This window comes from Streptococcus sp. 22.1, from assembly GCF_016648645.1.
Taxonomy (GTDB): domain Bacteria; phylum Bacillota; class Bacilli; order Lactobacillales; family Streptococcaceae; genus Streptococcus.
The window spans coordinates 115,344-173,014 of record NZ_JACLQK010000003.1 but is presented as its reverse complement, the minus strand read 5'-3'; the positions used below and the strand labels follow the sequence as shown (position 1 = coordinate 173,014).

Below are 57,671 nucleotides of genomic sequence, written 5' to 3'. Positions count from 1 at the left end.
CCTCACCAGCTTTTAGAGGAATATGGTTGGTTAGGTCATCGTCACTCATCACTATACCAGCAGCATGGATTGAGGTCTGTCTTGGCTGGCCTTCAATAGCCTTAGCAATCTCAAAAGCCCTCTGAAATTCTTGTCTTTGATTAATCAACTGTCTAAATGACATATTCTTCTCATAGACAGAGATCAAGGTGTCACGAAAAGAAATCTTTTTACTAAGTTGTGACAGTTCAAATTCCTTGGCTCCGAAACGTTTAAAAACATCTCGGATAGCCTGTTTGGCCCCAAAAGTTGAAAAAGTAACAATCTGAGCAGAGTGCTTACTACCATAACGGTCCCTAACATAATGAAGAAACTCGCTTCGATAGATATCAGGCAAGTCGATATCTATATCAGGCATGCTATAACGTTCTTCATTTAGAAAACGCTCAAAAAGCAAGTCATTTTTAACGGGATCAATTCCAGTAATATCAAGGACATAGGCCACCAAGCTTCCTGCAGCAGACCCACGTCCCATTCCCATATAATAACCACGGCTACGCCCAAAGCGTAATAAGTCCCAGACAATCAAGAAATAATCATCAAATCCCATCTGATGAATGATAGACAATTCTTTGTCTAAACGTTCCTGATAAACTGCTTCGCTTAACTTTTTTGTTTCTAATCCAGATTGGGCTAATTGACGTAATTGGTCAACTGCTGGCATATCACGATTAAAACGGGGAAGCTTCAAATCCGTATCAAATTGATAAGTAATGTCTGAAACAAGTTGCTCCAAATTGTTCAAAGCCTCTGGAATATCACTATATGCACTTTCCATTTCTTGAGGCGAGAAAAGAAGCTGATTCATAGGACAAATAGAGGCCTCTGACAAGGAAACGTTTTGTGAGATGGCGTGTAACATCTGAATCGTCGAGCGATCTACATTCTCAAAATAACGCACTGTATGTAAAGGAATTACAGGATAATCAAACTCTTTACCAGCATCTTCTGGCCTTACCCCAATAAAAACCTCTGAACCAAGAGTCATCCCTGGCTCCCAGTCTTCACTCGGAAGGATGAGGGCAATAGCATTCAGATAGTCCGAAAAAGCTGTAAACTCGCGTTGCCCTGAGGAGAGCTCTGTTGCCAACTTCATCAAATTTTTATAGCCCTGATTATTTTTTGCTAATAGACGAAAAGGAATTTTTCTTCCCTCGTAAAATAGATTAGCTTCCATACCAATCAAAGGACGTAAACCCTTGCTACTTGCAAACTGAGCAAAATGATAAGCAGCATAGAGATTGTCACGATCCATCAAACCAAGGGCTTGATAGCCAAGCTCTTTGGCACGCTTAATGTAGGTGGTCAAATCTACAACACTATCCATGAAACTATAGACAGATTTTGTATCCAATTGTGCAAACATGAAGGCCTCCTTTCTATCCTTCTATTATAGCATACGCTCCTTGTAAAAACGCCTCTACCATGTTAACTGTTTCAAACAAAAAGAATGAGATAGAACAACACCTTAAACATTGTCCTTATCCCATTCTTTTAAGTCCTCATTATTATTTTACAAACACATCATTGTTTCTTATTGCCAATATGATGGGCGTTGTTTTTCATAGGCAGCAATCAAATCTTCATATTGAAGAGTGATTCCAATATCGTCAAGCCCTTCAACCAATTTACGTTTCCACTCATGATCAATATCAAATGGAAACTCTCCTGCTGAAGATTTAATCACTTGATTTGGAAGGTCAATCGTAATTTCCTCACCTGCAGGAAGAGCAGCCAATTTTTGACGGACTTCCAAGGGTTGAACGATTGGCAACATACCATTCTTCAATTCATTGTTATAGTGAATATCTGAAAATGATCCAGCAATAACACAACGGAAACCGTAGTCTTCCAATGCCCATGCAGCGTGTTCACGAGATGACCCCGAACCAAAGTTATCACCAGTAACCAAAATGGTCGCATCGCGATACTCAGGTTTATTGAAGACGAAATCAGGATTTTCATCGTAATCATCATTAAGGTAACGCCATTCAAACATCAAATTCTTACCGAAACCTTTTTTATCAACAGCTTTCAAGAATTGTTTGGGAATGAGTTGGTCCGTATCGATATTATCATTCATCAAAGGTACTGATTTCCCTGTATAGACAGTAAATTTTTCCATTATCTTCTCCCTTATGCTTGAACTTCTGGCATATCGCGGACATCTACAAATTTACCAGCGATTGCTGCAGCTGCTGCCATTGCTGGACTACAAAGGTGAGTACGAGCACCATATCCTTGACGTCCCTCGAAGTTACGGTTACTTGTAGATGCACAGTGCACACCTTCTGGAACATGGTCTGGGTTCATACCAAGACACATTGAACAACCTGGATCACGCCATTCAAATCCTGCATCCATGAAAATTTTATCCAAACCAAGACGTTCAGCTTCTTTCTTAACTGGACGCGAACCTGGAACAACAATAGCTGTCAATGTCGATGAGATATGTTTTCCTTTAACGAATTTAGCGGCTAACTCAAGGTCGCTAAGACGTGCGTTAGTACAAGAACCAATGAAGACATAGCCAAGATCAATATCTTTAGCATATTCACCAGGCTTAACGTCCATATACTCGTAGGCACGTTCATCATTAAAGTCCTTGATTTCTGGGAATGGTTGATCAAACTCAACACCCATTTCAGGGTTAGTTCCCCATGTAACCATAGGTGCCAATTCTGAAACATCAATAGTAATCACTTTATCATATTCAGCATCTGGATCTGAAACCAAAGTTTTCCAGTCGGCTACTGCTTCTTCGAATTTCTCACCCTTAGGTGCGCATGGACGCCCCTCAACATAATCATAAGTTTTTTGGTCTGGATTCATAAGACCCATCTTAGCACCAAATTCAATAGACATGTTACAGATGGTCATGCGTTCATCCATTGAAAGAGCATCGATAGCTTCACCACAATATTCAACTGCGTATCCTACACCAGCATCAACGCCATAGCGTGCAATGAGTGCAAGAATAAAGTCTTTTGAATAAACACCTGGCTGTGGTTTACCAACAAATTCAACCTTCATTTTCTTCGGTTTCACTTGCCACAAACATTGTGTCGCAAAGACATGTTCTACCTCAGATGTACCAATACCAAAGGCAATAGCACCAAAGGCACCATGAGTAGCCGTATGACTATCTCCACAAACGACAAATTTTCCTGGTTGACTACGACCTGTTTCAGGACCAACCATGTGGACAATCCCCTGACGAGCAGTACCGTGGGTAGCCGCATCAATACCAAATTCCTCAACGTTTTTCGCCAAAGTATCAATTTGGTTTTTAGAAATAAGGTCACGAATGTTAAAAATATCAACCGTAGGGACGTTGTGGTCTGTCGTACCAAAAGTTAAATCTGGGCGACGAACTTTACGTCCAGCATCACGAAGTCCTTGAAAGGCCTGTGGACTTGTAACCTCGTGAATATAATGCTGATCCACATACATTAATTGTGGTTCGCCCTCGTTTCCAGTAACGACGTGGCGTTCCCAAAGTTTATCAAAAATTGATTTTCCGCTCATAAAATACTCCAATTATAATCTAAGGATTAGCTAATCCGAAAGTCTTGTTAGAATAAGGTATAAAAGAAAGACATCTATAACAATTCCTATAAGCCAGCAAAGCTTAAAGTACCATTTGTTAATTTTATGTCTAAAAAGTCTCCCACCTAGAAAGGCACCAATACCACCAAAGATCAGTGTCTGTAATAATAATGCCTTCTCAGAAATCCGTCTCTTATGTCGGATAGCCTTATGTTTATCAAGGCCATAAACGGATAAGACGACTAGATTCCACACCAACAAAACACTTAGTAACACTAATTTCAGTGTCATGAGTTTAGAGATTGCCAATAATAGCTGCTGTCATTTCAGCAGTCGAAGCCTGACCACCCAAATCACGTGTCAAGATGCCTTGATTCAAGGTCTTATCAACAGCATTTTCAATCAATTCTGCCCCTTCAGTTTCATTGAAACTTTCACGTAACATCATAGCTACTGACAAAATCATTGAAATTGGATTGGCAATACCTTGACCAGCGATATCTGGTGCTGAACCATGGATTGGTTCATAAAGACTTGGACCATTTTCAGAGTGACTGGCAGATGGCATAACACCTAAAGTTCCTGGAAGGACACTTGATTCATCAGACAAGATATCACCAAAAAGGTTTTCTGTCACAACCACATCAAAACGAGCTGGGTTGGTAATCATAATCATTGCGGCACTATCAACGAGCTGATGTTCAAGGGTGACATCTGGAAACTCCAAAGAAACTTCATCAGCAACCTTACGCCACAATTTAGAAGTTGCCAAAACATTTTGTTTATCAATGCTAGTGACCTTTTTGCCACGACCTTGAGCAATCTTGAAGGCACGACGCATGATACGACGAATCTCATCTGCTGAATAATCATTGATATCGCGAGCCTTATCTTCTTCCAAAATGTGCTCACCAAAATAAATACCACCTGTGAGCTCACGAACAACGACGAAGTCTACGCCCTCAATACGCTCAGGTTTAAGAGGTGACAAGTGTTTCAAAGCATCAAAGATGCGGACAGGACGGATATTAGCAAAGAGATTCAACTCCTTACGAATGGCCAAAAGTCCTTGTTCAGGACGAACTGGCGCATTGTCATATTTAGGTCCACCAATTGCAGCCAAGAGGATAGCATCTGCTGATTTAGCAGCATCCAAAGTTGACTTAGGAAGTGGATGACCCTCGGCATCAATGCCAGCACCACCAAATGGTTTAGCATCGATGTCGTAATCAAATCCAATTTTTGAAGCTACTTTTTCAAGAACTTCAAGACCTGCTGCCATAATCTCAGGTCCAATTCCATCACCTGAAAGTGTTACAATTTTCTTTGTCATGTTTAACTCCTCTTCGGCTTATGGAAGGTCACGATAAGAAACCTTACGTGCCATCTCACCAGCATTTTCTTTTTGAACCAATGTATTAGCATTGATATAGGCAATTGCTGATGCTTTCAAGACATCAAAGTCCAAACCAGATGCATTGAAAATAGTATCTGTATCTACATTTTCTACAGTTACAAGTACACGCGCTTGCGCATCAATACCATCAGTTACTGCGTCAATATTATAAGAAGTCAAGCGAACTGTTTGGTTGAAGAATTTGTCAATAGCATTGAAGATAGCTTCAACTGACCCTTGGCCATTTGCCAAAAATTCAACAGATTCACCATCTTCATTAGCCAAGCTTACTGTAGCAGTGATTGTTTCATCAACATTAGTAGTCAAACGAAGATCTTCGAAGTGGAAACCTTCTGGATTATCTACACTTGTACCAGCAACAAGTGCACGAATATCTGCATCAGTAATATCATGTTTTTTCCCAGCCAAGACTTTAAATTTGGCAAAGAGTGGTTTGATATCTTCTTCCACAAAGTCAAGCTCAAGTTCTTTCAATTTTTCAACAAAGGCATGACGTCCTGACAATTTACCAAGAGGAAGACTGTTACTCTTCACACCTACCAATTCTGGTGTGAAAATTTCATAAGTTTGTGGGTTCTTAAGAACACCATCTTGGTGGATACCTGATTCATGAGAGAAGGCATTTCCACCAACAACAGCTTTATTTTTAGGAACAGGAATTCCAGAGAAGCGAGAAACAAGCTCTGAAGTATTCATTGTTTCATTAAGAACAATATCACTTGTTGCTTGGAAAAAGTCTTCACGAATTTTCAAGGCAACAGCTACTTCTTCAAGAGCAACATTACCCGCACGTTCACCGATACCATTAACAGTTCCCTGTACACGTCCAGCACCGTGTTTAATTGCTGTCAAAGTATTTGCAGTTGCCATACCGAGGTCATCGTGACAGTGAACACCAAAAACAACTTTATGGTCTGATTTAATATTTTCAGTCAAATGATCAAAAATACGTGCAAACTCTTCTGGAGTCGTAAATCCTACTGTATCTGGAATATTAATATATGATGCACCAGCATCAACCGCTGTTTGAACAACTTCAGTCAAGAAATCAAGCTCAGTACGAGTAGCATCCTCTGGTGAAAACTCAACAACATCGAAACGTTCACGCGCATAAGTCACATGCTCTTTTACAGCTTCAAGAATTTCTTCTTTTGATTTCTTCAATTTAAACTCACGGTGAATCGGACTTGTTGCGATAAAGACATGAATTTGTGGATACTTGGCATCTTTCAAAGCCTCATAACAAGCATCAATATCAGATTTTACTGAGCGAGCCAAGCCGGTAACAGAAGTTGTTGTCATAGCTTCTGCAATTTGTTTTACTGCCTCAAATGAATCTGGGCTAGCTGCAGGAAAACCTGCTTCAATTACAGAAATTCCCCATTTTTCAAGTTGCTTAGCAATAGCAACTTTTTCTTTGATTGAGAAGTTAACTCCAGGTGTTTGTTCCCCATCACGAAGACTTGTATCAAAAAATTCAACTTTACGCATAGACAATCCTCTTTCTAAAAGTAAAAACGATAGTAGTAAAAAAACATCTCACTCGGAAACCCAAGCGAGATGTTTTTCCCTCCCGCTTGGTAAGCCAAACAGGACTAATGCTTTTGCACTAGCCCTCATTACGCAATAGCAAAACAGTTGTAGTTGCGAATGTCATTTGACTCATTTCCTTTCGATGTATCTTGGTTAATATGATACATCTTTCCAAGTTGAAAGTCAAGGAAAAATTACTGAATTGACTGACTTTTCTGACCACTATTTACATTTATTTTCAAGAAAACAAAAAAGCTGACCAAAGTCAACTTTTTATTTGTTAATGATAACTACCTATCTCAGCTTATTTTCCAAGGTAGTATTCAGAAACAACGTTCAATTTTTCGTCAAATTCGAATACCAATGGTGGGAAGTTTGGAATTTCAACATCCATGATTTCGTCATCTGACAATTGTTTGATGTGTTTTACAAGGGCACGGATTGAGTTACCGTGTGCACCTACGAATACGTTTTTACCATCTTTAAGAGCTGGAGCGATTTTATCTTCCCAGAATGGAAGGGCACGTTCCAAAGTAACTTTCAAGTTTTCAGCATCTGGAATTACTGAGTCATCAAGTGAAGCGTAACGACAATCAGTGTGTGCTGAGTGCTCATCATCACGATCCATAAATCAAATTTCATTTCAGATTATAGATTAATTTACTGTCTAACCCCAGAAAGCATCTTCTACTGCTTGATCTGATGAAAAGAGCCAAACTTCCTTGATCTTTCCTTCATCCATGCGAAAAAGATCAATACCATTCATGTTGAGTTCCTCGCCGTCTGGGCGAGTTCCGACAAAGTTCACATTAGCTGCTACAAGGTCAATATTTTCAGACACCCAGTTAGTCAATACTTTGAAGGTACCGTTTGTTTTTTCTGAAAATTGAGCCAAGTGTGCTCCAAGTGCTTCTTTTCCAACAACAGTACCGGAATTACTATGCTGACCTGGCTGGTGCCAGATGATATCATCTGCCATAGTCTCAAAAACAGCTGGAAAATCACCTGTTATAAGACCATTGTTATATGCATTGAAAATTTCTAAATTTACTGACATGAGTTACTCCTCGTTTCTTTTATTTATGATATAATATTATCACTTACTAACAAAAAGACAAGTAGGCACTTTATTGTTATCTAGTATCAAATACGATACTATTATTGTCAAATAAGAGAATAATTTTAAAAAATTTGGAGGAATTATGGTAACCGAAGTCAGTGAATACGGAATTTGTCCTTTTGCCACGACGCAGCGTGTACTAACAGGCAAATGGGCTCTAGTCATCATCTATCAACTCAGTACGGGGACTAAGCGTTTTAACGAACTACAACGTCTAATTCCTGGCATTACCCAAACCATTCTAACACGACACCTCAGACAGCTCGAGAAGGATAAAATCGTGGAGCGTAAAGTCTATGCTGAAGTTCCCCCACGGGTCGAATACAGTCTAACTGAAATGGGTAGAAAATTTCAAGGTGTCCTAGATGCCATTGAAAGTTGGGGACTGGAGTATATCGAAACTCTAGACTAATTATCTCCTTGGTTCATCTCACCTTACAAAGTGAGACGAACCGAGAGTCACTTCTCAAAAAAAGGCGGAATAAATCCCGCCTTTTATCTTTTATAATTATTTTCCGAGGTAGTATTCAGAAACAACGTTCAATTTTTCGTCAAATTCGAATACCAATGGTGGGAAGTTTGGAATTTCAACATCCATGATTTCGTCATCTGACAATTGTTTGATGTGTTTTACAAGGGCACGGATTGAGTTACCGTGTGCACCTACGAATACGTTTTTACCATCTTTAAGAGCTGGAGCGATTTTATCTTCCCAGAATGGAAGGGCACGTTCCAAAGTCACTTTCAAGTTTTCAGCATCTGGAATTACTGAGTCATCAAGTGAAGCGTAACGACGGTCAGTGTGTGCTGAGTGCTCATCATCACGATCCATTGCTGGAGGCAATACATCGTATGAACGACGCCAGATGTGAACTTGCTCATCACCAAATTGCTCAGCAGCTTCTGCTTTGTTTTTACCAGTCAAACCACCGTAGTGACGTTCGTTCAAGCGCCATGATTTTTCAACTGGAACCCAAAGTTGGTCAGATGCTTCAAGAGCCAAGTTAGTTGTTTTGATCGCACGTTTCAATACTGAAGTGTATGCTTGGTCAAATTCGATACCAGCTTCTTTAATCAATTTACCAGCGTCGATAGCTTGTTGAGTACCTTTTTCAGAAAGATCTACGTCAGCCCAACCTGTGAAAAGGTTAGCTTTGTTCCATTCAGACTCACCGTGGCGAGCGAAAACCAATTTTACCATTAGTTATGTCTCCTTTTTATTTTGGGTTAAACCCATTTACTGTATCTATTCTACCCAAAAAACCTTGAAAAAGCTAGCAAAATCCAAAAAATTCTGTAAAATTCTATTGCTTCTTGTCTTGGCAAAAAGAGACGATATCAGAATTTCGTTTTAGAGGCTCTAGCCCGTCCAATATTTCCTTGTTTTAGGCCCCTTTTCATGCTAAAATGAGATGAAATAGTAACATTTTACTTTGTGATCTTTAAGGAGGATCTTATGGTTTCTACTGCTACAAAAGTTGGTCAGTTTACGTTTGATAACTGTCTTATGAATGCCGCTGGTGTTCATTGCATGACTAAGGAAGAATTGGCAGAGGTTGATGCTTCAGCTGCAGGTTCATTTGTCACAAAAACAGGAACACTTGAAGCCCGTCCCGGTAATCCTGAACCACGTTATGTGAATGTACCTCTTGGGTCAATCAACTCAATGGGATTGCCAAATAACGGTTTCGAATACTACCTTGACTATGTCATTGAATTACAAAAGCAACCCAATACAAAAAATCATTTTCTTTCTCTCGTTGGTCTTTCACCTGAGGAAACACACACCATTCTTAAAAAAGTTCAAGAAAGTGACTATGAAGGGCTGGTTGAACTCAACCTTTCATGTCCTAACGTTCCGGGTAAACCTCAAATCGCTTACGATTTTGAAACAACAACCGAGATCCTAACTGAAGTCTTTTCTTACTTTACGAAACCTCTTGGTGTGAAATTACCACCATACTTTGATATTGTCCACTTTGACCAAGCTGCTGCCGTTTTCAACCAATTCCCACTTGTCTTTGTTAACTGTGTGAACTCAATTGGTAATGGCCTTTACATTGAAGATGAGTCTGTTGTCATCAAACCTAAGAATGGTTTTGGTGGTATAGGTGGTGACTACATCAAACCTACTGCCTTGGCAAACGTTCATGCTTTCTACCAACGTTTGAAACCTGAAATCCAAATTATTGGTACTGGTGGTGTAAAATCTGGTCGTGATGCTTTTGAACACATCCTTTGTGGCGCAAGTATGGTACAAGTTGGTACTGCCCTTCAAAAAGAAGGTGTCGCTATTTTTGACCGTATTACTAAAGAACTTAAAGAAATCATGGAAGAAAAAGGTTACGAAACTCTTGAAGACTTCCGAGGAAAACTTCACTACATCGACTAGTCTATAAAAAAAGTTTGGAAAATCTTCCAAACTTTTTTTGTTATTTGATGAAGATTCTCTTATTAGACAAGACCATCATCATCGCGTTCATCCCAATCTTCAAAAGGGTCCTTGCCCTCTTTTTCAGCTTGAAGACGTTTCTGACGCGCTTCTTCAATTTGTTCTTCACTTGGCTTCATCAGTTTGCTAATAGCAACAATACCTGATAGTTTAATAACAGTAAAAACCAAAAGAAAAATCACTACCACTGTTATGGTTTTCATAGATTTCCTTAACTTATTTCGTATAAATCAAAACCCCTAAAATCTTAGGGGTTTTTACATTATTTAACTGCGTCTTTAAGAGCTTTACCAGCTTTAAATGCAGGAACTTTAGAAGCTGCGATTGAGATAGCTTCACCAGTTTGTGGGTTACGACCTTGACGAGCAGCGCGTTCGCGTACTTCAAAGTTACCGAAACCGATCAATTGTACTTTTTCACCTGCAGCAAGAAATTCTTCGATAGAAGCGAAAACTGCATCTACAGCTGCTGCTGAATCTTTTTTAGTAAGCTCAGTTGCTTCTGCAACTTTAGCGATCAAATCTTGTTTGTTAGCCATTGTAACAATCCTCCAATTTATTTCTAAGCGAATAGTTTTTTTAGCGCTTGAACAAGTATTATCTTATCCTAAAAGACCTATGAGGTCAAGTAATAAACGCTAATTTAATCGCTTTTTTGCAAAAAGTAAAGGCTTTTTAATTTATTGTCTTATAGATGTCAAATTCGATACGGTCATTAACCAAATCAAGGCTTTGAGCACGTGCTGTAATCCCCTTCTCATTCTTCATAGACTGAATATTTAGGGTAACCTTTCCCTTCTTACTATCGATGACGATGTAATCAGGAAGGTTAGTTGAACGTTTAATCATCTTAAGGGCATCCGAAACAGGCAGTTTCAAGGTTCCAGCCGAAAGCTCAGAAACATGAAGTACAATTGCTCCTGATTCACTAACAACCGGCGTAAAGTAGACATAAAGAGGGACAGGGTGACCTAAAACCTTATAACTACTTTCGAAAACAATTTTAGAATTGGTAACCTTGACCTTGAAACGCATCTTATCGGTCGAATAATCTTGGGCAAAGCCCGTAAGAGCAGCGTCAAGCTCCTCCCTTGTCATACTATACTTACCAATTTTAGTTGCTCCCTTAGGTAGGGGTACAGAACTCGTCGTCTCCACTGGAGTCATGATTCTATAGGCCACAACACTTACTAAGGCTAGATTAAAGGCCAAGAGTCCTAAAAATAACCACTTCCATATCTTACTCACCTGACCACTCCTTCTTTGTTTGGTTAATACGCTTCAAAATGGCATCTGACATAATTTGATAACCTGTATTATTTGGATGAAAATGATCATCCTCAAAAAGAGCATCATTCAGGCTATCTTGAGAAGAGTTACTAGATTGAGACGAATCACCAGAGCTTGTAACACCGCCCTTACCGTCAATTCCCTTATAAAGCAAATCATTTACAGGAACAAAATAGACATTATCGTACTTCTTGCACACTTCTTCAGTAGATTGGTTCCAATTATCTACAATGGTTTGCATTTCTGTCATCTCTGGAAAATTAAGATAAAAAGGATTGTAAATACCAACAATATAAATTGGCAATGTTTTATTATCCTTACGAGCTAGCTCAATAATCTGTCCTAATCTCTTTTGATAGGCCTGAGCAGGCTTAGTGAAGGTGTCTACATTAAGATTAGTGATATTGTCCTTAATGACATGGATCACATCATTACCTCCAACTGTAAGAGTCATCACTTTAGCCTTTTTGAGATCTCTTTGAATATCCTTCTTTTCTTGCATTCTCTTGAGAATTTGATTGCTCGTATTTCCTGCGATACCATAGTTGCGAGAAGTCACTTGCCAGTCAAAATCTGACTCTAAGGCCTGAGACAAAACAGGAACGAAGCCCCCTTGATTACTACTATCACCTACACCTTGCGTAAGGGAATCACCGATAGCAACATAGGTGACCTTTTCATTTTTGATAGATTTAATCTTTTCTGCAATTTTTGATGACTGATTCGTACTAGGAACGATAAAAATGAAGAGGCCGACAAATAAGAGAAAAAGCAAGAAGAAGCCTACGAGGCTTCTAACTAATTCTGATTCTTTCCACTTATTCATAACGAACCATTACGGCAAAGGCGCCTTCACCAGTGTGCGTTTGAATGATGGAACCAGTCTCAAGGATTGAAATTGGAGCGCCCAAAACCTCAAGTTTTTCAGCCATTTCATGTGCAAAATCAGGTGTCCCTGCATAAGAAATACCAATTTCTGCCACTTTGCGGTCCTTATCCTTGATACCATTAATATAAGAATCTAACCATTTCGTGAACGTCTTAGCACCACGACCCTTAGCAATGGTATTCAACTGATAGTCTTTCAACTCCATAATGACACGGATATTGAGCAATGAAGATAGTAGACCTGTTACACGTCCAATACGGCCGCCTTTGACAAGATTCTCAAGGGTAGACACACCGATATGAAGTTCAGATTTACTTTTCACTTCTTCCACACGTGCTACAATCTCATCAAGACTAGCTCCTGCTTCGGCTAGTTTAGCTGCTTCAACAACCTGAAACTTTAGACACTGATCTGTAAAGCCTGAATCGATGACGGTTACATCTGCTCCTGAAAGGCTAGCGCCTTGACGTGAGGCTTCACATGTCCCAGAGAGAGTGTGCATGATGTGGATAGCCACAATCTGTTCTGCACCTTCTTTGACAAGCTTTTCATATGTCTCTGCAAATAAACCTACTGGTGGTTGGCTTGTCTTTGGTAACTCTTTACTATGCTTCATCATATCCAAGAAACGACCTTCTTCTCGAAGATCACTATCTGAATAGATAACACCGTCCACCATAACCGACAATGGAACAACAGTGATATTATATTTTTCAACCAATTCTGGTTCAATCGTAATTGACGAATCGGTTACAATTCTGATTTTACTCATATTTTTCTCGCTTAACACAAATTTTTATTCTATTATAGCATGACTGGAAAACTTTTCCCAAGTCTTTTTCTAAAGAGAGTCATCTACCTTTAACAAGGCTCTTGCTTGGCTCAAGGCAGCCTCCGTCACATTATCACCTGCTAACATCTTAGCGATTTCTTGCACCCTTTCCTCAGGTGTCAAGAGACGCACACGAGAGACAGTTGTCTCATTATCACTTTCCTTAGAGATAAAGAACTGATAATCAGCAATTGCAATAACTTGCGGAAGGTGACTGATGGCCAAAACCTGACCATGACTCCCAATCTTATGAATTTTCTGAGCGATGGCTTGGGCAACACGACCTGAAACGCCAGTATCAACCTCATCAAAGACGATACTTGTTTTGTCTTCTTTGCGGGCAAAGGCTGACTTAATCGCTAACATGAGTCGAGATAATTCTCCTCCTGAAGCAACCTTAACAAGCGGTTTAAAGCCTTCACCTGGATTGGTTGAGATGTAAAACTCAACCTGCTCATTGCCATCACGGTTAAATTTCCCTTTAGTAAAGGTAACTTTAAAATCAGCCTTATCCATGTAAAGGTCGCATAACTCGTTCTTAATCTCAGCTTCAAGGGCTGTAGCAATTTGATGGCGTGCCGTTTGTAGGGTCTCTGCAGATGCAAGCAGGTCTTTTTCAAGTTGCTTAAGCTCTTGTTCCATGGCATCTGACGAGCTGGAATTGCCAGTCAAAAGATTGTACTCTTTACTTGAATTTTCCAGATAATCTAGGACGTCATCAACAGTTCCACCATATTTACGAGTAATTGCATTAATCGTATCTAAGCGGTGTTCAATCTCTTGCAAACGTCCAGCATCAAAGTCCAGATTATCCAAAAAATCACCTAGTTGCTTAGTGACATCTTCCAAAACATAATAGGCTTCTGATAGATTTCCAGAGAGTTCTTTGTAATCAGAGTCATACTCTTCAAGAGACTGGAGGTCATTCATGGCAGAACGAACATTTGAAAGGCTTGAAAAATCTTCATTATCCAGCATGACATAGGCATTTGTTAAGGTATCAGCAATCTGCTTATGGTTAAGAAGCTTGTCTCGCTCCTTCATCAATGCCAAATCTTCTCCTGATTTTAGAGAGACTGCTTCAATTTCTGCAATCTGAAATGCTAACATTTCAATTCGAGCCTTATGCTCCTGCTCATTTTTCTGCTTTTCAAGAACAGCTTTTCTTAACTCACGATAGCGGTCAAAATACTCCTGGTACTCTTTCTTAGTTTGGAAAAATTCCTTGTCACCAAAGGCATCAAGCATGGTAATATGCAGAGCAGGTTTCATAAGTTCTTCCTGGTCATGCTGTCCATGGATATCTACCAAGAAGTGCCCAACAGCTTTAAGCGTCGTTAAATTGACCATCTGTCCATTGATGCGACTAACACTTCTACCATTTTGGAAGATTTCACGACGGATAATCAATTCATCCTCAACAGGAATCCCATTATCTTCTAGAATACTAACCAAAGCAGGATTTTGTTCGATTGAAAAGAAGCCCTGAATTTCAGCCTTAGGTGCTGAATGACGGACAACTTCACTAGAGGCACGTGCACCTAACATAAGGTTCATGGCATCAATGATAATGGACTTTCCTGCACCTGTTTCACCAGTAAGGACGGTCATACCATTCTCAAAGTTTAGAGAAATCTCTTCAATAATTGCGAAATTCTTTATCGTAATTTCGAGAAGCATAGGCCCTCCTATTCTTCAACCCACTTAATGATTTGCCCCTGTAGTTCGATAGCTGCTAACTCTGACTGAGCCACTAAAAAGAGGGTATCATCATCAGCAATAACACTAAAAATCAAATGCTTGTACTCATCTAAAAGAATCTTCTTGATGAGGCGACTTGTCCCAGGTTGAACAACGATATTCATAAAGGCATGTTGACGATCAACGCGCAACAAGCGACGAGTCGCAACAGAGGTTCCACCTACTCGTCTAGGAGCAGTTGAGAGCCCATAGATGTAAGAACCATCTTCAGTTGGTACTTTGGTAATACCAATTTCATTGATATCACGCGATACAGTCGCTTGAGTAGCCTTTAATCCCTCATTTTGGAGTAATTTTACCAATTCTCCTTGAGTCGTAATTTTATTTTCTTGGACAATCTTTCGGATTAACTCCAAACGATCATTCTTCTTCATTCTTTTTAAACTCCTTGTGTGCTTGTGCTACAACTTCCTTAATAGAGGTTTGAGCATCATTTTGAGGAGAATTTGTCTTCTCCAAGTGTGCGAGAAACTCAATGTTACCATGACCACCTTGGATAGGTGAAAAGTCCAGCCCCTTAACTGAAAAGCCATAGTCAATCGCAAAAGCAGTCACTGTTTCTAACACTTTTTCATGGACACTGCTCTCACGGACAATCCCGTTTTTCCCAATTTGTTCACGGCCAGCCTCAAATTGTGGTTTCACAAGAGCAACAACTTGCCCCCCATCAACCAATATCTTAGCCAAAGCCGGTAGAATCAGATTAAGAGAGATGAAGCTGACATCGATTGATGCAAAAGACGGTAGTCCTTCTGTGAAATCGACAGGTTCAGCATAACGGAAATTATATTGCTCCATGGAACGAACACGCTCATCTTGGCGCAATTTCCAAACCAACTGATTAGTGCCGACATCCACAGCATAAACCAGTTTAGCCCCATTTTGAAGCATAACATCGGTAAACCCACCTGTTGAAGCTCCGATATCGATGGTCGTCATGCCTTTAACTGACAGATTGAATACTTCCAAAGCTTTTTCAAGTTTGAGTCCTCCACGGCTCACATACTTGAGTTTTTCTCCTTTAAGCTTCAACTCTGTACCGTCGTCGATTTTTTCACCGGGTTTATCGTAACGTTCACCATTGATAACATTAACAACTAAACCAGCCATAACGCCACGTTTAGCTTGTTCTCGTGTTTCAAAAAGGCCTTGTTTATAAGCCAAAACGTCTACTCTTTCCTTAGGCATGGAGTCGTAACCTTTCTATGATTTCTATAATACTGTCTTTCTTGAAACCTTGAGTATCAGCTAGATTTTGAAAAATTGCTTCAGCTTTATCAAGTGATTCCTCGAGGATAGCATGTGATTTTTCCAGACCAAGCAGAGCCGGATAGGTTGATTTTCCAGCTACTACATCTTTTCCAGGTGTCTTCCCAAGTTCTTCGAAATCAGCAGTCACATCCAAAATATCATCACGTACTTGAAAGGCAAGACCAATTAGGCGACCAGCTTCTTGAAGATTTTCCAAGACCTGTTCATCTTTTTGAGCAACAATACCAGCCGCCACAAAAGGAAAGGTTAAAAGCTTACCTGTCTTATGCTCATGAATCTTAGCCAGTTGCGATAAATCAAGTTCCTGACCTTCACCCTTCATATCCAGCATCTGACCACCTACCATACCGAAGGTGCCTGAAGAATGAGACAATGCTTGAATCAATTGAACTCGAATTTCTGCGGATAGGTCTGTTTGAGCCAGGAGGTCAAATGGATCCAAAAAGAGAGAATCTCCAGCCAAGATTGCCGTTGCTTCATCGAATTTCTTATGGTTGGTTAAACGTCCTCGACGGTAATCATCATCATCCATGGCCGGCAGATCATCGTGAATAAGACTTCCGGTATGAATCATTTCAAGACTTGCTGCGACATCGAAATGACTAGGAGTAAGCTCTAAACCAAATCCTTCAAGTAAATCTAAGAAAATCAGTGGACGAATACGCTTGCCTCCACTATCAACTGAATAAAGGATGGCAGTGATTAAATCACTTGATACAGGAAGATTCTTTTTTTGGTAGTAATCACGGATAGCCACATCAATTTTATTTAGCTTGCTCATTAGGCATCCATTTCCGTTTCTGTACCATCTGCTTGCATAACCTTAACCAGTGTTTTTTCAGCATCTTTCAAGGTCTTCTGCAAATCTTTAGACAAGGCCATACCTTTTTGGAACTCAGCAATAGCATCCTCAAGAGCAACATCACCTGTTTCGAGCTTAGTGACGATAGCTTCTAAGTCCTGTAAATTTTCCTCAAATGTTTTTTTAGTTGACATTTTTCACCTCTACTTCTAGTTCTCCATCTCTCATTTGGACGGTTAATTGATCACCTTCGGTAATATTCTTGGTACTTGTTAAAGGTTTATCATCTTTCTTGACAATGGCATAACCCCTTGCAACAATACGACTAGTATCTAGAGACAATAAGGCATCCTGTGCCTTTTCTAATCTCACACGGTTACCATTAATGGTGTTCCTAGTTGTAGTCACCAATAAACGTTGCAAAGACTCTCGACGGTCTTGGTAGTTCTGAACACTAGTTAGAAGATTTAAGCCTTGTAATCGTTGTCTCAAAAGTTCCGCTTCTTTTTGTTTGCGTGCGAAATCTTGACTCATAAAGGTTTCAAGCCTTGTTGTTAGTCGATCCAACTTTTGTAGATAACCATCGTAAAGGCGTTCAGGTTGTCTAAAGACAACAGATTGTGACAATTTGGCCAAGCGTTCCTGATTATATTGTATACGTCTCAAACAGGCTTGATAGGCTCTATTTTGTCTTTCACGAATCCAAACCAAGGTATCAGCCTTTGATACCGGAGTAGCAAGTTCTGCCGCTGCGGTAGGCGTAGCAGCTCTACGATCTGCAACAAAGTCAGCCAAAGTCGTATCTGTTTCGTGGCCAACGCTTGAAATCACAGGGAGACGACTCTCAAAAATCGACTGAACTACAATTTCCTCGTTAAAAGCCCAGAGGTCTTCAATAGAACCTCCACCACGACCAACGATAAGTAAATCTAGGTCATCCCTTTGATTGGCTTTTTGGATATTTTCAGCAATTTCCTGTGCAGCTCCTTCACCTTGAACCTTGGTAGGAAAAAGTAAGATTTCTACCCCAGGAAAACGACGACTAACGGTCGTAATAATATCTCGAATAACCGCACCACTAGGACTCGTGACAACCCCAATTTTTTTGACAAAATTAGGCAGCGCTTGCTTATGACGATCATCAAAGTAGCCTTCTGCAGTCAATTTTTTACGAAGCTGCTCAAACTGGATGGCCAAAGCCCCAATACCATCTGGCTCTGCCTTCTCGATAATAATGGAATAAGAACCACTAGGCTCATAAATCTGGACCCGACCAACGACATTGATCTTCATCCCTTCTTCGAGTTCAAAACCAAGCTTTTTGAAAACTCCAGCCCAAATCGTCGCCTGAATAACAGCTCCTTCATCCTTTAGCGAAAAATATTGGTGACTCGGGCGTCGACGAAAATTTGAAACCTGCCCCGTCAAATATACCCTCTCTAGATAAGGATCACGGTCAAATTTCATTTTCAAATATTTGGTTAAGGATGTGACCGATAAATAGTCTGACACGACAACTCTCCTTTATTTAAGCTATCCTTGAAAACCTGAAGACATTAAAAAAGTTCTGCAGAACTATCATCCCCAAATCTTCTCAGTCGGCTTTTTAATTGTATACACGATTACCTTAAATTATACCAAAAAAGACTGTCAAAAGACAGCCTCAACCACCATAGTCAGGTGTTTTATATAGTTTCATTAATCAGTTGTATAAGTTTTTGAAACAACGTCCCAAGAATCGCTTGAACCGTCAATACCACCATAGGCTTCGAGTTGTCCCTTCTTATCTACACGGAAAAGAAGAACATCATTACCATAGGCATCATAAAGTTGAGCATAAACTAGGTTATCATCATCATCCGTCCATGAATAAACATTCCAACCAAGATTTTTATAATTTTCTCCAGTTGAACCTTGTTCTTTAGCATAGGTAGAAACAACCCAGTCTTCTAACTGTTGATCAGACAAAGATGAGGTATCAACTTGAGAGGATTGATTATCAGATGATGCTGCAGCTGCTTCCTTACTTTTTGCCAACTGACCGTTTTTCCATGGATTTGTTTCACTCTCTTTTTGGTTATTACTATACCACATCAAGGTAACAACAGGAATAACCACTGCAAGTACTGCAACAACTCCAATTACCCATCTAATGTTCTTAGGATCTTTGAGTTTGTCAAAACTCGAAACTTTTCTTCCCTTTGTAGTTTCATTTTTACGACGTCTAAATTCGCTCACAGCTTTTTCCTCTTTTTCTTGAAAGTAGTCCCTTTTTTTCTTTTCCTCTTGTTCCAAGAGCTTTTGCACTTCCCTACGACCCTGTGGATCACTCGTTTGAGCCAATGAAATCTGCAACTGAAAAATACGATTATCCAAAGCTTGCTCATATTCTTTGGCTGCTTCTCTATCACCATTATCAGCTAAGGCTCTCAGATACTCTTCATTACTGAATTCAGCCATTCACTAAATCGCTCCTGCTTCTAAATCGTTTCTTCTATTTTCTTAAAGCCTGAGACTTTTGTCAAGTTACTAGTTTGTAACAAATTCTTACAGTTGTAAAAAGCCGAAGAAAATCACATTCTCCAGCTTATTTCTTGGTTGTTTCTTTATAATACTTACAATAACTTTGAAGAGGACATGTCTGGCATTTCGGATTCTTAGCTAAGCAATGATAACGTCCAAAGAAAATCATACGGTGATGGCTGATAATCCAATCCTTCTTTGGGATTTTCTTCATCAATTCTGCTTCGATTTCCTCTACACTAGCATCCTCTGGGGCGATATTTAGCCTTTTGGAAACACGTGAGACGTGCGTATCTACTGCAATCGAAGGAATGCCATAAACCTCAGCTAAAACCACATTAGCCGTTTTTCGTCCCACACCAGGTAGACTTTCCAATTCCTTACGCGTTTTCGGAACCTGTCCATCAAAATTCATTAAAACAGCTCTAGCAGTCTTGATGATGTTCTTTGCTTTATTTTTGTATAGACCAATCGTTCGCAAACACATCTCAACGTCATCAAGATTAGCCGAAGCCAAATCCTCAATTTCTGGATAACGCGCCCACAAGGCTGGTGTAATCTTATTAACAGCCTTATCGGTTGTCTGGGCTGATAAAATAACAGCAACTAATAGTTGGAAAGGCGTTTCCCACTCCAACTCTCCATGAGCATTGGGAAACATCTCTCCCATGAGAGCTAGAGCCTCATTAACACGTTTTCTTCCTAACATTATTGGCCACCCCATAATTGACGGACGGCATCCATTCCTGTTTTGAAGTCATCCGAAACCTGATGATGGTGCTTCTTACCTTGATGCTCCAAGCGACGCTCTTCAACTTGAATTTTAGTTGTAATACCACTTAATTTCCAGTTACGAAGAACTCCTTTTATATAATTCCAATTTGTCTTGCGGTTAAATACTGCTTCTTTCAAAGCCTCACGGATAAGTTCGGGATCAGTATGTTCTTCTTGGATTTCCTTGTTTAAATCTTCGACAACCATAGGATTCAAGATTCCCAAAGCTTGTTCCAATTCATCGGTTAATTGCTTGATGAGCTGGGTATTTGTTGGCTGACCAACGACAGGCCCTGCCGTTGTCTTTTCATTGCTCACTAACTTGTCCAACACTGCCAAGGCAGGTGAGGCATCTACAACCATCTCAATTTCATTGTTAATCTTAATAGTCGTGAAATCAAGAAGTCCAGCCTCAGTCAATGTCGTAATACTTTTATTAACTTCAGTTGGCGTCTTCCCAGTTGCTTGCGCGATCTGACTAGAAGCCACTTCTCCAATCTGAGTTGTCGTTTGTAGATAGAGAAACTGCCAAACCAGAAAGTCATCCGCAGATGGGAAAATATCCTTAAAGTGGAAAAATAAAGCATTAGGAAGGACCAGATTACCTGATCGATACTGTTCAAAAAAACTCATATTTACCTTTCAGAGTAGCTAGACACCCCAAAAAGTCAAATGCTCTCACATAAGTCTTTTGAGACTGTCTACTACAAATAACCGTAGAATGAAAAATCGTCTTCCAACTCTTCTAAACGATAAGGTGTTTCTTGATATACCGCATAGTTAATCCAATTGCTAAAGAAAGCAGATGCCGCAAGATTCCAACGAAGTTTAGGCTCCTGACTTGGATCATCCTCTGGGAAATAGTTTGCCGGTACATCTGGATTAATGCCTGCATCTAAATCTCTTCGGTATTCTCTTGCCAGAGTATCACGGTCATATTCAAAATGACCAAAACTATATACTTCACGAAGATTCTTACTTGCTAGAATGGATAAGCCAACTTCTGGTCCTGACACAACAATATCTAAATCCGTCTTGTTTTTAATATCCTCGAGCCTAACCTCAGTATAGCGTGAGTGTGGTGACACAAAGCTATCATCAAAGCCATTCATAAGGAAGTTTTCAGGCATGTCAACCGTTTGTTTATAGATACCAGATAATTTCTCTGACAATGGAACCTTGTCGACTCCATGCTTATAATAGAGACCTGCTTGAGCTCCCCAACACAGATGGAGGGTTGAATAAACATGCTTTTTAGACCAATCAAAAACTTGTGTTAATTCTTGCCAATAATCCACTTCCTCAAATGGCATTTGCTCAACAGGTGCACCTGTTACAATGAGACCATCATAATACTTATGCTTAATTTCATCAAAAGTCTTATAGAAGGTTTCCATATGTTCGGCATGTGTATTTTTTGACTTATGACTAGCCATATAAAGAAACTCGACGTTAATTTGAAGTGGCGTATTAGCTAAAAGACGAAGTAACTGAGTTTCTGTAACTTCTTTAGTTGGCATAAGATTTAGGATTAAGACCTCCATTGGTCGAATATCCTGGCTACTAGCTCTGTTCTCATCCATGATGAAGACATTTTCCGAACGCAATACATCAAGAGCTGGTAACTTATTATCAAGTTTTATAGGCATAACAATATCTCCATCCTTATTTATTCTATCTTCATATTATAAACCGGGGAGGTATTGTTATCAAATATATATTTTCTCTAGTTAGCTATAGCTTTTAACTATATTGAGAGGCCACCTTTGTTTTAAAAGAGTTAAAAAGGCCCTAAGGCCTTTTGTTAATTCATAGATAGATTTATCCTGGGAAGTTCATCAATACTTTAGTATCGTAACCTTCAATAGCTTTGCGTCCATTAAGACCATCAAGCTCAATCAAGAAGGCACAGCCAGCAACGACACCACCTAGGCGCTCAATCATTTCAATTGTAGCTTTGACGGTACCACCAGTCGCCAAGAGATCATCAACGATAAGTACACGTTGACCTGGTTTGATTGCATCAGCATGCATACAAAGTGTATCAACACCATACTCTTTTTCGTAATCTGCTGAGATCACTTCACGTGGCAATTTACCAGGTTTACGAACTGGAGCAAAGCCAATACCAAGTTCAAAAGCAACTGGACAACCAACGATGAAACCACGCGCTTCAGGACCAACAATCATGTCAATCTTCTTATCAGTCGCATACTGAACGATTTCACGGATAGCATAGCTATAAGCATTTCCATCAGCCATCAAAGGACTAATATCACGGAAAGTAACCCCTTCTTTAGGGTAGTTTTCAATAGATGCAATATAATCTTCTAATTTCATTTGTTCTTCCTATAGGCTTTTCGCCAAAAAAATATTTACATATCATTATAGCATGAATCTTCAGATTTAGAAAATGCTAACCCTCATTTCAAGACGAATCCTTTGGATTAAGTACTTCTCCTACTTATAAAGCCAGTCATAAATTTCCTGTGGTGTTCCCAGAGCCATGAGTTCTTGGAACTTGACGAGATGTTTAAGATCTTGGAAAATCTTGCTGTCCTCAATCTCACGTTTTTCAGCTTCTTTATTGACTGTCATAACACCATTATCAATAGTCACAAAATCCAATTCATCAAAAATCTGAATCATCTTAATCAGAAGTATCTTATCGATTTTAAGGTAATGACTGAGCTCATCCAGTTTATAGCGGACATCGAATTCTGGGAATTGGTAAATGGTTTTATAGAGTCTTGCAAATTGCTCTCTAGTTCCATAACCTGTCAGATAATAGGTTTCCTTAATACTATTTTTAAAATAGATAGCCTGGAAATCTTTACCTTCAAACCACTCTTTTAATTCCGTTGCTGAATCAGGTAAGGTGTTGAGGACAACCGCAGGTTCAGTGTCTGATGCTTCTTCTACCGTTGGTAGGCCTTCAGGTAGTGCCATATTTTTTGAGCGAAAATCAAATAACTGAACACCATCCACACGCGCATCTTCTAGCATGAGCTGGAGCGTTGTCTGACCATTCCATACATTAACGGACAGGGTCACTGCTAATTCCAACCCCTGAGCTTGTTGGAATTCTTGAAGCAAATGACCTTTATTAAAGGCCACAACATCAAAACTATCCTTTCCTTGCTTAACCTTAAACTTAAGATGGGCTCCGTTTTGTCCCATAGTCCTAGCTTGAGTAACGGTAATATCATGTAGCCAAAAGACTGGCTTTTTATTGTCCATACCAAAAGGTGCTAATTTTTCAAGGCTCTTGATGGTATCCAAGCTAAGCTCACTGAGTTGAAGCTCCTCGTCTAAATTTAACGTATTTTTGGCACTCGTATCAATGTTATTATCGTAGACATAATGACACAAAATCTCTGATAGTCGTCCAAGATTTTCTTCTGGAAGGGTCATCCCCGCCGCTCCAGCATGTCCTCCAAAAGCAGTAAAGATGTCTCGGTGGTCATCAAGCGCATGGAAGATATTGATAGATTCCAAACTACGAGCGGAACCCTTAGCCAAGCCATCTTCAATATTCAAAACCACTACTGTCTGACTGATTTGTTCCATGATACGCCCCGCCACAATACCTAGGACGCCAGGATGCCAACCTTCCTTGGCCAAAACCTGAACAGGTTTATCCAAATCCACCATAGTCATGGCTTCATCAAAGATTTTTTGGACAACTTCCTTACGTTCTTCATTTTTAGCATTGATTTCCAGAGCAATGGCTTGGGCTTCTTCATCGTCAAATCCGGTCAGTAGTTCAATGGCTGGATTTGGATCATCTAAGCGTCCCAAGGCATTGAGTTGAGGAGCCAATTTGAAACCGACCGTTTCTTCAGAAATCGTTGTTGGGTCTACATCTGAAATGCGGAGCAATTCTTGAAGTCCAATACGCTCAGTAGTCTTGAGAATTTCCAGGCCGACCTTGACCATAATACGATTTTCATCCGTTAGGCTAACCATATCGGCAATGGTACCAATGGCTACCAAGTCCAACATCTCAGTAGGAATAGTTTCAAGGAGGGCAGTTGCCAATTTGAAAGCTACACCACAACCTGCCAAATACTTAAAAGGATAATCGGCATCTGGATGCTCTGGATGGACAATGGCATAGGCATCTGGAAGCTGGTCCGGCATACTGTGATGGTCTGTAACGATAACGTCCACACCTTGCTCTTGCGCATAAGCGATAGCCTCATTCCCCGCTACCCCATTATCCACTGTAACAATGAGTGAAATGCCTTCCTGCTCAATAAAGTACTTGTAGACACTTTCATTTGGCCCATAACCATCTGTGAAACGGTTAGGCAAATAAACTCGAGCCTCAGCTCCCATCATTTCAAGAGCTTCCTTGACAATCGATGCTGACGTCATCCCATCCGCATCATAGTCTCCATAGACTAAGATTTGCTCATAATTTTCAATAGCCTGACGAATTCTAGCCACCGCCTTATCCATATCATGAAGAAGATAAGGATCATGAAGGTGTGATAAATCAGCCTTTAGAAAGGCTTCAAGAGCCTCTTCTGTCGTAATGCCTCGTTCATAGGCAATCTTGGCTGCAGTTTCTGCCAGCCCATGTTCTTTGGCAAGTTTAAAAAAGCCAGCATCTGGCTCTTTTGTGTTTATTTTCCAATCATACGTTGATGTAATCATGTTTTTATCTTTTCTCCCTGTCATCTAGTCTATCTATTATAACATGAAAAAATTTATCATAGTGGATAGAAAGCTAAGTTTCCTAAAAAGAGAATGTCAAACATCGTAAGTTGCTTAGACTTGTGGTACATTTCCAATCAAGACCTGCTTTTCTAGACAAAATAATAGTCTGGATATTGCTCCCTTTTTGACTTGTGTTTTCTCAGATTTTCCTTTATCCTCTTTACGTTAACTAACTCTATTCTACTATCATTTTCAAGTAATATTAGGAAAAACAAGAAAAGAGAGTGGGACAGAAATCGGTAATTCGTTAGAATTCGATTTCGTCGTCCCACCTCCGCACAGTTGAGTAGGGCTGTAAAAGCTGATGAAATCAGCGTAGTAGAGCCCACTCAACCACTGCGTCTTGCTCGACAATCCAAAAACAATTAAGAGGCTAGGACTTTTGTCCCACTCTCTCTCCGTCAATTATTATAAATCATCCCTGTACAAGCTTGCTCTGAAAGTTCGACAAATCCCAGGGATTGGTAAAAGGCTAAATTTTTCTCGCTACGATCAGTGGCAAGGAGCCGTTGATAGACATTGGGGAAAGTCGCTAAAGCCTCTTCTAAGAGTTTCGTGCCAATGCCTTGGCGCTGGTGATCTGGTCGCACCAAGAGGTCCTGTACAAAAATGACAGAATGGCCATCTCCTACTAAGCGAATGTAGGCTACTAACTCTTCCTTATCATAGACCGCCAACTGCCATAGACTGGCATTGACAGCTTTTTCCAACATGGTTGGATTGTTAGTATAATTGGTCCAGCCGACTGAACTGTACAGTGCGAGTAGGTCTGTCATCGCTGGAATCTCTTTTTTATAATTTAACATCTTAACTCCTTTCCAAACTTCCGACTAGTTGCTAATAGGAGTTGTCCTGAGCCCGTAAACCTACCATTTCCTCATTGGGTTCCACAGCTAGGCCTCTATTTTCTTACGCTAGGTGGTTGGACACAGGGCCAAAGCTACTGCCAAAATCAAGCACTCGCTTTCCCTTGATGTCCTTTAATTGCCCAAAAAGGATATCATAATAGATCTGTCCCCAGGGTTTCCGGATGTTTTCTAAATAGGCTTGAATATTAGCTGCCATCTAGTATCCTCCTATTTGTAGTTAAACACATTGGTAGCTAGTTTGTCCGAGATTCGTGGAAATAGCGTGTAGCCTTTGTGGGCAACTGATAAGAGTCGTGGTAGATTGACTTCACGTTTGTTTTTACACAGAATACGGACAATCTTTTTAGCTACGTATTTAGGACTGAGGACAAACTTTTTAACACTCTCAAGATAGGCTCCAGAGGGATCAGCTTGATCAAAGAAACCTGTCTCAATTGGACCAGGATTGACTGTTGTCACATAGACTCCTTTATCAGCCAGCTCTAGACGCAGGGCATCTGAAAAACCAATTACCGCAAACTTTGTCGCTGCATAGACACTTGAGTTGGCTGTCGCAATTTTCCCCGCCATACTGGCGATGTTGATGATATGACCATGGCCTTGCTCCACCATTTTCTCAGCCATCAAACGTGAAAAGGTCATCGTCGCAAAGGTATTGATATCAAACATATCACGTACTTCTTGGCTAGTGTAGTTATCATAAGACTTGAATTCACCGAAACCAGCATTATTGATAAAGACGTCAATACGTCCAAATCGTTGATAGAGATAATCGACCATCTCTTTAATGGCCTTGTCGTCTCTTAGGTCAATGGCAAGGCAGGTTTTATTTTCCACATGACGATAACATTTCTCAAGTTTGTCCTTGTCTCGTCCTAAGAGGATAATACCATCACTGGGTGAGAGCTGCTTGACAATTTCTTGAGCAAGGCCTCCTGAGGCACCAGTAATAGCAATAATACGTTGTTTAGCCATTAAATTTCTACCTCTTCCAAGTCACGAACGATGTGGGTGTTTTCGAAAATTGTTTTAGCATCTGCTGCCATCTTACCGATATCACGCCCTAAGAAACGTGCTGATACGTGATTTAGAAGAAGACGTTTAGCTGACGCATCTTTAGCGACCTGTGCTGCTTGCATGTTGGTTGAATGCCCATGGCTCTTGGCAATTTTTTCGTCACCTTTACCATAAGTAGACTCGTGCACCAAGACATCTGCTCCCAAGCCAAGACGAACACTGGCATTCGTCTTACGAGTGTCACCTAAGATAGTGATAACCTTACCTTTCTTAGGTGCGGAAATAAAGTCCTTGGCAATGATTTTTGTTCCATCTTCAAGGACCACATCTTGCCCATTCTTAATTTGACCAAAAAGCGGACCAAATGGTACACCTGCTGCTTTAAGGGCCTCAGCATCCAAGGTTCCTTCAAGATCCTTTTGAACCACACGGTAACCAATACAAAAAATGGTATGATCCAACTTATCTGCATAAACAGCGAACTTGTCATTTTCCATAACCAAGCCAAGCTTATGCTCATCAATTTCCTTAAAATGCACATGGTAAGGGAGGCGTGTTCCAGAGGTACGAAGACTAGTCATAACATATTGTTTAATGCCGACTGGACCATAAACCTCTAAATCTGTTTGTTCTTCACTCGATTGGAAAGAACGGCTAGCCAAGAAACCAGGTAGGCCAAAGATATGGTCTCCATGCATATGTGTGATAAAGATTTTTTTAACTTTACGAGGTTTGATTGTTGTTTCTAAAATCTGACGTTGGGTACCTTCTCCACAGTCAAACATCCAGACCTCATTGATTTCATCGAGTAACTTCAGAACCAGACTCGACACGTTACGGGCCTTGGAGGGCTGCCCGGCACCCGTCCCTAAAAATTGTAATTCCATGACTTCCTATACTTTCTATCTATCGTTCTTCTTATTTCTGGACAATATAAGCCAGGCATTCACGCTGAGCAAAGCCATAATAAACAGTTTGCCCTTTATATTGAGACAAAAGTTCCACTAATTCGTCTTGATTGAAGCTAGCCAACTTAATGACATTTCCCTTCAATTTAGTTACACGACTAAGTAACTGTGTCTCAGGTGTTAACTCTTCCAATACTTCTTCATCAAAATCAACCTTGGTCATCTTAATTTGAGTGCCTTCAAGATAAACCTTATACTGCGGGAAAACTTGAGCAAGCTCAAACAAAATGCTAGCCGTTGGAACCTCTAAATGCTCGGCAAAGACTAAGGCCACCTCATCAGCATTTTCATAGCAAAATCCATAAGATTTTCCTGACAGATTGAGACGAATAAAAGGCTTGTGCTCATCAAAAGATGGTTCAGGGTTAAAGAGGTTCAACTCCTTTGAAAGGTCCAAATAGTATTCCGTCGCTGCTTCAGGAGATTGTTTTTGGTAAATCTCTGCAAAATAAGCATTAATCACGCTTGGTGGTGGCGTAATGAAAGCCAATTTTTGACTGTCAGAAAGGTCTGACAAGGTATTTTCTAAATAGACCTTATCTAAACTTGTAAAACCACCATATTTTAAAGCTAAATCCATATAATCAGTCATAAAATTCTTCCAATTTCCATTTATTTTTCGGTGAAATATAACCTGTAATTTCTTCCACTTCTGTCTCAAAAGTGTAGCTATCTAGCAAGGCCAATTGACTCAACTGATAAAGTTTATAAGCTTGATCCTGATGTACCTTAATACTAAAGGGTTCAAAAATCTGTTGAATTTCATCAATCAAGAGTCTTCTGAGGGCCTCACGACTTCCCTTGTCACGTGCTGAGAGGCGAACATTAGGAAAGACTGTTGCTACTAGATTATCAGCTACATCCATCTTATTGTAGATTGCTAGTCGAGGAATATCAGTCATGTCTAAGTCTTTGAGAATGTCTAAGACCACCTTTTCATGCTCTTCGTGATTAGGATCACTCGCATCAATGACATGCAAAAGGAGGTCCACATTACGACTTTCTTCAAGCGTTGACTTAAAGGCAGCAACCAATTCTGTTGGCAAATCCTGGATAAAACCAACCGTATCTGTCAAGGTCACTTGAAACTGATCCTTTAAGTAAATTTTCTTAGTTGTTGCATCCAAGGTCGCGAAAAGTTCATTAGCCTCATATTGCTTATCATCCGTCATAAGGTTCATGATCGTTGATTTCCCAGCATTGGTATAACCAATCAAACCAATTTTAAAGGTACTTGAATCAACACGCTTTTCGCGAATGGTTTCTCGGTTCTTCTCAACAATCTTTAACTGGCGTTCAATATCAGCAATCTGGTTACGAATCGAACGACGATTGAGCTCCAATTGACTTTCACCAGGTCCACGGCTACCAATGCCCCCTGCTTGACGGCTGAGCATAATCCCTTGACCAGCTAAACGGGGCAACATGTATTTTAGTTGAGCTAGGTGAACCTGAAGTTTCCCTTCATGGCTTCTAGCCCTCATGGCAAAGATATCCAAAATTAATTGCATACGATCAATAACTTTTACGCCAAATGCTGCTTCAAGATTGGTATTTTGACGAGGTGTTAAACGGTTATTGACAATGACCGTAGTAATCTCATCCGCATCCACCATGGCCTTGATTTCTTCTAATTTTCCTGAACCTACGAAAGACTTACTATCATAGCGTTCACGTTTTTGGGTATAGCTAGCTACAACCTCTGCTCCTGCAGTTTTGGCAAGACTGGCAAGTTCCTCCATTGACATGTCAAAATGCTCTGTTTCTTGCAATTCAACACCTACTAAAATAGCACGTTCTTGCTGTTTGGCTGTCTCTATCATAGCAAACCCCTTTTCAAAATAGTCAACTTTTATTATACCACAGGCAGGGGCAAAGAAAAGGTCACAGACCTTAATTTTTTTCAAAGAAAAACAAGTTGGATTAACCAACTTGTTTTCTCTTAATGTTTACGTGTCGGTTTCTTTTTCGAACCCTTACGACGCTTGCCTTGATGAATGCTTGGCGTATTTTGAGAAATGGTTTGACGCATTTTCTCAGTGGCCTTATCAACCTTATCTTTAGCCTTGACCAATTCTTGAGAGGCCTTAGTAACACTCTTCGAAGGCTTATTTTTCTTAGACTTGCTCTTAGAAACAGGTTTCACTTGACTAGTTCCAGACGTACGCATACGACGAGACATAGCCAGGAGAATTTTATTTTCCTCGTTGAGGTTGGTTTGATAAGCCATTGAAAGCACCAAACCAACACCAATCAAGTTAGAGATGAGTGATGACCCCCCTTGAGAAATAAAGGGCAAAGGAATACCTGTCAAAGGAAGAATTCCCACTGCTGCCCCAATATTTTCAAAAATATGGAAGACAATCATCATGATAAAACCTGTCGAAATAAAGGTATAGAAACGATTGTTAGACCTGAATGTCACCCGCAACATGCGATAAATAAGGAAGAGATAGGTTAGAAGAACCAATCCACCACCTACCAAACCAAAGTCTTCCGCAATAACTGTGAAAATCATGTCACTCTCACGAACCGGTACGTTCAACTCCAGATGATTAAAGCCTTTACCATAGATTCCTCCAGTACCAATCGAAATCATCCCCTGTGTCTGTTGAAAGGCGATACCATCTGCATAAGTGAAAGGATCCAACCAAGCTGAGATACGGTTAATCTGGTAGGTTTGCACCCCCATCTTGAGCATGGCTTCCTTACCCCAATCTGTGGTAAATACCATTACAAACAAGCCTAATCCCACTGCAAAAGCTAGAACTACCGGCAAGATAATACGCCAGGATATCCCCGAAACAACTATTATACCTGCTAAAATAGCGAGGAAGACTAAGGCTGTCCCCATATCACCTTGAAGAACCAGTAAACCTAGGACAGGAAGCGTGACCGCTACATATTGGAAAAGTAGCAACCAGTCATCTTGAAGTTCAGTTACTTCCTTTCCTTGTTTAGCCCAAACACCTATTCTCGAAAGAAAAAGGATGTAGGATATCTTCATAAATTCTGATGGTTGGAAAAGGGTGACTGATCCAATGCTGACCCAGTTTTTTGCCCCTGTCGAGGCAACCAAAGCAGGTGAATAGAAAACGAGAGGTAGAACCATAAGTCCCAGGCCAAAAATATAGAGCCAGGGGGTTGCCTTCCAAAGAAACTCTGTATTAAATAACATGACAACAAAAGCAAGTACTGAACCTAGAAAAATCCATAGTACTTGCTGAGACATGACTTGCACAAGATTCTTTGGGTAATCAAAATTTGTCGCGATAAATACCGAGACCAGACCAACCAGTAGTAGAATAAGGACTGGCAAGAGAATCGAGTAATCTATCCGACTTTCAATAGTATTTTTTGACTTAGCCATGTGTACTCCAAAATAAAGATTTAGCAAGAGTTATTATACCACTTTTTGGCCAGACAAATGACCTGAATGTATAAAAGTTTGACAATTTTTTACGAAAAAAGCAACCACAAAAAGTGATTGACTTCTTTCATTCATTAATCTTAATTTGACACGTAGCCTTTTCCTTGAGCGTTAAAGTATACCCATTGCCCTGAAGGAATTTTAACCCAACGATTAATAGCCTTTTCCCCTGTATGAACATCATAGTAAGAGATTGAGCCATCAGGATTCGCAGCTGTTGCACCTTTCACTTGCTTACCAGTTTGGTCAAAGTAAAGGTTTTGGCCGTTGATCGTCTGTTCGCCAACAACAAGTTCACCTTTGGCATCAGCATAGTACCAGTTGTTGTCTCCAGTAGTGAAGAAGGTTGAGACTAACTTATTACCAGTAGCTCCATGGTAGTATGAACGGCTGCCATTCGCATTTGTTGCAAAGTCACCTTTAACCTGTTTACCATCAGTAGCAAAGAAGAGTTTTTGACCGTTAATCACTTGAGCTCCTGTAACGACATTTCCCTTATCATCAGCATAATACCATCTATCATGACCGGTAGTGAAGAAGGTTGATACCAATTTATCACCAGTATTCCAATGGTAGAATGAACGACTACCGTCAGTGTTCGTTACGAAGCCACCCTTAACTTGACGACCATTTGCATCAAAGTAGAGGTGTTGACCATTGATGACCTGAGCACCTGTGACATTACGTCCATGTGAGTCTGCATAGAACCAGTTGTTGTCCCCAGTAGTATAGAAGCCTGGTGTATGTGCCTTAGTCACAACACCCTTAGCATCGATATTAAAGGTTTGACCATTAACTACTAGTGATGTATCCACAAGTTTCACACCTGTAATGGCATCGTAGTATGAAGTCGTACCATCAGGATTGTTCACAAACTCACCTTTAACTTGTTTACCTGACTCATCAAAGTAGAGCTCGTCACCATTGATGGTTTGCGCACCACGAAGAACATCACCTTCGTTATTTGCATAGTAAGTGGCATCACCAACTTGGAAGAAGCGATTCTTAACTTGAACACCTTTTTCATTGAAGTAAAGGTTTTGTTTACCTACCTTAGTAAATCCAGTGGCAACATAGCCCTTATCATTAGCGTAGTACCAGTTACCATCTTGTTCAAAGAAGCCTGAGTACTTACGTTCACCTGAATCGCCACAGAAGAACATCAAGTGGCCGTCTTTTGTAGGAATGAAGATGCCTTTAGCTTGGTAACCATTGTCATAGAAGTATTTTTCCTTACCTTCTACTTCAGTCAAACCAGTAGCCATGATGCCACCTTTGAAGAAGTATTGGTAGAATTTCTCTTCCTTACCACTATCATCTTTAACAGTAACTTCTTTCCAACCAGTTTGAGTCGTCAATTTACCTGACTTACCATAAACCAATGATTGACCTTTGGCATTTTTAATAACACCATCAGTAAACATAACACCATTTGGCAAGAAGAAATAGTTTGAACCGTCGATAGCTTGTTCACCAGTTACAAGGTAACCCTTATCGTTAAAGTAGTACTGTTTGCCATTATATGTCACAAATTGACTCTTAGCTTGAGTACCAGATGTTGTATAATAAGTTACCCCTGTACCATCATAAGCAAATCCAGTTTTAGCTTTTGTATCACCAGTCAAGGCAGCTGGAAGGAAGGTACCTTTATCGTTAACGGTGAAGTACAATTTACCATCGCTGAGAACGTAGTCTGAACCACGTTTTTGGATGTTTGTACCGTTAAAGTACTTAGCTTCCCATTGTTTAATCTTCACAGATGGATCAATTGTCTTACCTGACGCTTCCATAACTTCTTTGAAGATTTCTGGATAAAGTTTTTGAAGTTTGTCGAGGAAGGCCCCACCATACTGTGCTTGGAAATCATTTCCTGATGACTTGGTATTTGTCACATAGAGCTTATTAACCAAGCTAGTATCATCAAGCACCTTACCATGCGTATCTGTACGAGTAGCTGTCACTACTTCTTTACCTGGGAGAGTATACAATTGGTCTGGAACCCAGTCAGCAATGACTTGAATACCTTGTTTGTGAAGAGCCTTGAGGGCATCACGAAGATCTTCTTTTGAACCATATTTATTATTTTTGCTCATGGCAAAGTCGTAACGGTCTGTGAAGGCATAACCATTTTCAATAATAGAATCAAGGAAAGTGCCATCCTTAGATGAGACATATTGAGGTGCAATCTCAAATGACGTAATACCCCATGACTTGAAGAGGTCTGCGTTAGCTGCAATCAATTTGTTAGTATATTGACTATCCTCTTTGACAAAGTCTTGGAAGTTTGAGAAACCTTCGTAAATCACTTGTGCTTCAAGTGCTGCAGAAGAGCTATAAACCTTATCCCCTTCTTTGTAGGCTTTTGTTGATGGTTTGGCAAGAACGTTTTGATCGTCAGTCGCACCTACTGGTACCCAAACTGAAAGGTAACCACTCATATCAACAGTCTTAAAGCCTTTGATTTCATCAGCTGTGAAGACAAGATTTCCTTGTGCATCTGTGTATTTAACAATCTTAGTATCTGAATCATTCAATGAGGACACGATACCTTTATCCGTACCAAGCAAGAGTGGACGGTAGGCTTGGTTCTTGTGGGCTGCACCCATATTTACAGTAATTGTTTCACCATCTGCTAATTTCAAATCTGGGTTATTAGCAATGAGGGTCAACATACCAGAATTACGACCGTATTTTCCACCTTCTGTATCAGTCTTAGACATCAAATCTTGACCATAACGGACAGAAACCAAAACTTCTTTATTGTCTTTAGCAGACGATACGCCATCTCCAGCAAGATTGTGGATATAAGATGTTTGTCCACCAGCTACATATTTAGGACGCGCTTTAAGAAGAGTTGTGATTTGATCAAAGTATGGTGATTTCTTAGCCATGTACTGACCATTATCAGTATACAAGTCTCCATAATAAACACGTGTTGCTGCACCCATTGTTTGAAGCATCAAAGCATAAGCTCCAGGAATATTTGAATGCGTATATTCCTTATCCACTTTCAACATATCAGCATTATAAATGTCAAAAGCTTGTTTCAATTGATCTAATGTAAAAGTAAATCCATCTGTTGTAGGATCAATTTTTTTGCTGATAATGTCTGCGATAACCGTTTGAACTTCTGAGTCGTGTGCACGAACAAAGAGATAGGTTGCAAAACCAAGTTGATCATATGATGTAACTTCCGCACGGTTTGAAAGACCGAAATAACCACCGTTAATAAGGTCCTTCATTGATGCATTACGAGCACCTGTACCTTTATTAGTTACTGGACGAGTCAATCCATGAACAATAGACAAACGGAGACCATTATCCATAGAAAGGGCAGCTGTATTATGTTCGTCCACATAATATGGGTCGTTTTGAGACCAAGCTTCAAGAATTGAGATATTAGCAAGGGCACGTGCTTCAGACTCATTGACCTTGTAAGCAGCCTTCATGTATGAAGACACTAATTGAAGCATATCGATGCTGACATTGTCCACAGCATCAACACGGATACCATCAAAGTGAGCATCTTTGTCCTTGTCACCAAAGACGATTTGTCCCCAGTTCATGAAGTAATACAATTGGTTAAGCATTTCAGCTTGCACAATTGGGTTTGAGTTGTCGATATCGCTTGATAGCAAGAACTCATAACCAGCATCACTACCACTCTTGATCTTATCGTTTGCCAAACGACTTGTTGCCGTTTGGTCAAGTTTACGGTAGTCTGAGTTAGCCCACTTCGTTAAATCACTATTAACAAAGAGGAGAGCCCCTTTTTGGAAGTGTTCTTTACCTGGAGATTCAGAGTTAATGTCCCATTTATCTTGGTCTTTAACAAAGGCCTCGATTGACTGACGCAACCAGTCTGTTGACTTATTAGCAGCAATCTTAACCTCAATCTTACGTTGAATGATTTGAGCAGCGGCATTCAAGCTAGCTTGAGAATTTTCAATCGTAAAGACATCTTTTGTTTCTTCACCATTGCTAAGAGCCTTAGTCATGTAGTTCAAGTAAGCTACTTGAGTATCCTTATCAGGCCACCAAGACATCAAAAGTGGGCGAAAATCTTTTTCAGTTGACGCTTTCCAAGTTGTTCCTGCTTCAAGGATTTCTTTTGGACGGTACCAACTATCAGCTGTCAAATAACCATCAACAAGTTCAAAGCTTGCTTTTGTTGAATCGTAAGCAGCATTGTTTTTAGTAAAATCAGTGACAAGATTTGTTGTTTCTTGTGTGAATGAATAAGTTGATGTGCTTGAAAGGACACCATTCTCATCAAAATAAAGGACCTGACCATTTACAGTAATGGCAAAGTTTTTCTTATGTGATCCATCTTCTAAAAGATAGTAATATTTACCATCTTTTTCTTTTTTAATATTATCGAGTGAGACTGCAGCTTTAATTTCAGCTTCAGAAAGCTCTTTAGACTTCTCAGTCGTTGGAGCGGCTACTCCAGCATTTGCAGCTACTTCAGATGTTGTAGCTGTTTCTGGTTTAGCGGCTACTTCTGGCTTAGCAGTCGTTTCAGGTTTGGCTTCAACCTCTACTGCTGCAGCTCTATCACTAGTTGCTCCTGAATTTGGTTGAACTGTCGTTTCAGCTGGTTTATCAGCAGTAACTGCTGCTCGGTCTGTTGTTGTGGCATTTGAAGTATTTGCCACCTCTGTTGTTGTGCCTACCTCTTTTTCAACCACAGGATTTGTATTTTCCCCGACTGTAGTTGTTGAAGGTGATCCATTAGTATTATTTATTTCTTCTGCCGAAACAAGTGAAGACGTGGTAACACTAGCACCAACAATGGTAGCCAAGGCTACTGAAGCAACCGCTAAAGTAACCCATTGCTTCTTCACTTTGTGCAGTTTATAGCGTACTTTATTTTCCATATTCAATTTTTCCCCAATATATTTTTTGTCTAAAAATCTACACCTTAAAGACTCATTCATTATATCATTTTTTAGCGCCAAAAAAACTTGATAAATCTTATTTTAACGAGTTTTTTACTATCTTAATGAAAGATTAAATAATTGTCATGTAATCGAATTGGATACTGTCAATAATTTTGTGTAAACACTCAAGTAGAGTTGAAGAATGTTAATCAAATAAGCTTTCAAGTGTGTCAGCACATTGGCCAAACCCTTTGTGGATACGTTGACTTTGCTTGAAATTATAATTTTCAAACAAAGTAACTAAATAACGTTCCAGAGCCTCCTCGTTAGGAGAGTGGGACAGAAATCGGTAATTCGTTAGAAGTCGATTTCGTCGTCACACCTCCGCACAGTTGAGTAGGGCTGTAAAAACTGATGAAATCAGCGTAGTAGAGCCCACTCAACCACTGCGTCTTGCTCGACAATCCAAAGACAATTAAGAGGCTAGGACTATTGTCCCAGCCTCGTTTGACGTTTGATTTCTTTGTTAAGAGACTCAATGAGGTTTGTCGAATAAATGCTGTGCCAAATCTGGTAGGGAAACTGATAAAAAGTTAAAAGATTATCCGTATTCTCCAGACTTTCCATGACTTTCCTATACTTTGGTTTCCATTCAGCGATAAAGTCCTCCAAAGCTAGGACTGCTATTTCTAAATTTTCAGTACGATAAATCGTTTTAAATTGCTTCAAAATAACCGCTCTATCTGCTCGTTTCACTTTACTAGCTAGATTTCGACTAATATGAATTAAGCAACGTTGTTGTTTAGCTAATGGGTAAGCCTGACTGATCATCTGCTCAAGCCCCTTGAAGCAATCGGTCGCTACATGAGAAACCTGTTGAATGCCTTGTTTTTGAAGCTTATCTAACAGGGTGGACCATGAATCATTGTTTTCATTTGGGGCGATTTCATATCCAAGAACAACCTTCTGTCCTTCTGGTGTAATGCCAAGTGCGATATGAATACATTCTTTATTAACGGCTCCACGTCTTAATGGAAGATAGGTTCCATCAAGAAATAAAACAGAGTAATTGGCTTCTAAGCTTCTCTCATGAAAAGCAGAGACATTCTCCTGAGTTGTTTTTGAGATATTAGAAATTGTGGCAGGACTATAGTGATGACCATCCATTCGCTCGATGATGTCGCTAATTTCTCGAGTCGTTACGCTGGTTTGATAGAGTTTGATAACCATCTCTTCCAAGTGGTCATCTCGACGTCCATAAGAGGGGATCAAAGCTGGACTAAAGTTTCCATTACGACTATTACCAGAATTATAGCCTACTTTATCGTAAGGCTCATACCCTAAAAGGGCTGACAATTCTGCTTGAAGCGGATCATTCATCGCCGTTTCAAGAGAAGTACGGAAAAATTCATCAATATCTTGCTTTTGGGCTAAGAAGTTAAGTAGTTCTGTGCTAAACTGAGTCATAGGAATAAATCTCTTTCTAGTAATGTTTCGCAACTCTACTATAACGGATTTATTCCTTTTTGTGTTTACAGAACATATTGTATACTATCCTCTGCAAAATATAGATATAAACATTTTATTCTATTTTGTACAGAAAATAACAACAAATGACCATATTCCTTGCCTATTTTCAATCATTTTGATACTCTACAATTGGAGGTATATATGACTAAACAAAAAATAAATCAAATTGTCGGTTCCATTGGGGCCTTTATCGGGATTATTGTATTTATCGCCTACATCCCACAAATTTTTGCCAATTTACAAGGCAACAAAGCTCAACCATTCCAGCCTTTATCCGCAGCAGTATCTTGTTTAATTTGGGTTCTTTATGGATGGACAAAAGAACCCAAGAAAGATTGGATACTAATTATTCCAAACTCAGCTGGTGTGATTTTGGGTGGACTCACTTTTTTGACTTCACTTTAACAAATTTAATAGTATGTATAAAAAGCTGAGATGAGTTTCTCAGCTTTTTCTCTATTCTCAGATAATTAAACGCTGCACTCACTAACTTCCGCTTTTCCATTCACAATCATTCTCATGGTCATCAACTAGACCTGCCGCCTGTAGAAAACATACTAAGATTAGTAGTGAAGAAATCTCCGACGGGAGTGAGTACTCACTACTTTTTCTTTGTGTTAAAGTAGAGGTGTCTTGTGAAGTCGTGGCTTCTTTTGGCGCTAGACGCCGTAAAAAAACTGGCAAGACACCTGTTTTAGATGGAATTTTATCAAAGTATGTTGGACGCTAGACGTCGAGTATTGAAAATGAAATCACTAAAATAAGGAATCATTCAAGACAAAGAGGTAAACATAATGCGGACAGTTTTTGGAATTGATGTGAGTAAAGCAAGCTCAGAAGTCGCTATTCTTGTGAATGGTGAAAGGGTTCATGGCTATACTATGTCTAATGACATTATCGGATTTTCTCGTCTACTGAAGGACTAAAGACCGTGAGAAACCCCGAAATTATTTTCGAAGCTAATGGTGTCTACTCTTGTCGACTTCAGGCTTTTCTAGAAGAAAACAGCTATGACTATACACGTCTTAATCCTTTGGAAGCTAAAAAGCAACTTGACAGCTTACGAGTCCGGAAAACCGATAAAATTGACGCAGGGAAACTAGCTTCGTCACAATTCGTTTTAAACCGTAAGCCAATTTATGTTCAAGAAAAAGTCTATCAAAACTTGCATGATCTTAGCCGGTTCTACCAAAATCTGACAGAGGATATCGTAAGGACGAAGAATAGGCTGCACAAAGTTCTTCAAGTCGCCTTCCCAGAAATCGAGATTCTACTATCTACTCCTGCAGGTGAGCAATATTAGAATCTCGTGTCCATCTTCCCAACAAAGCATTAGGTGCTGGAATTATCGGAAGTTGAGTTGAAAGAGACTATTCGCCAGTCAACCTCTAAACGCATTTCAGAGAACAGAGTAGGTAACTTGGCTGAGAAGCTAGTTGGACTGGTAAAGCAATCTTATTCTGCCATTTCAAAAACCTCTCCTATAATAGAAGAGGTTAAGTATAATGCACAGAAACTTATAAGGTTGACAAGCCGTCGAGAACAAGTTTTAGAACAGTTGATAGAGTTAGCTAAACCTCTACCTGAATATGTGATTCTTCTCTCTATTCCTGGCATCGCAGAGACAACGGGTACAAGCGTTATTGGCGAATTAGGAGACATTCGTCGCTTTACGTCTGCTAATCAAATCAACGCTTTTATCGGTATTGATCTCAAACACTATGAGTCGGGAGATTTCCTAGGTCAAGAGCATATTACTAAGCGTGGGAATCCTTGTGCAAGAAAAATTCTGTACAAATCTATTCGCAATATCGCTTCAGCTAGCCATACCAATCCTTGTCATATCGCAGATTTCTATGAGAAACGAAACAGACAATCGACAATAGCTTCAACTAAGCCACATACGATTTCCTCTATACATCGTCTCATTCGAACAATGTATTACCTCATTACGCATAACAAACTTTACGATTACTCTTTGACCCAAAATCGATAAGGCTGTCTATGCCGTATTATGGTAACACCTTGTTTCAAAAAATACCAGATGAGGTGTTTTTTTAGCATGCCCATTTATGGATCAAAAAGTGTTAAAAATAAGACAGTAACCTCAGAATAGCCACTATCTTATCTCTTTTTTTACTTAAAGCCTTGATAGACTTGGCAAATGGTAGAAAAAGAGAACCGAAGTTCTCCTTTTTATTTTATTCTATTAGTTTAACACTCTAGGTGGGTAAGCAATACCAGTCTTATCAAAGTAAACGTAGATTCCTGGTTGGATTTCTATCCATGTGCTGATGGCTTTCTTACCACTATCACCATAGTAATAGCTAATACGACCATTGCCAGCAGTTACCGTTTGTCCTTTTACTTGTTTACCATCTTTAGCGAAGTAATAGGTATCAGCACCGATTTTAACTTCACCAGTTACTGTCTTACCATTAGAACCAATATAATACCAATTGTTATCACCTGTTGTGAAGAATTCATTAGTCAAACGTTCACCTGTTGCAGCATCGTACTTGCTATAGGTACCATCTGCATTCTTAACAACGCCACCTTTAACTTGGCTTCCATCTTCTTTAAAGTAGAGGTGTTGTCCATTGATAACTTGAGCACCTGTAACAGTCTTACCGTCAGCGCCTGCATAGTACCATACATTTCCATCAGTTGTGAAGAATTCGTTAGTAACTAATTCTCCAGAACCTTCTTTGTACTTACTATAAGTACCATCTGCATTCTTAACAACGCCACCTTTAACTTGACTTCCATCTTCATTAAAGTAAAGTTTTTGACCATTGATAACTTGAGCACCTGTAGCGGCAACACCATTTTCATCGAAGTGGTACCATTTACCATCGATGTTCCTCCAAGTGTTCTTGATAGCATTACCAGTATGAGCTTCGAAGTAATAAGTCTTACCTTTATAGGTTGCTAACTTATCTTTAGTTTGGAAACCATCTTCACCAAAGTATTGTGTGGAACCATCGATAACAGTAAGACCTTTAGCCATGACACCTTCATTAGTGAAGTAACGGAATTTCACAACCTTAGATTCATTACCATCTTTATCAGTTTCAGTTACATCAAATTTAGTGTAACCACCCTTGTACATTTGACCTTTATAGTTATAAAGGTAAGTATTACCGTTAGCATCAACATAGAAGGCATTGCTCAACATGATACCATTTGGCAAGAAACGATAAACATCTTTACCATTTGGTGAGTATTCACCATTTGTAACCATGTGACCACGTGCATCAAAGTAATAGGTATTTCCATTGAAAGTAACAAAGGCAGATTTAGCTTGATTACCACTTGTACCGAAGTAAGTGATTCCCTTACCATCATTTGAGAACCCAGTAACAGCCTTTTCATTTCCTGTCAATTGAAGAGGAATGAAGTTACCTTCTTTAGTGACAGTGAAATATTTACCAGTTGCTTCATCGCTAAGTACATAGCCAACACCGCGGTCAAGAACGTTTGTTCCGTTGAAGTATTTAGCCTTCCATTGTTTCAATTTAACAGAATCATCAATTGGTTTACCAGTTGAGATCATGTTTTCCGTGAACATTTTAGGGTACTTAGCTTTAAGTTCAGCTAAGAATTCGCCACCATATTGAGCTTGGTAATCCCTACCTGATGACTTAGAGTTAGCTACATAAAGTGAGTGATCAATGATAGCATCTGCAATCTTACGTCCTGCACCGTCAGTACGAGTCGCTGTTACGACTTCTTTACCTGGCAATTGGTAAATTTGGTCTGGAACCCAGTCAGCGATTGCTTGGATACCCGCTTTGTGAAGGGCTTTAAGAGCATCACGAAGATCTTCTTTAGAACCATATTTATTGTTCTTACTCATGGCAAGATCATAACGATCTGCAAAGGCATAACCATTTTGGATAACTGAGTCAAGGAAGGTACCGTCATCGGCAGATACAAATTGTGGTGCCATTTCAAATGATGTTACGCCCCATGATTTGAACAAATCAACATTTTCAGCAATCTTACGGTTAGTATAGACTGAAGGATCTGAACCATCCGGGATAGTTTGGAAGTTTGAGAATCCTTCGTAGATCAATTGTGAATCATAAGCCTCAGTCGCTTTAAGGGTCAATTCGCCTTCTTTTTTAGCTTCTGTTGAAGGTGCTACACGGATATCTTGATCATCTGAAGCTCCGACTGGAACCCAAACTGCTACGAAACCTGACATATCAAATGTTTCATAACCCTTGATGTCATTAGCGCCGAAAGTCAAGACACCATTGCTGTCTGTTTCTTTCACGTAACCTGCTGCGATTGCCTCTGCATCAGATGTAAAGTTCTTGATACCATCAGCTGTACCAACAATCAAAGCACGGTATTTCTGGTTGGCATGGATTTTACCCATTTCAACATTAAGTTTAGCTGACTCATGCAAAGTCAATTTTGGATTATTCACTACAAGAGTTACCTGACCAGAGGTACGGCTGTATTTAGAACCTTCTGTATCGTCAGCTGTCATGATGTCTTTACCATAACGTACTGAAGTGTAGACTTCACTTGTGCGGTAAAGTTCAACATCTGAATTGTCCATCTTACCATCAGTTGGCAACCAGTAAGAACGTTGCGCTTGTCCACCAGATACATACTTGATACGGTTCTTCATCAAGTTAACGATGGTGTCGTGATATGGTGATTTAGTTTCCATATAGTGACCGTCATCTGTATAAAGGTCTCCATAGTAGACACGAGTGATCGTTTCCATGTTCTGCAACATTACAGCATAAGCTGCAGGGATGTTATTCAAGGTATATTTCTTATTGCTGCTGAGCATGTCTTTGTTGTAAATTTCAAATGCTTGCTTCATTTCAGAATCAGAGATAGTGAAACCATCTGATTTTTTATTGATTTCTTTCTTAATGATTTCAGCAATAATATCTTGAACGTTGTTATCATGGGCACGGATAAAGACGTAGTTTCCTGACGCGTCTCCGTATTTCTCATTGTATTTACCAATTGTAGACTGTTTAGCTGTACCGTCTTCGTTGTAGGCAGTGCTTCCATCTTTGTTAATCCAGTCAGTCTTAAAATCGCGTTGAGTCGTATTGAAAGTATTGTTATACAAAGGACTTACAGCTGGTGTACGATCCTTAATTGGTTTAGCCAATGAGAAAAGGAGGGCCAAACGTTGTTTATTTTCCATGGCAAGCGCAGCACCATCAGTCTTGTCATTGTAATGGTTGTCGTTAAGACTCCACGCTTCAAGAACTGAGATATGAGCAAGAGCTTGCGCCTCAGATTTATTTACACCATAGTACTCACGGAAATAGTTTGTGTAGAGTTGAAGCATGTCAGCATTGACATTATCTACCGCATCGACACGGATACCATCGAAGTTAGCATCCTTGTCACCCATAACAATTGAACCCCAGTTCATAAGGTAGTGAATTTGGTTCAATTGTTCCGCTTGAACAACTGGGTTAGATAAGTCTACGTCATTAGCAAGCAAGAAGTCGAAGCCACCCATGTGGTTTGGGTCAGACTGCTCATCAAGAACTGACTTATTAATCGTACCAGTCTGGTTAGTAGCCGTACGGTTCAAAAGACGATAGTTAGAATTTGCCCATGGTGTACGTGAGTCATTCACATAAAGAAGGGCTCCACCTTGAAGGTGATCCTCTCCTCCACCTTTTGAATAGTTTTCAGTTTCTTTGTTCCACTGTGGTTGTGTCTTAACAAAGGCAGAGATAGTTTCACGCAACCATTGTGTTGATTTTTCAGCCTGAATCTTTTGTTCAATCTTAACTTGGATATCCTTAGCAGCACGATTTAAGTCTGCTTGCTTATCTGTGCTTGTGTACTTAGCCTCCAAGTTGAAGACTTTAGACATGTAGTTCAAGTAATTAACTTGCGTATCTACATTTGGCCACCAAGCCATCAAAAGTGGACGGAAATCTTCTGCAGTTGATGCTTGCCAAGTCACACCATCTTTGATGATAGAAACTGGACGGTACCAGCTATCAGCAGTCAAATAACCATTAATCAATTCAAAACTTGCTTCAGATGAATCGTAGGAACGGTTATTGATTGAGAAACCATCAACAATATTTGTTGTTCCAGGTGTGAAAGAGTGTGTTGATGAACTTGTAAGGGCGCCATCTTTGCCGAAGTAAAGCAATTGACCATTTACAGTAATGGCAAAGTTTTCTTTGTGTGAACCATCTTCATTAACATAGTAATATTTACCATCAGTGTATTTGATGTTTTTCAAAGAAAGTGCTGCTTCCACTTCTGAATCTTTCAAAGCAGCTTGAGGAGCTTTAACTTCTGTATTGACGACTTCAGCCTTGACGGTAGCTGGCTGTTCTGCTGCTTTTTCAGTTGTTACAGCTGGTGCATCTGTTGTTACAACTGCTTCTTTATTTGGAACAGCTGCCACTGCTACATCAGTAGTAGTTGTTGCTGTTGTAGCTACATCAGCTGTTGCTTGTACGTTAGTTGTAGCCCCTGCTTCTACTGCATTTGTTTCTTTTGCAGGTATTAAAATATCTGCTTCTTTTGTATTAGTATGTTTAGCGACTTCTTTTGTTGCTTCTGTTGAAGTTACTTCAGTAGACGAAACTAAGTCTGCTGTTGTATCTGAATTTGGTTGCGTTACAGTCTTGTCTTGTGTCTCATCCGCTGAAACTGAAGATGTTGTTGCAGAAAAGCCCCCTACGACAGTAGCGAGCGCTGCAGATGCAACTGCAATTGTAACCCATTGCTTCTTAACTTTATGAAGCTTATAGTGTACCTTTTTTTCCATTATAATTTTCCCCGTGATTTTATTTGTCAAAATCAGACTGAAATCTATCCGATTTCAAACAATTACATTATATCATTATTTTCTAACTATTTCTCGAATTAATTGTTTTTTCATAAAATATCTTTAACATAACAGTAACATTAGAAATATTTTGTAACACGCCTATTTCATAGGTTTTCAATTCTCATTTTCATATTGTTTGATAGCTAAAACTTTTTTCAAGGAGATCGCTAGAAAGATTGATACAATAGCTTTTTCAGGGTTTCTAACTTAAAATTGATATTTGTCAGATTTTTTCTTTAAGGTACAAAAAAAGGCAAAATTTCCTTAAACGATTTCCGTTTTCAAGAAATTTCACCTAAACAATCATATAGTTTTTCACTTAATATCTCATATTAAGATTAGAATGAGTGATTATTTATCAAAATCAGCATAACCATTTTCGTCGAAGAAGACTGTCTTACCATCTTGGAATGTAATCCATGTATTTGTCACACGTTCTCCAAGAACTGATTCGTAATACTCCACTCCTTTTGCTGTGCTAATAGGGCTTCCTTTAACCTGACGTCCCAAGTTATCAAAGTAATACTCTTTGCCATCAATGTTTTGACGTCCAGTTACAGCCTTACCATCTTTGAAGTAATACCAAACATTGTTTCCAGTTGTCAAGAAACGGTTATTAAGACGCTCACCTGAATCTTTATCATAATATGACAGCGAACCATCCGCATTCTTAACAAAGTCACCTTTGACCTGGCTACCATCTTCTTTGAAGTAATAGTTTTTACCGCCGATACTATAGGCACCTGTCACGATTTCACCATTATCTTTGGCGTAGTACCATGTCTTACCACCATCAAGTGTGAAGAAGTCAGATTTAACTTGGCTACCATCAGCATTGAAGTAATAGTTAAGGTGGTCAATAGTTTGGCGACCTGTGACAAGGTTACCATCCTTATCAGCATGGTACCATTTACCATTCACTTCGAAGAACTTATCTTTAACCTTGTAACCATTATCTACAGTATAGTAGCTAATCTTGCCGTTTTCAGTAACAAAATCACCTTTAACTTGAGCACCATTTGCACGGAAGTAGTATTCGTGACCATCCAAAGTAAGGGCACCTGTCACATTTTTACCAGCCGCATCACGGTAGAACCATGTTGAGCCATCTGTAGTGTAGAATTCCCCCTTCTTAGCTTGTGCATAGCCTTGATCGTTGAATTCATACCAGATACCATCGATTTCTGCCCAACGATTTGTGTAGGCATTACCTGAATTTTTATCGAAGAAGTAGAGTTTTCCGTCTGGAGTCACATACTTAGTGCCTTTAGCTTGGAAGCCATTTTCATCAAAGTATTGCAATCCTCCACCAGCATAAGTCAAGCCAATTGCCATTTCTCCAGTTGGTGAGAAATAACGGAATTTAGCTTCTGTTTCTGAAGTACCTTCTTTTGGTACATCGAATACAAAGTAACCATCTTTGTACTGCTCACCAAAGCTACCAAAGTAATAATATTTACCATCTTGCTGATAAATAGAATCACGAAGCTGGATACCGTTTGGCAAGAAGAAATAAGTCTTACCATCGATATCTTGACGACCAGTTAACATATAACCTTCTTTATCGAAGTAATAGTAATTTCCAGCATATTTAATGAAAGCATTCTTAGCTTGGAAACCACTATTATCAAAGTAGGCCATACCCTTACCATCATAGTAGAAACCTGTCTTACCACCTTGATCTGTCAAAGGTTTTGGCAAGAAGATGCCATTCTCAGTAACTTGATAGTAGCGACCAGTAGCATCGTTACTGAGAACATAACGACTACCACGACCAAGGATATTAGTACCATTCATGTACTTAGCAGACCATTGCTTGATTTTAACAGATGGATCAATCTTCTTACCAGTTGATATCATCACATCTTCAAACAACTGTGGATATTTCTTTTGGAGCTCATCAAGGAACTCACCACCATATTGAGCTTGGAAGTCCTTACCTGATGATTTAGAATTTGCAACATATAAAGTGTTATTGATATAGGCATTGGCCTTTGGAGTACCATAACTATTAGCACGTGTTGCTGTTACAACTTCTTGTCCTGGCAATTGGTAAAGTTGATCTGGAACCCAGTCAGCAATTGCTTGAATACCTTGCTTGTGAAGCGCCTTAAGGGCATCACGAAGATCTTCTTTAGAACCGTATTTGTTATTCTTGCTCATGGCAAGGTCATATCGGTCAGTAAAGGCATAACCATTTTGGATAACAGAATCAAGGAAGGTACGGTCATCAGCCGATACAAATTGAGGAGCCATCTCGAATGATGTGATTCCCCATGACTTGAAGAGTTCTGCATTTTCTGCAATCAATTTATTAGTATATTGGCTATCTTTTTCAACAAAATCTTGGAAGTTTGAGAAACCTTCATAGATAACTTGTGAGTCCAATGCTTCAGTAGCAGAAAATGTCTTGTCAAGTTTCTTATCTGAACCTTTAACACGGATATCTTGGTTATCAGGTGCACCTACTGGTACCCATACACCAAGATAACCTCTCATATCAACAGTACGATACCCCTTAATTTCATCTCCACTAAAAGTCAAGTTCCCTTCAGCATCAGTGTATTTAATTTTTCCAGCTGCTGCATCATTTTCGTAAGTGACAATTCCCTTATCAGTACCAAGAAGTAATGGACGGTAGGCTTGGTTAGCATGAAGTTTACCCATGTTAACTTTCAAAGTACCATCACCCAGTGAGAAATCCTGATTATTGGCAATAAGGGTCAACATACCAGAATGTTTACTTGTTTCTGCTACACCCGTAGTTTGGTCAGCAGTCATAATATCTTTACCGTAACGAACAGATGACAAGATTTCTTTTCCATTGAACGTGTCGACTTTCATCGATTGTCCACCTGAAACATATTTCATACGGTTCTTCAAGAGCGTTGTGATAGCATCGTAGTAAGGAGACTTGGTAGCCATATATTGGCCGTTATCCGTATAAAGATCTCCATAATAAACACGAGTTACCTGCTCCATATTTTGAAGAATCAAAGCATAGGCAGCTGGAATATTGTTAATAGTATAACGTTTTTCTGCCTTCTTCATATCTTCATTATAGATTTCAAAGGCACGTTTCAATTCAGCATCAGTCATGGTATAACCATCTGATTTTGGATTGATCTCTTTTTGAACAATATCACGAATGATATCTTGAACAAGGTTATCATGAGCACGCGCAAAGATATAGTTAGCTTGTGTATCTCCATACTTACTATTATTTGTACGGTCTGTCAAACTGCTAGTAATCAAATCTTTCAATGAAGAGCCCGATCCATAAAGTGCACCCATAATTGCATAACGAAGGTTATTGTCCATGGCAAGGGCTGCACCATCATGTTTTTGATTATAAGCATTATCATTTAAATCCCAAGCTTCAAGGATAGAAATGTGAGCGAGTGCATTAGCTTCAGATTTATCCACACCAAAGGCTGCTCGGAAGTAGTTTGTATAAACTTGGAGAAGGTCTGCATCAACATTATCAACTGCATCAACACGGATACCATCAAAGTTAGCATCCTTATCACCCATAACAATTGATCCCCAGTTCACAAGATAGTGAATTTGGTTCAACTGCTCAGCTTGCACAACTGGATTTGAGTTATCAACGTCATTGGCAAGTAGGAATTCATAACCACCCAAGTATCTTCCTGTACCATTTAGAGAACCATCTTGGTTACTTGGTGTACGGTTAAGCAAACGGTAATCAGAATTTGCCCAAGGGGTCTTGTCATTATTGACATAAAGAAGAGCTCCCCCTTGAAGGTGGTCAGCAAGGGTATAGTTTTCAGTTGTAGTATTCCACTGGTCTTGTTCTTTTACAAAAGACTCAATTGCTTGACGAAGCCATTCAGTTGATTTTTTAGCTGAAATTTCTTGTTCAATCTTAATTTGAATTGTCTTAGCAGCTGCATTCAATTCAGATTGACTTTGGCTGGTTGAATAAGTTGCGTTAAGGTTAAAGTGTTTAGAGAAAGTATTGAGGTAGGCAACTTGTGTATCTACATCAGGCCACCATGCCATCAAAAGTGGACGGAAGTCTTTCTCAGTTGATACACGCCATTTTTCACCATTTTCCAAAATAGTGACTGGACGGTACCAGCTATTAGGTGTCAAATAACCATCTACCAACTCAAAGCTTTCTTTCTTAGAATCGTAAGCACGGTTATGTGAAGAGAAAGCATCAACTAGATTAGTTGTACCTGGTGTGAACGAGTGTGTTGATGTGCTTGTCAAAGCACCATCTTTACCAAAGTAAAGCAACTGGCCATTAACTGAAACAGCAAAGTTTGTTTTGTATGAACCATCTTCTTTGACATAATAGTATTTACCATCAACTTGTTTGATGTTGTCCAAAGAGAGTGCTGCTGTTTCTTCTTTTTCAGTAACACCAGATTTTGGTTTTTCAGCTACTGTAAGCGTTGTATCTGTCGCAGTCGCAGTTGTAGCTGGTGCTTCTGTTGTTGCATCATTTACTACTGCTGCACGATCAGTTGTTGCTGGTACTGCAGTATTAGCACTTGTATCTGCTGCAGTGCTTGCTGCCGCAGGAGTTTCGACTGTTATAGTATCAGCAGCCTTGTCAGTTGTTACTGCTGTCGCATCTGTCGTAGCAGTTGCTGCTGGAGCGGCTACTTCATGCGTTTCAACGACAACATCGCTTTCAGCTGTCGTAGAGGCAACTGGTTTCGTTGTTTCATCGGCTGAAACCTTTTGATTAGCTACTGTAGCACCACCTACGATAGAGGCAAGTGCTGCCGAAGTGACGGCAATCGTCACCCACTGCTTCTTAACTTTGTGAAGCTTATAATGTACCTTTTTTCCCATTTTAGGTCCTCTTTTCATTTTCCTAGTTTGAATGAAATCTACATAATTCAAACAATTTCATTATAGCATATTTTTTTCAGCCATTTCGAGTCTTTATCAAGTCATTTCAATTTTTAATCATAATGTAAATTTAAAAACATTTCGATAATCATTAAAAACTACCGAATGTCGAAAACGGTAGTTTTTTTTTCTATTTTTTAGGAAAATTTTTAGAAATAATCGAGAGGTAAATAAGCTATCTCTATTCTATCAGTTAGCGATTTTCAAGTCAGCTATTAAGCAAAAACGACGTTATGTTGGACCCTGTAGCTGACTAAAAAGAGCAAGGTTTCTGTCACCAATTTTGCCAGAACCAGGCCAAGACCTAGAGCCACTAAGCTACTAAGTAAGAAATAGTTACAGGCCAGGAGGACCAGGACCAACATAAAGTAACGAACACTCGATCTAAAGAGGGAGCTTGTCGGATTAAAGACCACATTAGCGTTCAGCAAACACTGGCTGGAAGCCGAAATGACACGGGCTAGCACGACCGAAAGAAGCAGATTTTTCGTCAAGGCAAAGAGCACAAATAAGGCTGTTGCATCAATGACTGAGGCCAGGACGGCCGTGCCAGAGAACTTTAAAAAAGGGCTGTAAATACGGATGGAATCACGAATGGGGCGAAAGTGCGAACTTTTATTTTCCTCCAGATAAACGGTCTCGATAGGGACTTCAGAGATTTGGTGGCCTGACTTTTTGGCTTCAAGCAACATATTAAACTCGTACTCAAAACGATTGCCATCCAGATTAAGAAGCCATGGAATCAGATCGGTGGACATGCCTCGAAGACCCGTCTGAGTATCTGTTACCTTTTGGCCGGTTACTAGACGGAAAAGTCCAGCAGTTACCTTATTTCCAAAGCGGCTACGTGCTGGCACCTTACCAACAAAGGCACGCGCACCCAAGACAAGATGACTTGGATTTTCCTCGATTGCCTTGGCCACACGGACAATATCTTTAATCAGATGTTGACCGTCACTGTCAACTGTGACAATAGGTTGAGCCGAAAGGTGCTGACTGACTACTTCTTCTTGAATGTGAGCAAAGGCAGTTTTGAGAGCAGCTCCTTTTCCTTTATTGATAGGATGGGTAAGGACAGTCGCTCCAATAAAAGCCGTTTCGTCGTAATAGTCGTTATAGCCTGGGCCACTCCCATCATTAACAACAATAATACGGGCTTTAGGGAGTTTTATGGTAATATCTTGAACCACCTGAATCAGGCGTTTGTCTGGTTCATAAGCTGGAATAATAATATACATAGGCACTTCCTTTCTGTTTCATCCTATGACTCTTTAGTGACCTCCTCCAAAGCCACCTGGTTGTCCACCACCTTGGGGACCACCGCCACCTTGAGGGCCTCCGCCACCAGGCATTGAGTTCTCAATCTTAGTTTGTTTCTCACCATTAATAGTAATGTCACCACCGGTATAGGTCGCTGAACCATCAAAGTCAAAGCCAGACTGACCAGTCAAATTGATTGTTCCACCCGATACAATAATATCGCCGTTAGAATCGATTGGGTCGGTATCGCCCTCGCCAACCTCAACATTTAGGGTTCCACCGGTCATCTTGAAGAAAATCTCACTTTGACTGGCATTAGCATTGGCCGCATTGACACCATCATCCGTTGCATAGACATTGATGTTTCCACCATTGATGGTCACAGATTTACCTTCGATACCTTCAGTTGATTTTTCAACCTTGTAAGTACCACTATCAATAATCAGGTCACCAGAGGCATGAATACCGTCATCACCGGCCTTAATGGTCATGGTATTGTCAGACAGATACATGGTACCTGCTGAGGTGTCGTCATCATTGTTGACCTTAACAGCATCTTCTTCAGCCTCAATGGTCATAGTTGTTCCTGTGATGTTGAGTTCATCGTTGACATTGAAGGCATCACCGACTGAGGAAATCTTATAGGTACCGCCAGTCATATGAAGGCTGTCATTGGCTTTAATACCGTTGTTTTTCTTGGCATCAATGTTTAGAGTACCTGAACCGTTTATGGTCAAATCTCCTTTAGAGAAAATCACAGCATCCGCATCTTCATCACTATTAGAACTTGAATCAGATAGGCTACTTGTAGTGCCATCTTTAAGTGTCAGATAGACATGACCAGCACTTGTGGCATTAATGGCTGCATTTGTATTCGTCATGGTAACACCATCTAGAACAATATGAACATCATCTGAATCGCCAGCGTCAACCTTGATTTGCACACCATCAGATTTTCCAGAAATCACATAGGTACCAGCTTTGGAGATGGTTACGGTTGAACCTGACACGGCTACGCCATCACCTGAAACATCCGCAGATGAGCCTGACAACTTAATCTTAGAGGCAGAACTTTCATCATAAGATGTGTCTGAATCTTTAGAAGTAAAATAGTTGCTGTTGTTCTTATTTGTTTTCTTGCTGGTCGTTGATGTTACAGCACTTGTTTTGGAACTTGTAGTCGTCGTCCCAGTTGACTGACTGCTTGATTGACTACAAGCTGTCATGACTGTTAGGGCAGTCGCACAGGTCAATAAAGTCGTCCATTTTTTTAGTTTTTTTGATTTCATATATTTTTCCTCTCGGATTCGTTTTGATGATTACAGTTTACGGAACTTCCCTAAAACATTTCTGAAGGTTAACTAAAACTTTTCTTAAGTTAAGTTTGGTGAAAGTTTGACTTAGGCCTTCTTTCAGAAAAGTTCCATAGACTAATAGGCGAGCAAGTGAGTGCTATATAAAATAGTACATTTGCCCTCAACTTAATTTTCTACTATAAAAATAAAAGCCAAATCTTAAAGTGAAGGCTTTGAATATTATCTAATTGAACACGCCTACAACTCGGGAGAAAAAGATGGGTCCTGCTTGGAGATAAACTCCTGCGACTGGTCCCCTATTTTCCTGAGAGTTGTTTTACGGCTTTGTATCTTATCTATAAAAGGAGTTTTTTCATGGTTAAACAATTGGAAACACGTTTTAAACGTATTGAAACAAAATATGTGGTCTCAAAGGACAATCTTGAAGACCTGCTCGCTGATCTCAAGGAGTATTTGGTAGAGGATGATTATCCGACATCTACCATTTCAAATATTTACTTTGATACGGATAATTTTGATGTCATCCAAGATGCCCTTGATGGTAATCATCGTCAAGAGAAAATCCGCATGCGTACCTACCTAGCCAATCCCAAAATTGATAGCAAGGTCTTTCTAGAGGTCAAAGCTAAAGATGAGGAGGGAATCGGTCATAAGTTTCGTCTCGTTTCAACACCGCTTGCCATCACTAACTTGATGACAGACGGTAAGAATCATAGCCAAATCACCGATCGTCAGCTGTTACAGGATATTCACCACTTACGTCAGCGTTATGATGAAGGTCTCAAACCTCGTATGTATATCTACTACGACCGTTTTTCAATGAAAGAAAAAGAGACTATCCAAGGCTATGCATACAATAAAGTTCGTGTGACCCTAGACCAAAATCTGACTTACCGTGATGAAGACGTCAGTCTCTTCAAGGGAAATCATGGGTTTCCCCTTCTTGATGAAGATACGATTATCATGGAAATCAAGGCACCTGGCAAAAAGCCAGACTGGCTTCAAGCTATCTTAGACAAACATGGTTTGGAAGAGCAGAAATTCTCAAAATACAGCTGTGCCTATCATAAATCTCAAGGTCTAGATTACGGGCCACATCCAGTTCAAGAAAAAGGAGGTGCTGCCTATGTCTAATCTCTTCAATTCTATCTTTAATGATGCAACCGCAACTGCAAGTCCCCTTCAACTCATGCTGGCCTTACTGGTCAGCCTTGTTTTAGGCTTGGCCTTGACCTGGACTTACAAATATCGAACCCTCTACACCAGAGAATTCGCCATCAGTTTGACCTTGCTGCCATGCTTGATGACCCTAGTTATCTTCCTTGTCAATGGTAGTTTGGGGACCTCTATCGCCGTGGCAGGGACCTTTAGTCTCATTCGTTTTCGATCAGCGACTAGTGGTTCCAGGGAGCTAATCGCCGTCTTCATGGCCATGATTATCGGTCTGGCATCTGGAACAGGCTATCTGCTACTGGCCGTCCTCTTCACCGCCTTTCTATTGGCTGTTTGGCTCCTTTTGGAAAATCGTCAAAGTCGTACCGACAACCAACGTCGTAGACTCCTGACCATTAACGTCTCCTACCAAGACTTGATTGATCAAAAAATCACTAAAACCTTGCTCAATTTCACCAGCGAATGCGACCTGATTTCCCTTAACACCACTGGTGGGGGCGAGACCATGCAGCTGGTCTACGAAGTGGATTTGAATCCCCAAGTGGATGACTTCCAATTGACGAATCACCTTATCTCAAGTATTGAAAATTGTGATCTTGCCCTAACCAAAAAAGCTAAAAAGAAAAAGAATTTATAAGACAAAAAGACATCTCCGACTGATTTTCGGAGATGTTTTTGAATGTTTTGAGGTTAACATTTTCACTTAGCTATAGCCTATGCTTCTATGCCGCCAGTATGGAGTGCGAGATTATCGCAGGAATCAAAGTATCATCTAATCATCGTCATCTTGGACAACCTTACCATCTTGTATGTTAAAGGTATAGCCAATATATCCGGAATTGTCATAGTTAGCGGAATTTTCTTTATCAGTTGTGAAAAAATAAAATTCGTACTCTCCGTCTGGTAGCTTGCTAGCATCCAGTTTAGTTACTGCCTCTTCTAAATCTTTCTTACTAGTATTTTCTGTATCGCCTACTTCTATTCTCATAGTGACAAGGTGTTCATCAATCATTGTTTGGTAGGGAATTTGATAATAGCCATAAAAATCATCCTTCCCGTTTTTACGGTTTTCCTCAGCTAAATGCTTTTTACGATTACCAGCCTCTTGATCAATCGTAGTATTATCGCTGAAGGAGAATTCTTCGATATCAAGGCCTAAAGATTGTTTTTTAAGCTCCTTAAAGAGTTTCTGCTCTTCTTTTTTTACAGATTTTTGTTGTAAGTAGCTTTCCCAGTAATGACCAGGGGTCACATATTCTTCACCATTAACTGTCCAGTCCAGGTTAAAAGTAATTTGTGAATCTAATGATATGGTTTGATTATCGTAGGTGTCCTCTGAATAGGTATAATCGACATAAATACCATCTGAATCTAGAAACACCTTTTTGATAAGCTTAACTTGGACCTTTCCCTTAAAACCATTATGAGCCAAGATTCTTTGCGTTTTTTCCCTGGCTTTTGAGTAAGTAATTGGAAGTAGCACTGTGCAACGAACTAAAAGAATAGAACAGAGGAGGAGAATAGCTAAGTAAGAAAACTTTAAAATATTAGGAGTATTTTTCTTCATAGGACATCCTTCCTTTCCTCAATGATTTGTATAAATAAGCACACCAAATCCTTCAAATAAAACGAGCTTCCTTCACTCCTATCATAGCATTTTAAAGCGCTTTCTCATGGTAGTTAGAGGAACAAAATAATTAAAATTCCTCATAGCAAAAAAGCCTGAAATTAATCATCACTTCAGGCTTTTCATCTTAGTTCAAATCGGTTGAGATAATCCTTAATAATCTGTTACTTCTTTTCGGTCATGGATATTGCTTTGCTTGCCCTGACGTGCTTTAAGTACGGCTTCAACGTCTTCAGGGCTGACCCCTGTTTCAACGAGCATAACGGCTAGGTGATAGAGGACGTCTGCTGTCTCGTTGGCAATTTCTTCTTTATCAGCATTTTTGGCCCCAATCACAACTTCTGTCGCTTCTTCGCCAACCTTTTTAAGAATCTTGTCTAGCCCCTTGTCAAAAAGATAATTGGTATAAGACCCTTCTTTGGGATTCTTTTTACGATCTAAGGCTTCCTTATAAAGTGTTTCTAACATAGCTACTCCTATCTGTCTCGATTGTCATCATATATATCCGTAAAGAAACAGCTGTAGGCTCCTGTATGACAGGCTGCTCCTTCTTGTTCCACGGCGATAAGCAGGGTGTCCTGATCACAGTCAGTCTTGATGCTTTTGACATGTTGGAAATGACCAGATGTGGCTCCCTTATGCCAAAGCTCGTTTCTAGAACGGCTCCAGTAATGCATTTGTTTGGTCTCTAGGGTCAACTGATAGGACACCTCATTCATATAGGCCAACATGAGCACCTGTCCCGTCTTGTAGTCTGTCACAATAACCGGAACCAGTCCTCCTTGTTTCTCAAAATCAAGTTTAACCTCTGTCATCGTCTCACCTCAATTCCTGCATTTGCCAAGACTTGTTTGGTTTCGCCTATATTTACCTCACCAAAGTGGAAGATAGAGGCTGCCAGTGCACCAGTCGCTGTTGTCTTTTCAAAGACCTCTACAATGTCCTCAATATTTCCCGCGCCACCAGAAGCGATGATCGGAACATCAACGACTTCCGCCACACGATTTAGCATTTCCAAATCAAAACCAGACTTAGTGCCGTCCTTGTCCATGCTGGTTAAGAGAATTTCTCCAGCCCCCAAGGCGACGACTTCTTGAGCCCATTGGATGAGGTCCCTACCTGTATCCTTACGGCCACCCGCCACAAAAACATGCCAGCTCCCATCAGCCATCTTTTTGGCATCAATCGCAGCCACCACACACTGGTTGCCAAATTTTTGAGCACAATCAGCGATTAGTTGTGGGTTGGCAAGGGCTGAGGAATTAACCGCAACCTTGTCAGCACCAGCTTTAAGCATCTTGTTCATGTCTTCAACTGAACGGATACCACCACCTACCGTGAAAGGAATAAAGACCTGATCGGCAACACGACGCACCATGTCAACCGTTGTTTCACGATTATCTGAAGTAGCTGTGATGTCCAAGAAAACAAGTTCGTCACAACCAGCCTCATAGTAAGCACGCGCAGAATCAACAGGGTCTCCAACATCTGTCAGATTCACAAAATTAACCCCCTTTACGACACGGCCATCCTTGACATCCAAACAGGGAATAATACGTTTCTTAAGCATATTAACCTCCGAAAGACTTGAGTTGGTCTAATGTGATATTGCCGTTATAGTAGGCTTTGCCGACAATGGTTCCTGCTACACCAATCTCTTCTAGGTGATCTAAGTCAGCTACTTCTGCAATTCCACCTGAAGCAATGACTTTGGCGGTCGTGAGTTCAGATACCAAACGTTTGTAGTGATCAAGATTGGGTCCTGTCAGTGTGCCATCTCGATCAACATCTGTATAGACAAAGAGGGTTACGCCCATCTTTTCCATTTCCTTGGCCAAGGTGATGTAGTCTACATTGCTTGTTTCCAACCAACCTTCGGTAGCGACAAACCCTGCCTTGGCATCAATACCCACGACAATTTTATCGGCACCAAATTCCTCTAAAGCTGCTCGAACGAAGTCAGGATTTTTAACGGCCATTGATCCGATAATGATACGGTCGATGCCAACTTCCAAATAGTCACGAATCTGCTCCAAAGTACGGATACCGCCACCAACTTCGATGCCAAGTCCAGAAACCTTCTTGACCTCTGCAATCAAGTCACGGTTAGTGGCACGACCATCTAGGGCACCGTCCAAGTCGACGACATGAATAAATTGAATGCCCGCATCCTTAAAGGTCTTTGCCTGCTCAATAACATCTGGATTGACAACGGTCTGTTGGTTGAAATCTCCTTTAAAGAGACGAACAGCCTGTCCATCCTTAATATCAATTGCTGGTAGAATTTGCATCTCCCCTACCATCCTTTCTAACTAAAAAGTCTTTGCTCTCACTAGCTTCTAGGCTTTACATAAACCTGCAAACTTTTCAAGAATACCTAAGCCAATATCCCCTGATTTCTCAGGATGGAATTGAGCCCCATAAACATTATCTTTATGGATCATGGCTGGCACCTCAATACTATAATCTGCGGTAACATCAATGTATTGGCTAGGGACATCTGTGAAATAACTGTGAACGAAGTAGACAGCTTGGCCATCTAAACCATCTGTCAAAGGGCTGGCTTGCTTAACAGCCAAATTATTCCACCCCATATGTGGGACAGGTTGCTCCTTGCAGGCTGGAATAGGACGGCAGACACCTGGAATAAAGCCAAGACCATCTGTTTCTTCATGTTCCAGTCCTTTTTCTGTTAAAATCTGCATGCCTAGGCAAATTCCCAAAAGGGGAACTCCCTGTGCGACTGCCTCTTTGATAACAGCTACCAAGCCTCTTCGCTCCAACTCTGCCATAGCCGTTGGATAGGCACCTACACCAGGTAAAATCAACCCATCTGCAGCTAGGATTTTTTCTTTATCGGCAGACAATTCTGCAGTCACACCAA

47 protein-coding genes and 6 pseudogenes (2 of these 53 cut by a window edge) are annotated in these 57,671 nt (G+C 40.1%); 6 read left to right on the top strand and 47 right to left on the bottom strand.

From position 1 onward, the window contains the following. The 8 genes and pseudogenes from H7U04_RS02580 to H7U04_RS02545 form a co-directional block, all read right to left on the bottom strand. Nucleotides 1-1,405, bottom strand: partial view of a DNA polymerase III subunit alpha gene (locus tag H7U04_RS02580; RefSeq protein WP_110980930.1) — the start only. 1,706 nt of this gene lie to the left of the window's left edge; only the first 1,405 of its 3,111 coding nucleotides appear in the window; it begins with the start codon at nucleotides 1,403-1,405; its stop codon lies beyond the left edge, outside the window. A 168-nt stretch (nucleotides 1,406-1,573) separates the two neighbouring features. Next, nucleotides 1,574-2,164, bottom strand: a complete 591-nt coding sequence (gene leuD, locus H7U04_RS02575) for a 3-isopropylmalate dehydratase small subunit (protein ID WP_002890790.1) — start codon at nucleotides 2,162-2,164, stop codon at nucleotides 1,574-1,576. Nucleotides 2,165-2,175: 11 nt separating this feature from the next. Then, entirely contained in the window at nucleotides 2,176-3,567 is a 1,392-nt protein-coding gene (gene leuC / locus H7U04_RS02570; RefSeq protein WP_110980931.1) for a 3-isopropylmalate dehydratase large subunit, read from the bottom strand. A gap of 30 nt (nucleotides 3,568-3,597) precedes the next feature. Next, nucleotides 3,598-3,879, bottom strand: a complete 282-nt coding sequence (locus H7U04_RS02565; RefSeq protein WP_125411889.1) for a DUF1294 domain-containing protein — start codon at nucleotides 3,877-3,879, stop codon at nucleotides 3,598-3,600. Nucleotides 3,880-3,883: 4 nt separating this feature from the next. After that, a complete protein-coding gene (leuB, locus tag H7U04_RS02560) occupies nucleotides 3,884-4,921 on the bottom strand; it encodes a 3-isopropylmalate dehydrogenase (RefSeq protein WP_002890787.1) in 1,038 nt (345 codons plus the stop codon). An 18-nt stretch (nucleotides 4,922-4,939) separates the two neighbouring features. Continuing rightward, complete coding sequence (locus H7U04_RS02555; RefSeq protein ID WP_110980933.1) at nucleotides 4,940-6,496, bottom strand: 2-isopropylmalate synthase; 1,557 nt, start codon at nucleotides 6,494-6,496, stop codon at nucleotides 4,940-4,942. Nucleotides 6,497-6,842: 346 nt separating this feature from the next. Next, nucleotides 6,843-7,166 (bottom strand): annotated as a pseudogene (locus tag H7U04_RS02550) (2,3-bisphosphoglycerate-dependent phosphoglycerate mutase); the annotation flags it as partial. 39 nt (nucleotides 7,167-7,205) lie between these two features. After that, nucleotides 7,206-7,595, bottom strand: a complete 390-nt coding sequence (locus H7U04_RS02545; protein ID WP_201059281.1) for a nuclear transport factor 2 family protein — start codon at nucleotides 7,593-7,595, stop codon at nucleotides 7,206-7,208. Between the two features lie 145 nt (nucleotides 7,596-7,740). Between H7U04_RS02545 and H7U04_RS02540 the strand changes: the two genes are divergently transcribed. Continuing rightward, nucleotides 7,741-8,070: a winged helix-turn-helix transcriptional regulator gene (locus H7U04_RS02540; RefSeq protein WP_201043213.1), complete on the top strand. Its 330-nt coding sequence runs from the start codon at nucleotides 7,741-7,743 to the stop codon at nucleotides 8,068-8,070. Nucleotides 8,071-8,166: 96 nt separating this feature from the next. Here H7U04_RS02540 and H7U04_RS02535 read toward each other — a convergent pair whose 3' ends face one another. Further along, a complete protein-coding gene (locus H7U04_RS02535) occupies nucleotides 8,167-8,859 on the bottom strand; it encodes a phosphoglycerate mutase (protein ID WP_000240128.1) in 693 nt (230 codons plus the stop codon). A gap of 255 nt (nucleotides 8,860-9,114) precedes the next feature. On the opposite strand from H7U04_RS02535, the gene H7U04_RS02530 reads away from it, so the two are divergent. Next, a complete protein-coding gene (locus tag H7U04_RS02530; protein WP_037597706.1) occupies nucleotides 9,115-10,050 on the top strand; it encodes a dihydroorotate oxidase in 936 nt (311 codons plus the stop codon). 62 nt (nucleotides 10,051-10,112) lie between these two features. On the opposite strand, the gene H7U04_RS02525 is transcribed toward H7U04_RS02530, so the two are convergent. The 27 genes and pseudogenes from H7U04_RS02525 to H7U04_RS02395 form a co-directional block, all read right to left on the bottom strand. Continuing rightward, complete coding sequence (locus H7U04_RS02525; RefSeq protein ID WP_110980934.1) at nucleotides 10,113-10,313, bottom strand: hypothetical protein; 201 nt, start codon at nucleotides 10,311-10,313, stop codon at nucleotides 10,113-10,115. Between the two features lie 59 nt (nucleotides 10,314-10,372). After that, nucleotides 10,373-10,648: an HU family DNA-binding protein gene (locus tag H7U04_RS02520; RefSeq protein ID WP_002884048.1), complete on the bottom strand. Its 276-nt coding sequence runs from the start codon at nucleotides 10,646-10,648 to the stop codon at nucleotides 10,373-10,375. Nucleotides 10,649-10,784: 136 nt separating this feature from the next. Continuing rightward, complete coding sequence (locus H7U04_RS02515; RefSeq protein WP_021144298.1) at nucleotides 10,785-11,357, bottom strand: YpmS family protein; 573 nt, start codon at nucleotides 11,355-11,357, stop codon at nucleotides 10,785-10,787. Beyond that, nucleotides 11,350-12,225, bottom strand: a complete 876-nt coding sequence (locus H7U04_RS02510; protein ID WP_021144299.1) for an SGNH/GDSL hydrolase family protein — start codon at nucleotides 12,223-12,225, stop codon at nucleotides 11,350-11,352. The genes H7U04_RS02515 and H7U04_RS02510 overlap by 8 nt, the downstream gene beginning before the upstream one ends. Continuing rightward, nucleotides 12,218-13,060 carry a DegV family protein gene (locus tag H7U04_RS02505; protein ID WP_021144300.1) on the bottom strand — a complete coding sequence of 281 codons (843 nt, stop codon included), beginning with the start codon at nucleotides 13,058-13,060 and terminating at the stop codon, nucleotides 12,218-12,220. Before H7U04_RS02505 ends, H7U04_RS02510 begins: the two co-directional genes overlap by 8 nt. Nucleotides 13,061-13,129: 69 nt before the next feature. Further along, nucleotides 13,130-14,800 (bottom strand): DNA repair protein RecN, encoded by a 1,671-nt coding sequence (gene recN / locus H7U04_RS02500; RefSeq protein WP_110980935.1) that lies wholly within the window; start codon nucleotides 14,798-14,800, stop codon nucleotides 13,130-13,132. 8 nt (nucleotides 14,801-14,808) lie between these two features. After that, the gene (locus H7U04_RS02495; RefSeq protein WP_002890762.1) at nucleotides 14,809-15,255 is read right to left on the bottom strand and encodes an arginine repressor; all 447 of its coding nucleotides are present in this window, start codon (nucleotides 15,253-15,255) and stop codon (nucleotides 14,809-14,811) included. Further along, nucleotides 15,242-16,069, bottom strand: a complete 828-nt coding sequence (locus tag H7U04_RS02490; protein WP_110980936.1) for a TlyA family RNA methyltransferase — start codon at nucleotides 16,067-16,069, stop codon at nucleotides 15,242-15,244. Before H7U04_RS02490 ends, H7U04_RS02495 begins: the two co-directional genes overlap by 14 nt. Next, nucleotides 16,062-16,934 (bottom strand): polyprenyl synthetase family protein, encoded by an 873-nt coding sequence (locus tag H7U04_RS02485; protein WP_110980937.1) that lies wholly within the window; start codon nucleotides 16,932-16,934, stop codon nucleotides 16,062-16,064. The genes H7U04_RS02490 and H7U04_RS02485 overlap by 8 nt, the downstream gene beginning before the upstream one ends. Further along, complete coding sequence (locus H7U04_RS02480; protein ID WP_110980938.1) at nucleotides 16,934-17,149, bottom strand: exodeoxyribonuclease VII small subunit; 216 nt, start codon at nucleotides 17,147-17,149, stop codon at nucleotides 16,934-16,936. The genes H7U04_RS02485 and H7U04_RS02480 overlap by 1 nt, the downstream gene beginning before the upstream one ends. Beyond that, nucleotides 17,139-18,467: an exodeoxyribonuclease VII large subunit gene (xseA, locus tag H7U04_RS02475; RefSeq protein WP_013990727.1), complete on the bottom strand. Its 1,329-nt coding sequence runs from the start codon at nucleotides 18,465-18,467 to the stop codon at nucleotides 17,139-17,141. The genes H7U04_RS02480 and xseA overlap by 11 nt, the downstream gene beginning before the upstream one ends. A gap of 186 nt (nucleotides 18,468-18,653) precedes the next feature. Next, a complete protein-coding gene (locus tag H7U04_RS02470; RefSeq protein ID WP_002890759.1) occupies nucleotides 18,654-19,415 on the bottom strand; it encodes a hypothetical protein in 762 nt (253 codons plus the stop codon). Nucleotides 19,416-19,542: 127 nt separating this feature from the next. Continuing rightward, nucleotides 19,543-20,187 carry an endonuclease III gene (gene nth / locus H7U04_RS02465; RefSeq protein WP_110980939.1) on the bottom strand — a complete coding sequence of 215 codons (645 nt, stop codon included), beginning with the start codon at nucleotides 20,185-20,187 and terminating at the stop codon, nucleotides 19,543-19,545. Next, on the bottom strand, nucleotides 20,187-20,885 hold the full coding sequence (locus H7U04_RS02460) for a DnaD domain-containing protein (RefSeq protein WP_110980940.1): 699 nt from the start codon (nucleotides 20,883-20,885) through the stop codon (nucleotides 20,187-20,189). Before H7U04_RS02460 ends, nth begins: the two co-directional genes overlap by 1 nt. Before the next feature lie 71 nt (nucleotides 20,886-20,956). Continuing rightward, complete coding sequence (metA, locus tag H7U04_RS02455) at nucleotides 20,957-21,901, bottom strand: homoserine O-acetyltransferase MetA (protein WP_060972377.1); 945 nt, start codon at nucleotides 21,899-21,901, stop codon at nucleotides 20,957-20,959. Between the two features lie 172 nt (nucleotides 21,902-22,073). Further along, on the bottom strand, nucleotides 22,074-22,592 hold the full coding sequence (locus H7U04_RS02450; RefSeq protein WP_002890753.1) for an adenine phosphoribosyltransferase: 519 nt from the start codon (nucleotides 22,590-22,592) through the stop codon (nucleotides 22,074-22,076). 120 nt (nucleotides 22,593-22,712) lie between these two features. Next, on the bottom strand, nucleotides 22,713-24,914 hold the full coding sequence (recJ, locus tag H7U04_RS02445; protein ID WP_110980941.1) for a single-stranded-DNA-specific exonuclease RecJ: 2,202 nt from the start codon (nucleotides 24,912-24,914) through the stop codon (nucleotides 22,713-22,715). 464 nt (nucleotides 24,915-25,378) lie between these two features. Beyond that, nucleotides 25,379-25,783, bottom strand: a complete 405-nt coding sequence (locus H7U04_RS02440) for a GNAT family N-acetyltransferase (protein WP_110980942.1) — start codon at nucleotides 25,781-25,783, stop codon at nucleotides 25,379-25,381. 103 nt (nucleotides 25,784-25,886) lie between these two features. After that, on the bottom strand, nucleotides 25,887-26,042 hold the full coding sequence (locus H7U04_RS02435; RefSeq protein ID WP_080583692.1) for an SAM-dependent methyltransferase: 156 nt from the start codon (nucleotides 26,040-26,042) through the stop codon (nucleotides 25,887-25,889). A gap of 11 nt (nucleotides 26,043-26,053) precedes the next feature. Further along, nucleotides 26,054-26,821: an SDR family NAD(P)-dependent oxidoreductase gene (locus H7U04_RS02430; protein ID WP_110980944.1), complete on the bottom strand. Its 768-nt coding sequence runs from the start codon at nucleotides 26,819-26,821 to the stop codon at nucleotides 26,054-26,056. After that, complete coding sequence (gene rnz, locus H7U04_RS02425) at nucleotides 26,821-27,750, bottom strand: ribonuclease Z (protein WP_002884122.1); 930 nt, start codon at nucleotides 27,748-27,750, stop codon at nucleotides 26,821-26,823. The genes H7U04_RS02430 and rnz overlap by 1 nt, the downstream gene beginning before the upstream one ends. A gap of 31 nt (nucleotides 27,751-27,781) precedes the next feature. Then, nucleotides 27,782-28,423 carry a hypothetical protein gene (locus H7U04_RS02420; RefSeq protein ID WP_021144310.1) on the bottom strand — a complete coding sequence of 214 codons (642 nt, stop codon included), beginning with the start codon at nucleotides 28,421-28,423 and terminating at the stop codon, nucleotides 27,782-27,784. Continuing rightward, on the bottom strand, nucleotides 28,416-29,654 hold the full coding sequence (hflX, locus tag H7U04_RS02415; RefSeq protein WP_003096966.1) for a GTPase HflX: 1,239 nt from the start codon (nucleotides 29,652-29,654) through the stop codon (nucleotides 28,416-28,418). The genes H7U04_RS02420 and hflX overlap by 8 nt, the downstream gene beginning before the upstream one ends. A gap of 377 nt (nucleotides 29,655-30,031) precedes the next feature. After that, nucleotides 30,032-31,201: pseudogene (locus H7U04_RS02410) on the bottom strand (FtsW/RodA/SpoVE family cell cycle protein); the annotation flags it as partial. Between the two features lie 140 nt (nucleotides 31,202-31,341). Further along, complete coding sequence (locus H7U04_RS02405; RefSeq protein ID WP_060972383.1) at nucleotides 31,342-36,141, bottom strand: glycoside hydrolase family 70 protein; 4,800 nt, start codon at nucleotides 36,139-36,141, stop codon at nucleotides 31,342-31,344. 208 nt (nucleotides 36,142-36,349) lie between these two features. Further along, a pseudogene (locus tag H7U04_RS02400) lies at nucleotides 36,350-36,488 on the bottom strand (IS256 family transposase); the annotation flags it as partial. 156 nt (nucleotides 36,489-36,644) lie between these two features. Beyond that, a pseudogene (locus H7U04_RS02395) lies at nucleotides 36,645-37,560 on the bottom strand (IS256 family transposase); the annotation flags it as partial. Between the two features lie 255 nt (nucleotides 37,561-37,815). On the opposite strand from H7U04_RS02395, the gene H7U04_RS02390 reads away from it, so the two are divergent. After that, nucleotides 37,816-38,079 (top strand): SemiSWEET family transporter, encoded by a 264-nt coding sequence (locus H7U04_RS02390; protein WP_037599404.1) that lies wholly within the window; start codon nucleotides 37,816-37,818, stop codon nucleotides 38,077-38,079. 81 nt (nucleotides 38,080-38,160) lie between these two features. Here H7U04_RS02390 and H7U04_RS11530 read toward each other — a convergent pair. Continuing rightward, nucleotides 38,161-38,226: pseudogene (locus H7U04_RS11530) on the bottom strand (DNA-3-methyladenine glycosylase I); the annotation flags it as partial. Between the two features lie 242 nt (nucleotides 38,227-38,468). Between H7U04_RS11530 and H7U04_RS02385 the strand changes: the two are divergent. Continuing rightward, nucleotides 38,469-39,670: pseudogene (locus H7U04_RS02385) on the top strand (IS110 family transposase). A gap of 213 nt (nucleotides 39,671-39,883) precedes the next feature. Here H7U04_RS02385 and H7U04_RS02380 read toward each other — a convergent pair. From H7U04_RS02380 to H7U04_RS02365, 4 genes are all read right to left on the bottom strand, one after another. Next, on the bottom strand, nucleotides 39,884-44,458 hold the full coding sequence (locus H7U04_RS02380) for a glycoside hydrolase family 70 protein (protein WP_110980945.1): 4,575 nt from the start codon (nucleotides 44,456-44,458) through the stop codon (nucleotides 39,884-39,886). Between the two features lie 414 nt (nucleotides 44,459-44,872). Further along, complete coding sequence (locus H7U04_RS02375; RefSeq protein ID WP_110980946.1) at nucleotides 44,873-49,351, bottom strand: glycoside hydrolase family 70 protein; 4,479 nt, start codon at nucleotides 49,349-49,351, stop codon at nucleotides 44,873-44,875. A gap of 275 nt (nucleotides 49,352-49,626) precedes the next feature. Then, complete coding sequence (locus H7U04_RS02370; protein WP_073689290.1) at nucleotides 49,627-50,649, bottom strand: glycosyltransferase; 1,023 nt, start codon at nucleotides 50,647-50,649, stop codon at nucleotides 49,627-49,629. A 33-nt stretch (nucleotides 50,650-50,682) separates the two neighbouring features. Continuing rightward, nucleotides 50,683-51,960 carry a carbohydrate-binding domain-containing protein gene (locus tag H7U04_RS02365; RefSeq protein WP_110980947.1) on the bottom strand — a complete coding sequence of 426 codons (1,278 nt, stop codon included), beginning with the start codon at nucleotides 51,958-51,960 and terminating at the stop codon, nucleotides 50,683-50,685. Nucleotides 51,961-52,341: 381 nt separating this feature from the next. Here H7U04_RS02365 and H7U04_RS02360 point away from each other — a divergent pair, with 381 nt between their 5' ends. Further along, entirely contained in the window at nucleotides 52,342-53,121 is a 780-nt protein-coding gene (locus H7U04_RS02360; protein WP_110980948.1) for a polyphosphate polymerase domain-containing protein, read from the top strand. After that, nucleotides 53,114-53,797, top strand: a complete 684-nt coding sequence (locus H7U04_RS02355; RefSeq protein WP_073950522.1) for a DUF4956 domain-containing protein — start codon at nucleotides 53,114-53,116, stop codon at nucleotides 53,795-53,797. The genes H7U04_RS02360 and H7U04_RS02355 overlap by 8 nt, the downstream gene beginning before the upstream one ends. Before the next feature lie 135 nt (nucleotides 53,798-53,932). Here H7U04_RS02355 and H7U04_RS02350 read toward each other — a convergent pair whose 3' ends face one another. From H7U04_RS02350 to hisH, 6 genes are all read right to left on the bottom strand, one after another. Next, nucleotides 53,933-54,727: a hypothetical protein gene (locus H7U04_RS02350; protein ID WP_110980949.1), complete on the bottom strand. Its 795-nt coding sequence runs from the start codon at nucleotides 54,725-54,727 to the stop codon at nucleotides 53,933-53,935. Between the two features lie 213 nt (nucleotides 54,728-54,940). Beyond that, complete coding sequence (gene hisE, locus H7U04_RS02345; protein ID WP_110980950.1) at nucleotides 54,941-55,255, bottom strand: phosphoribosyl-ATP diphosphatase; 315 nt, start codon at nucleotides 55,253-55,255, stop codon at nucleotides 54,941-54,943. A gap of 8 nt (nucleotides 55,256-55,263) precedes the next feature. Further along, a complete protein-coding gene (hisI, locus tag H7U04_RS02340; RefSeq protein ID WP_110980951.1) occupies nucleotides 55,264-55,602 on the bottom strand; it encodes a phosphoribosyl-AMP cyclohydrolase in 339 nt (112 codons plus the stop codon). Then, on the bottom strand, nucleotides 55,599-56,357 hold the full coding sequence (hisF, locus tag H7U04_RS02335) for an imidazole glycerol phosphate synthase subunit HisF (protein WP_002890735.1): 759 nt from the start codon (nucleotides 56,355-56,357) through the stop codon (nucleotides 55,599-55,601). Before hisF ends, hisI begins: the two co-directional genes overlap by 4 nt. A gap of 1 nt (nucleotide 56,358) precedes the next feature. After that, nucleotides 56,359-57,078 carry a 1-(5-phosphoribosyl)-5-[(5-phosphoribosylamino)methylideneamino]imidazole-4-carboxamide isomerase gene (gene hisA / locus H7U04_RS02330; RefSeq protein WP_022495758.1) on the bottom strand — a complete coding sequence of 240 codons (720 nt, stop codon included), beginning with the start codon at nucleotides 57,076-57,078 and terminating at the stop codon, nucleotides 56,359-56,361. Nucleotides 57,079-57,126: 48 nt separating this feature from the next. Beyond that, nucleotides 57,127-57,671 carry the 3' portion of an imidazole glycerol phosphate synthase subunit HisH gene (hisH, locus tag H7U04_RS02325; RefSeq protein ID WP_014634295.1) on the bottom strand. 64 nt of this gene lie beyond the right edge of the window, so only the last 545 of its 609 coding nucleotides appear in the window; the start codon falls outside the window, past its right edge; the stop codon is at nucleotides 57,127-57,129.

Bases quoted from the DNA above. Each gene is read 5' to 3' on its own strand.
- leuD (WP_002890790.1), bottom strand. From the start codon at position 2,164: ATGGAAAAATTTACTGTCTATACAGGGAAATCAGTACCTTTGATGAAT.
- leuC (WP_110980931.1), bottom strand. From the start codon at position 3,567: ATGAGCGGAAAATCAATTTTTGATAAACTTTGGGAACGCCACGTCGTT.
- H7U04_RS02565 (WP_125411889.1), bottom strand. From the start codon at position 3,879: ATGACACTGAAATTAGTGTTACTAAGTGTTTTGTTGGTGTGGAATCTA.
- leuB (WP_002890787.1), bottom strand. From the start codon at position 4,921: ATGACAAAGAAAATTGTAACACTTTCAGGTGATGGAATTGGACCTGAG.
- H7U04_RS02555 (WP_110980933.1), bottom strand. From the start codon at position 6,496: ATGCGTAAAGTTGAATTTTTTGATACAAGTCTTCGTGATGGGGAACAA.
- H7U04_RS02545 (WP_201059281.1), bottom strand. From the start codon at position 7,595: ATGTCAGTAAATTTAGAAATTTTCAATGCATATAACAATGGTCTTATA.
- H7U04_RS02540 (WP_201043213.1), top strand. From the start codon at position 7,741: ATGGTAACCGAAGTCAGTGAATACGGAATTTGTCCTTTTGCCACGACG.
- H7U04_RS02535 (WP_000240128.1), bottom strand. From the start codon at position 8,859: ATGGTAAAATTGGTTTTCGCTCGCCACGGTGAGTCTGAATGGAACAAA.
- H7U04_RS02530 (WP_037597706.1), top strand. From the start codon at position 9,115: ATGGTTTCTACTGCTACAAAAGTTGGTCAGTTTACGTTTGATAACTGT.
- H7U04_RS02525 (WP_110980934.1), bottom strand. From the start codon at position 10,313: ATGAAAACCATAACAGTGGTAGTGATTTTTCTTTTGGTTTTTACTGTT.
- H7U04_RS02520 (WP_002884048.1), bottom strand. From the start codon at position 10,648: ATGGCTAACAAACAAGATTTGATCGCTAAAGTTGCAGAAGCAACTGAG.
- H7U04_RS02510 (WP_021144299.1), bottom strand. From the start codon at position 12,225: ATGAATAAGTGGAAAGAATCAGAATTAGTTAGAAGCCTCGTAGGCTTC.
- H7U04_RS02505 (WP_021144300.1), bottom strand. From the start codon at position 13,060: ATGAGTAAAATCAGAATTGTAACCGATTCGTCAATTACGATTGAACCA.
- recN (WP_110980935.1), bottom strand. From the start codon at position 14,800: ATGCTTCTCGAAATTACGATAAAGAATTTCGCAATTATTGAAGAGATT.
- H7U04_RS02495 (WP_002890762.1), bottom strand. From the start codon at position 15,255: ATGAAGAAGAATGATCGTTTGGAGTTAATCCGAAAGATTGTCCAAGAA.
- H7U04_RS02490 (WP_110980936.1), bottom strand. From the start codon at position 16,069: ATGCCTAAGGAAAGAGTAGACGTTTTGGCTTATAAACAAGGCCTTTTT.
- H7U04_RS02485 (WP_110980937.1), bottom strand. From the start codon at position 16,934: ATGAGCAAGCTAAATAAAATTGATGTGGCTATCCGTGATTACTACCAA.
- H7U04_RS02480 (WP_110980938.1), bottom strand. From the start codon at position 17,149: ATGTCAACTAAAAAAACATTTGAGGAAAATTTACAGGACTTAGAAGCT.
- H7U04_RS02470 (WP_002890759.1), bottom strand. From the start codon at position 19,415: ATGGCTGAATTCAGTAATGAAGAGTATCTGAGAGCCTTAGCTGATAAT.
- nth (WP_110980939.1), bottom strand. From the start codon at position 20,187: ATGTTAGGAAGAAAACGTGTTAATGAGGCTCTAGCTCTCATGGGAGAG.
- H7U04_RS02460 (WP_110980940.1), bottom strand. From the start codon at position 20,885: ATGAGTTTTTTTGAACAGTATCGATCAGGTAATCTGGTCCTTCCTAAT.
- metA (WP_060972377.1), bottom strand. From the start codon at position 21,901: ATGCCTATAAAACTTGATAATAAGTTACCAGCTCTTGATGTATTGCGT.
- H7U04_RS02450 (WP_002890753.1), bottom strand. From the start codon at position 22,592: ATGAAATTAGAAGATTATATTGCATCTATTGAAAACTACCCTAAAGAA.
- recJ (WP_110980941.1), bottom strand. From the start codon at position 24,914: ATGATTACATCAACGTATGATTGGAAAATAAACACAAAAGAGCCAGAT.
- H7U04_RS02440 (WP_110980942.1), bottom strand. From the start codon at position 25,783: ATGTTAAATTATAAAAAAGAGATTCCAGCGATGACAGACCTACTCGCA.
- H7U04_RS02435 (WP_080583692.1), bottom strand. From the start codon at position 26,042: ATGGCAGCTAATATTCAAGCCTATTTAGAAAACATCCGGAAACCCTGG.
- H7U04_RS02430 (WP_110980944.1), bottom strand. From the start codon at position 26,821: ATGGCTAAACAACGTATTATTGCTATTACTGGTGCCTCAGGAGGCCTT.
- rnz (WP_002884122.1), bottom strand. From the start codon at position 27,750: ATGGAATTACAATTTTTAGGGACGGGTGCCGGGCAGCCCTCCAAGGCC.
- H7U04_RS02420 (WP_021144310.1), bottom strand. From the start codon at position 28,423: ATGACTGATTATATGGATTTAGCTTTAAAATATGGTGGTTTTACAAGT.
- hflX (WP_003096966.1), bottom strand. From the start codon at position 29,654: ATGATAGAGACAGCCAAACAGCAAGAACGTGCTATTTTAGTAGGTGTT.
- H7U04_RS02405 (WP_060972383.1), bottom strand. From the start codon at position 36,141: ATGGAAAATAAAGTACGCTATAAACTGCACAAAGTGAAGAAGCAATGG.
- H7U04_RS02390 (WP_037599404.1), top strand. From the start codon at position 37,816: ATGACTAAACAAAAAATAAATCAAATTGTCGGTTCCATTGGGGCCTTT.
- H7U04_RS02380 (WP_110980945.1), bottom strand. From the start codon at position 44,458: ATGGAAAAAAAGGTACACTATAAGCTTCATAAAGTTAAGAAGCAATGG.
- H7U04_RS02375 (WP_110980946.1), bottom strand. From the start codon at position 49,351: ATGGGAAAAAAGGTACATTATAAGCTTCACAAAGTTAAGAAGCAGTGG.
- H7U04_RS02370 (WP_073689290.1), bottom strand. From the start codon at position 50,649: ATGTATATTATTATTCCAGCTTATGAACCAGACAAACGCCTGATTCAG.
- H7U04_RS02365 (WP_110980947.1), bottom strand. From the start codon at position 51,960: ATGAAATCAAAAAAACTAAAAAAATGGACGACTTTATTGACCTGTGCG.
- H7U04_RS02360 (WP_110980948.1), top strand. From the start codon at position 52,342: ATGGTTAAACAATTGGAAACACGTTTTAAACGTATTGAAACAAAATAT.
- H7U04_RS02355 (WP_073950522.1), top strand. From the start codon at position 53,114: ATGTCTAATCTCTTCAATTCTATCTTTAATGATGCAACCGCAACTGCA.
- H7U04_RS02350 (WP_110980949.1), bottom strand. From the start codon at position 54,727: ATGAAGAAAAATACTCCTAATATTTTAAAGTTTTCTTACTTAGCTATT.
- hisE (WP_110980950.1), bottom strand. From the start codon at position 55,255: ATGTTAGAAACACTTTATAAGGAAGCCTTAGATCGTAAAAAGAATCCC.
- hisI (WP_110980951.1), bottom strand. From the start codon at position 55,602: ATGACAGAGGTTAAACTTGATTTTGAGAAACAAGGAGGACTGGTTCCG.
- hisF (WP_002890735.1), bottom strand. From the start codon at position 56,357: ATGCTTAAGAAACGTATTATTCCCTGTTTGGATGTCAAGGATGGCCGT.
- hisA (WP_022495758.1), bottom strand. From the start codon at position 57,078: ATGCAAATTCTACCAGCAATTGATATTAAGGATGGACAGGCTGTTCGT.